Below are 57,671 nucleotides of genomic sequence, written 5' to 3'. Positions count from 1 at the left end.
GGTGAACCAGGCCTGGCAGCAAGTCCAGTGGGATCACCTGCTGGGAGTCAACCAAACGCTGGGTGTCGGCGGCTACGAGGAGCAGATCGCGGACTCCCTGGTGAACAACCTTCTCGGGTCCGGCATCGATCCCAGCTCCTCGCTTGGTACGGCCGTAACGGCCCTGGCGGAAGACACCACCCAGGCGAGCTTCAGCGACTTCAGTTCGGCCCTCCTGACCCTGCAGAACGACCTGTGGTCGGCCGCGTTCAACGACATGCTCGGCATGTTCCAGTTCGCGTTCTAGCAGTGTTGCTGGGCAAAGCGGACTGATCAGCCGCTTCCAGATCGACCGCGATGAGCCGGGTGCGAGAACCGCATCCGGCTCATTGCGTCTGCACGGTCAGCGGGCGGGCAGCACCGTGTTGACGATGTCCACCAGGACCTGCCGCGTCGGCGGGTTCCCGGTCAGCTGCAGATACTGATTGATCAGCGCGGGCCCGATCCGCGCCGTCAGCGGGGTGATCTTGTCCGCGTCGATCTCGCCACGCTGCACGCCGGCCTGCAATATCGATTCGACGATCCGTAGCCTGGGCCACACCACCGCGTCGGCGAAGATGGTCCGCAACTCCGGCTCGTGAAACAGTTCGCCCATGATCACCAGGCCGGGGAAGGCCGTCTTGCCGGCCAGCACATCGCGGTGAGCGATGAACTGCGCCAACAGGTTTTCGCGCGTTGAGCGGTCGGCGCGTGGTTCCGGCAGCGGCGGCATCGCATACCGCAGCACGTCCTGGACCAGGTCGTGCTTGCTCGACCAACGGCGGTACAGCGCGGCTTTGCCGGTGTGTGCCCGCGCGGCGATGCCCTCCATAGTTAGTGCGCCGTATCCCACCGCGGACAACTCCGTCAGCGTCGCCTCGAACAGAGCGCGTTCAAGGTTCTCGCCTCGCCGGCGACGCTGCACGGGTTTGAGGGTGTTCTTGGCCTGCGCGGGCATGTATCGAGAGTAGCCGCCCATCGTCGCTGCGGTGGCGAAGAGGTGAACGACACGACGCGAATGCGGAACTGCGAGACCAAATTACGAACGTAAACGTCTACTAAATGGACCCCCTGGGCGGGACGAGTAGCGTGTTGCTGATGTCATCCGACCCGGTTCCGCGGCTGCTGTTCGTACATGCCCACCCCGACGACGAGACGCTGACCACCGGCGCCACCATCGCGCACTATGCCGGCCGTGGTGCACAGGTGCAGGTGGTGACCTGCACGCTCGGCGAGGAGGGTGAGGTCATCGGCGACCGGTGGGCGGGCCTGGCCGTCGATGCCGCCGATCAGCTCGGCGGCTACCGGATCGGCGAACTGAGTGCAGCCCTGCACGCGTTGGGCATCGACGCGCCGATCTTCCTGGGCGGAGCGGGTCGCTGGCGTGACTCCGGAATGGCGGACACCCCGGCGCGGGGGAACCGCCGGTTCATCGATGCGGCCGAGGACGAGGCCGTCGGCGCCCTGGTGGCGATCATCCGTAGGCTGCGCCCCCACGTCGTCGTCACCTACGACCCCAACGGGGGATACGGCCATCCCGACCACATCCGCGCCCATCAGGTGACCACCGCCGCGGTCGCCGCCGCCGGCAGCGACAGCTACTCGGGCCGGCCCTGGACGGTACCCAAGTTCTATTGGACGGTCCTGTCGCGGAGCGCGGCCGAATCCGCACTGCGCACCCTGCAGCCGGCCGACCTGCTGCCCGGCTGGCTGCACGACCCCGACCTCGAAGTGGACTTCGGCTACCCCGACGAGCGGATCGACGCGGTCGTGGAAGACGCCGAGGCGCTGCCCGCCAAGGTGGCCGCAATGAGAGCCCACGCCACCCAGGTCAGCGTGGGTCCCACTGGGCGGGCCTTCGCGTTGTCCAACAACCTGGTGCTGCCTATCGTGGCCTCCGAGCACTACGTCCTGGTTGCCGGAGCGGCCGGGCAGCGCGATCAGCGTGGCTGGGAGACCGATCTGCTTGCCGGGCTGGACATCGCCCGAGACGGGTAGCCCGGGGCGACGAACCGCGCGGAGTGGCTCCCGACCGCGGCGCCACGCGGTAGGCTCCGCAGACCACCCACGGAAGGCATTGGAATGGACCCCGACCTCGACCCCAACCTGGAGCACTGGCAGTGGTGGATGGACAGCTACCAGTGGGTGATCGGGTCGCTCGTGGCGGAACTGGACAGCATCCCGACTTGACGGTCACCGAACCCCGCGTCGGATCGGCCGAAGCCGACGGCGCACCGGGTCGGGCAATCCGCATCGTCGTCCTGGCATTGCTGGCAATCGACGGCGTACTGTGCGCGGTCACCGCAGCCCTGCTCCTCCCCAGCTACCTCGGCCCGTTCCCGTTTCCGATCAGCGCACTGGTGGGTGGCCTGGTCAACGCGGCGCTGGTCTGGGCCGGGCTGCACTGGACCCCGTCGCTGCGGCTCGCCGCACTGCCGTTGTGGACCTGGTTGCTGACGGTGGCATTGATGTCCTTCAGCGGTCCCGGCGACGACTTCATCTTCGCTGGACGCGGGGTGATGGCCTACGGGGTGCTGTTGATGATCGTGGCCGGCGCGGTGCCGCCGACCGCGGTGCTGTGGTGGCGCAAATACCGCAGCTGACGGCTGGCGCTACTGTGATCGAATGCCAGGCGCACAAGGTCGCATGTGAGATGCGCGGAATGAAACCGCACCGGATGCGAGTTATGCGGACGTGGCTTTGACCCCGGACCGCGGCACCGCCCTGCCCACCCCGGTCGTGCCGTCGAAACCCAACGCATCCGCGCTGCGCCGTGTGCTGCGCCGGGCCCGCGACGGGGTGGTACTCAACGTCGACGAGGCCGCGGTCGCGCTGACCGCGCGCGGCGACGACCTGGCCGAACTGTGCGCCAGCGCCGCCCGGGTGCGCGACGCCGGATTGGAATCGGCGGGCCGCCGCGGTCCCACCGGCCGGCTGCCGGTCAGCTATTCACGCAAGGTCTTCATTCCGATCACCCATCTGTGCCGCGACACCTGCCACTACTGCACGTTCGTGACCGTGCCGGGCAAGCTGCGTGCCGAGGGGCGCGGCCTGTATCTGGAACCCGACGAGATCCTGGACATCGCCCGCCGGGGCGGGGAGCTGGGCTGCAAGGAAGCGTTGTTCACCCTCGGTGACCGGCCCGAAGAACGCTGGCCGGACGCGCGCCAGTGGCTCGACGAGCGCGGCTACGACTCCACGCTGTCGTATGTACGGGCGATGGCCATCCGGGTGCTCGAGGAAACCGGTCTGCTGCCGCACCTGAACCCGGGGGTGATGAGCTGGTCGGAGCTCTCCCGGCTCAAGCCGGTGGCGCCGTCGATGGGCATGATGCTGGAGTCCACCTCACGGCGGCTGTTCGAGACCAAGGGCCTGGCGCACTACGGCAGCCCGGACAAAGACCCCGAGGTCCGGTTGCGCACCCTGACCGATGCCGGCAGGCTCTCCATCCCGTTCACCACCGGGCTGCTGGTCGGTATCGGCGAGACACTGGAAGAGCGAGCCGACACCCTGCATGCGATCCGCAAGGTGCACAAGGAGTTCGGGCACATCCAGGAAGTGATCGTGCAGAACTTCCGGGCCAAGGAACACACCGCGATGGCCGCGGAGCCGGATGCGGATTTCCAGGACTTCCTGGCCACCATCGCGGTGGCGCGACTGGTGCTGGGGCCGTCGATGCGGGTCCAGGCGCCGCCCAACCTGGTGTCGCGCTCTGAATGCCTGGCGCTGATCGGCGCCGGGGTCGACGACTGGGGTGGGGTGTCGCCGCTGACACCCGACCATGTCAACCCGGAACGGCCCTGGCCCGCCCTGGATGAACTGAGCGCCGTCACCGCCGAAGCCGGCTATGACCTGGTGCAGCGGCTGACCGCCCAGCCCGCCTATGTGCAGGCCGGCGCGGCGTGGATCGACCCGCGGGTGGCCGGTCACGTCGCCGCGCTGGCCGACCCGGCCACCGGCTGGGCCCTGGACGTCACACCGGTCGGGATGGTGTGGCAGGAGCCCGACGAGGCGCAGTCCGCCGGCCGGGTGGACCTCAACGTCGCGATCGACACCGACGGCCGGGCCAGCGAGACCCGCAGCGACCTGAACTCCGCTTTCGGCGACTGGGAGTCGATCCGAGACCGGGTACACGAACTGGCGGCCCGGGCACCCGAACGCGTCGATACCGATGTGTTGGCCGCGCTGCGCTCCGCCGAACGCGATCCGGCCGGCTGCACCGACGCGGAATACCTGGCGATGGCGACCGCCGACGGTCCGGCGTTGGATGCGGTTGCCGCGCTGGCGGATTCGTTGCGTCGCGACGTGGTGGGCGACGACGTCACCTACGTGATCAACCGGAACATCAACTTCACCAACATCTGCTACGTCGGCTGCCGGTTCTGCGCGTTCGCCCAACGCAAGGGCGACGCGGATGCGTTTTCGCTGTCCGCGGCCGAGGTCGGCGACCGGGCATGGGAGGCCCACGTCGCCGGCGCCACCGAGGTCTGCATGCAGGGCGGTATCGACCCTGAACTGCCGGTGACGGGCTACGCCGACCTGGTCCGCGCGGTCAAGGCCCGGGTGCCCTCGATGCACGTGCACGCCTTCTCCCCGATGGAGATCACCAACGGGGTGAACAAGAGCGGGTTGAGCATCCGGGAGTGGCTGATCAGCCTGCGCGAAGCCGGGCTGGACAGCATCCCGGGAACCGCCGCGGAGATCCTCGACGACGAGGTCCGCTGGGTGCTGACCAAGGGCAAACTGCCGACGTCGATGTGGGTCGAGGTGGTCAGCACCGCCCACGAGGTCGGGCTGCGCTCCAGCTCGACGATGATGTACGGCCACGTCGACAGCCCGCACCACTGGGTCGGGCACCTCAACGTGCTGCGCGGCATCCAGGAACGCACCGGCGGCTTCACCGAATTCGTGCCGCTGCCGTTCGTGCATCAGAGCTCCCCGCTGTATCTGGCCGGCGGCGCCCGGCCCGGACCCAGCCATCGCGACAATCGGGCCGTCCACGCGTTGGCCCGGATCATGTTGCACAGCAGGATCTCCCACATCCAGACCAGCTGGGTCAAACTGGGTGTACAGCACACCCAGGTGATGCTCAACGGCGGCGCGAACGACCTGGGCGGCACCCTGATGGAGGAGACCATCTCCCGGATGGCCGGCTCCGAGCACGGTTCGGCCAAGACGGTCGCCGAACTGGTCGCGATCGCCGAAGGGATCGGTCGTCCGGCCCGGCAACGCACCACCGACTACAGCTCGCTGGCAGCCTGACAGTCTGCCCCCCTCGCCCAGTGTGAACACCGGGCGGAAATCGTTGGCGATTCGCGCCCTGTGTTCACCCTCGGCGACGGAATGGGAGGCGCTCCGGGCGGGTATACCCGCCGCGTGCGCTCACTGATCGACACCGAACGATTTCCCGAGTGGCAGCCGTTCCTGGACGGGGTGCTGCAGCGGCGACCCGACGCCGGCACCTGGTGCGAAGCGTGGACGGTTCGCGACGTGGTGGTCCATCAGGCCGGCAACGCCGAGGAACTCGCCCGCGTACTGCGCGGGCACCTTGAGGGCGATCCCGTCAAGACCCGCGGTTTCGCGGAGCGTGAGGGGCCGCTGCGCGCCCTGAACGACGTAGACCTGTGGCGGGTATTGCACCAGCGGATGGCCGCCCTGAGCGAGGTGGCGCAAGCGGCCGACAACGTGGCACCCGATACCGACATCGCGTGGACCGGGCGCACGATGAAGGCGCCGTGGTTCGCCGAGCACATGCGCGAAGAACTCGTCCTGCACCGTTGGGACATCGTCGGCGACGATCCTGTCGCTCAGGCTCAGCTGGCTCAGCGCTGGATGACCACGCACAGCGTCGTTGCGGTGGGAGCGCCGTTGCTGACCGCGGGTGCACGGCGGTTGCGTCCCGGGGAACGCGTCGAGGGGCGGCTGCGGGTTCCTGGCGTCGACGACGTCGTGGTCAGCGGTGGTACGGACCGCACCGCCATCACGCTCGCCGCGCCCGCCGGGGCGGCCACGCTTGAAACCGACGTTGCGGCACGCGTATTGCTGCTCTGGGGCCGGCGACCGGCCGACCCCTCGCGGATCCACAGCCGCGTGGGACCTGAAGCGCTGGGTCGGGTGCGTCGGCTGCTCGCCGGCTACTGACCGAACCCCGCGAGGGTGGGTACTTCGACGCATCAAAGGATGGCCATCAGCGGCGGGCTGAATCAAGCTTTTGAATCGCGTTGATTCAATCTCGATGAATGCAACCCCGCTTCGGCGGCAACCAGCGTGTTTCGTAATTGACGGTGCTGCCGCATGATTCGGTGCGTTGACAGCCAAGCACCGCACTTCTAACGTTCCGCGCAAGCTGACGAGGACAGGGAATCGGGGTGGGATCAATAGTGGGGCGACCGTGCAGTGCGCCAGCGACCGTGCTGGCGTTGTCATGCGTGTTCGCTTCCCGGCGAACAGGTTAAGCCGATGACCCCCGCGACGGGGCAGGCGGTCTCCGCGGAGACCGCCTGGCTCAAACCTGCATTCGCCATCGGTGATTTCGTCGTCCTGGCCGGTGAAACGTTCGCTGCGATGTTTCGCCCGCCGCTCGCATGGCGCGAATTGCTGGATCAGGTCTGGTTTGTGGCCCGGGTGTCCATCGCACCCACCGTGGTGCTGTCCATCCCGTACACGGTGCTCATCGTGTTCACCCTCAACATCGTGTTGCTGGAGGTCGGTGCCGGGGACCTGTCCGGTGCCGGAGCGGCACTGGCCTCGGTCACTCAGGTGGGCCCGGTGGTGACCGCGATCGTCGTCTCCGGCGCGGGTGCCACCGCGATGTGCGCCGACCTGGGAGCACGCACCATCCGCGAGGAAATCGACGCGATGAAGGTGATCGGGGTCAACCCCATCCAAGCCTTGGTCGTGCCGCGGGTGATCGCAGCGACATTCGTCGCGCTGATGCTGTATTCGGTGGTGGCGGTTGTCGGGCTGTCCGGCAGCTACGTGTTCGTGGTGTTCGTGCAGCACGTCACACCGGGAGCCTTCGTCGCCGGGATGACGCTGTTGACCGGCCTCCCACAGGTGGTGGTCTCGCTGGTCAAGGCGTTGCTGTTCGGCCTGTCGGCCGGTCTGATCGCCTGCTACAAGGGGCTGTCGGTCGGCGGCGGGCCGACCGCGGTCGGCAACGCCGTCAACGAGACCGTGGTATTCGCGTTCATGGCACTGTTTTTCATCAATATCCTGGCCACCGCGTTCGGTGTGAAGGTCGCCCCGTGAGCACCGCAGAGGTGATGGAGCCCGGACGCGGCCGCGTGGCCGTCAACCGTGTGGTGGACGCGACTCGCAGATTGGGCGAGCAGACCGCTTTCTACGGCAGCGCACTGGGTTCCAGCGTCGAGGCAGTGCGGCGCTACCCGGCCGAGGTGCTTCGGCTGATCGCGGTGATGGGCATGGGCAGCGGTGCGCTGGCGGTCATCGGGGGAACGGTGGTCATTGTCGGGTTCCTCACCCTGACCACCGGCGCGTTGATCGCCGTGCAGGGCTACAACACGCTGTCCAATGTCGGAATCGAAGCGCTCACCGGGTTTCTGGGGGCGTTCCTCAACGTCCGCTTCATCGCACCGGCAACTGCGGGTGTCGCGCTGGCGGCGACCATCGGGGCCGGCGCGACGGCGCAACTGGGCGCCATGCGGATCAACGAGGAGATCGACGCACTGGAGGTGATGGGCATCCGGGCGATCACCTACCTAGCCTCAACCCGGGTGGTGGCCGGCGTGGTTGCGGTCATCCCGATCTATACCGTCGCCGTGTTGATGTCGTTTCTGGCAACGCGGTTCGGGACAACGATCATCTATGGCCAGTCGCGCGGTGTCTACGACCACTACTTCTCGACGTTTCTGCACCCGACGGATCTGCTGTGGTCGTTCGTGGAGGCGTTGGCGATGGCGGGCGCGGTGATGGCGGTACACACCTATTACGGCTACACGGCGACCGGGGGACCCGCCGGGGTCGGTGAGGCGGTCGGCCGCGCGGTGCGCACCTCGATCACCGCCGGCGTATTCATCCTGCTGACCATCACGCTGTCGGTGTACGGGCAGTCCGGCAACTTCCACCTGTCGGGGTGACGGCCATGACCAACTCTCCGCGACGGAACCGCATCGACCCCATCTGGTGGGCGCCGGTGCTGATCCTCGCCATCACGGCATTGAGCGCCCTGACCGCCCTGCTGTTCTCCGGAACGCTGCGGCCCGTTGTCACCGTGACCATGGTCGCCGACCGGGCCGGTCTGGTCATGGAGGACGGCGCGAAGGTCAAACTGCGCGGAGTGCAGGTCGGTGAAGTCGCATCCCTCGGCGCCCAGACCGCGGTGGCTGGGCCCGACTTCTCGATGCTCACCCTGCAGATCTATCCGCGAGCCTTCCGCTTGTTGCCGAGCAACCTTGAGGCCGAGATCAAATCCAGCACCGCCTTCGGCGCCAAATACGTCGACCTGATCGTTCCCGAATCCCCCAGTCCGCAACCGTTGGCGCCGGGAGCGACACTGCACTCGCGCAACACGACCGTCGAAGTGAACACCGTGTTCCAGAACCTGCAGGCCGTCCTGCACACCATCGACCCGGCCAAGCTCAACTCGGTGCTGTCGGCTGTCGCGGAATCCGTGCGCGGCAAGGGCGACCGCATCGGTGAAGCGATCACGGACGCCAACGCTGTGCTGCTCGCGGTAAACCCCCGGATGCCGACCGTACGCCAGGACTGGCAGCTGTTCGGACAAACAGCCCAGACCTACTCGGATGCCGCACAGAACATCCTGTCCATCCTGAACTCGTTCACCACGACCAGCGCCACGATCACCACGCACGCCAACTCGCTTGAGGAGGTGCTGCTCTCGGCGATCGGGTTCTCCCAAACCGGTGTCAGCACGATCGGCGCAAACCAGCCCAACCTGGTGCGCGCGATGAATCTGCTCGATCCCACCACCGCGTTGCTGGAGAAGTATTCGCCGACCTACACCTGCCTGTTCCAGGGCGCCCAGTGGTTCCTTGACCACGGAGGGCGAGACGCGATGGGAGGCAACGGACGATCGGTGATCATGGACGCCGCCCTGCTCGCCGGCGACGACGCGTACCGCTACCCCGACAACCTGCCGATCGTCAACGCCAAGGGCGGACCCGGCGGCCGACCCAGCTGCGGTTCGCTGCCCGACGTCAGCAAGAACTTCCCGGTGAAGTATCTGGTCACCGACACCGGCTTCGGGACCGGCCTCGATGTCCGGCCCAACCCGGGCATCGGCTTCCCCGGATGGGCCGACTACTTCCCGGTTACCCGGGCAGTTCCGCAAGCACCGAGCATCCGCTACGGCGGACCGCCGGCACCGGGCCCGTTACCGCCCTACCCAGGCGCACCCGCCTATGGCGCACCCGAATTCCGGCCGGACGGAGCACCGCTGTACCCGCCGCCGCCGATGGTGCCATGAGCAGGACAGCGACGAAAAGATGAGGCGTACATGAGAGGTAGAACAGGACGCACCGTCACTCGGGTGCTGGCGTTCACCGCGACCTGCCTGGCGTTCACGTTCGCCCTAGTCACGGTTTTCGGCCAGTTCCGGTTCGAGTCGCGCAGCTCCTTCTCCGCGGTTTTCACCAATGTGTCCGGTCTCAAAGGCGGCAACTTCGTCCGTATCGCCGGCGTCGAAGTTGGGAAGGTCAGCAGCATGGCGCTGAGCAAGGACGGATCCGTGACCGTCGACTTCACCGTCGACAAGGCGGTCACGCTCACCGAGGGCACCCGGGCCGCGGTCCGCTATGAGAACCTGATCGGCGACCGCTACCTGTCCCTGCAGCAAGGGGCCGGCGGGGTGCACAGACTGAACCCCGGTGAAACGATTCCGCTGGCACGTACCGCGCCCGCGCTCGACGTCGACGCCCTCATCGGCGGCTTTCGGCCACTGTTTCGTGCACTGGACCCCGAACAGGTCAACGCGTTGAGCGGCCAGCTGCTGAAGGTGTTCCAGGGCCAGGGGGGCACTGTCGGGTCGGTGCTGGCGCAGACCTCGGCGCTGACGACGACGCTGGCCGGTCGCGATCAGCTCATCGGTCAGGTCATCACCAATCTGAATACCGTGCTGGGCACGTTCGCCGCGCGCGACGATCAGTTCGCCGAGGGGTTGGACGCGCTTTCCGAACTGGTCCGTGGACTTGCCGATCGCAAGTCCGACATCGCCACCGGGGTCGCCTACATCAACGCCGCGGCCGGCTCGGTCGCCGACTTGTTGACGGCCGCGCGCCAACCCATCAGCGACGCGGTGGTGCAGACCGACCGGGTCGCCGGCCAGGTGATGGCCGACCACGACTATGTCGACGATCTGGCGAAGACCCTGCCCGACGCCTACCAGATTCTGGCCCGCAACGGACTCTACGGCGACTACTTCAGCTTCTATCTGTGCGATGCACTGCTCAAACTCAACGGCAAAGGCGGGCAACCGGTTTACGTCAAACTCGTGGAGCAGCCGACGGGACGGTGCACACCGAAATGAGGCGATTCATCAGAGTCAGGGCGCTGCGACCCTCGATCACACCGCTGGCCGAGCGTAACCGGGCGGCTGTCGGGGTCGTCGGAACGGCGGTGCTGCTGACGCTCGTTGTGGCCGCGTTCTGCTACGACAAGCTTCCGTTCATCAAGGGCACCTCGGACTATTCCGCCGACTTCGCCGAAGCAGGCGGGATCAAGTCCGGCAGTGACGTTCGGGTCTCGGGACTCGACGTGGGCCGGGTCTCCGACATCCGACTGCAGGGTACGACGGTGCGAGTGGATTTCACGGTGCGCAACGGCGTAGTGCTCGGGGACCGGACCGAGGCCGTGATCAAGACCGAAACGGTGCTGGGCACCAAGGTGCTCGAACTCACCCCGCGCGGCGACGGCATCCTGACCGGCACTATCCCGCTGGAGCGGACGAGGTCCCCGTACGACTTGCCGACCGCGCTGGGTGATCTCACCACCACCATCAGCGGGCTGGACACCACCCAGCTCTCGTCCTCGCTGACCACGTTGGCTCAAACATTCGCCGACACCCCACCGGATCTGAAGGCCGCGCTGGAAGGCGTGGCGCGGTTCTCGGACACCCTGAACACCCGCGACGCCACCCTGCGCAGGCTGCTGGCCAACGCCAACGCGGTCACGTCGGTGCTGGCCAAACGCAGCGACCAGGTCGCGAAGATGGTGGTCAACACCAACGCGCTGCTGGCCGAACTGCTGTCGCAACGCGCCGCGGTGGACACCCTGCTGACCAATCTCACCGCGATGTCGCAGCAGATCTCCGGCCTGGTCGACGACAACCGCGCGCAACTCAAACCCGCCCTCGGCGAACTCAACGGGGTGCTGAGCATCCTGGACAACCGCAAGCAGGAACTACAACGCACCTTGTATCTGCTTCGCCGGTATGCGATGTCGTTCGGCGAGGTGCTGGGTTCCGGACCGTTCTTCAAAGCCTCGCTGGTCAACCTGATTCCCGGACAGTTTGCGCAACCGGCCATCGACGCCGCTTTCTCCGGTCTGGGACTGGATCCCAATGTGCTGCTGCCCTCGCAACTCGTCGAGCCGGGCGTCGGGCAGCCGGGCACCCCGCCGTTGCCGGTGCCCTATCCGCGGACCGGGCAAGGCGGCGACCCGAATCTCACGCTGCCCGACGCCATTACCGGCAACCCCGATGACCCCCGCTACCCCTACCGCGAGCCGCTGCCCGCACCGCCCCCCGGCGGACCCCCACCCGGTCCGCCGGCACTGCCGGCGCCCGGGGACCAGCCGCCACCGAGCATCCCGCCGCCGGCGCCCGGGAGGCGGTGACGATGTCCATACAGCCAGCCGAAACCCGGCGCCCACGCCGGACACGCATGCTGCGGAGCATTACCGCGATCAGCCTGATCGTCACCCTGATTGCCGCGGTGACCGTGCTCGCCACACCATGGTGGGACCGGGTCGCAACGAACAGCTACATCGCGTACTTTCCCAACACCAACGGCCTCTACACCGGCGACGAAGTCCGCATCCTGGGCGTGGCGGTCGGGACGGTGGATGCCATCGAGCCGCTGCCGGATGCGGCCAAGGTCACCTTCTCGGTGGACCGGCGCTACCCGGTGCCCGCCGACGTCCGGGCGGCGATCCTGTCCCCGTCACTGGTCAGCGCCCGCGCGATCCAGCTCGTCCCGGCCTACTCGGCCGGACCGAAACTCGCCGGCGGAGCGATCATTCCGCAGAACCGAACCGCGGTCCCCGTCGAATGGGACGACTTCCGTCAGCAGCTGGAGAAACTGACCTCTTCCTTGCAGCCCACGACCCCGGGCGGGACCAGCGCGGTGGGCGAATTCATCCAAACCGCCGCCGCCAACCTGCGCGGCGAGGGCGACACCGCACGCGACACGGTTATCAAACTCTCGCAGGCCATGTCGGCGCTGGGCGACCACAGCACCGACATCTTCAGCACGGTGCGAAACCTGCAGCTGCTGGTGTCGGCGCTGTCCTCGAGCAGCGACCTGCTCGCCGCCTTCAACACCAACCTGGCCAACATCACCACCGTTTTGTCCGACACCCCCGGTGAGGTGGCCGACGCGACACGAGGCCTGGACCGTGCCGTCGGCGACCTGCGCGGCTTCCTCGCCGAGAACCGGGAAGGGCTCGGCGAAACCTTCGATCATCTCAACGCGATCACCACCGCCCTGAACGACAGCCGCGGTGACGTCAAGCAAATTCTGCACATCACGCCGACGGTGTTCGGAAATTTCGTGAACATCTACCAGCCGGCGCAAAGCGCGATCACCGGCATCCTGGCGCCGGTCAACTTCGCCGATACCGTGCAATTCATCTGCGGGGCAATTCAATCCGCATCGCGTCGAGACTTCGACCTGTCATCGAAGCTGTGTGTGCAGTATCTAGCACCCATCATCAAGAATCGCCAGTACAACTTCCCCCCGTTGGGGATCAACCCGTTCGTCGGGGCGTCGGCGAGACCCAATGAACTCACCTACAGCGAGGACTGGCTGAACCCGAGCCTGCCGCCGGCGACGGCGCAGGCCCCGCTTGACTCGCCGTCACCACCTGAGGTCGCCAGCAGCACCGACCCGGCGCTGGGTCTACCGGGCCTGATGGTTCCTCCTGCGCCTGCCGGGGGCACACCGTGAAGCGCGCGCTGGCCGCCGCCGTGAGCATCGGGTGCCTGTCGACGGTCCCCGGCTGCGGGTGGCAGGGTCTGAACTCGATGAGCCTGCCGGGTACCGAAGGCAGCGGGGCGGGGTCATACACCGTCATGGCCCAACTGCCCGATGTCGTGGTCATCCAACAGAACACCCGGGTCCGGGTCGCAGACGTCAACGTCGGCAACGTCACCAAGATCGAGGTTCAAGACTGGCACGCCCTGGTGACCATGCGTATCGACGGTGGTGTGCAGTTGCCGGCGAACAGCACCGCCAAGGTCGGGCAGACCAGCCTGCTCGGGTCCATGCACATCGAGCTGGCCCCACCCAGTGATGAACCACCGCGCGGCCGGCTCGGCGACGGCTCTCTGATCCCGCTGGCCCGGGCCAGCACCTATCCCACCACCGAACAAACGCTGGCAGCGGTGTCGGTGCTACTCAACGGCGGCGGACTGGCCCAATTGCAGGAGATCAATCAGGCGTTCGCCACGGCCCTGGCCGGGCGTGAAGGCGACATGCGTAGCCTGCTGAACCAACTCGACATCTTCATCTCCCAGCTCAACAACCAGACCGACGACATCATCACTGCCACAGAGAACCTCAATGCGCTGGCCGGGCAGGTCGCCGCCAACGACCACATCGTCGACACCGCGCTGACCACCATTCCACAAGCGCTTGCGGTGCTGTCCGAGCAACGCGCCACCATTGCCGACGCGATCGCCGCACTGGGCAAGTTCAGCGCGGTCGCGGCCTCCACGGTCAACCAGACCAAGGAATCGCTGGTCAACAATCTGCGCAACATCGCTCCGGTGCTGCGGTCACTGGCCGACGCCGGTCCGGCGCTGACCAAAGGGCTGGACTTCCTGTCCACCTATCCCTGGGTGAAAAGCAACCTCGCCAACTGGTTCCGGGGCGACTTCGCCAATATCACCCTGGTCATCGATCTCACCCTGAGCCGGCTGGACAGCGGGTTGTTCACCGGAACACGCTGGGAGGGAAACCTCACCGAACTGGAACTGCAGTGGGGCCGCACCATCGGCCAGATGCCGAGCCCCTACACCGCCGGCAACCCGCTGGTCGCCCCCTACCACTTCGGGGGCTACTGACGTGTTGCGACTGTCCCGCACCATATGGATACAGCTGTCGATCCTGGCCGCCGTCACGCTGCTTGCCTGCGGGGTCATGGCGTTCGGCTTCGTCAAGGTGCCGGCGTTGCTCGGGGTGGGGCGCTACACCGTGACCGTCGAACTGCCCGCATCCGGCGGCCTGTACCCCACGTCGGTGGTGACCTACCGGGGTACCGAAATCGGCAGGGTCAGCGCGATCGACGTCACCGCCGCCGGTGTTCGCGCGGTCCTCACCCTCAATTCGTCGGTGCACGTTCCCTCCGACATCGTCGCGGCGGTGCACAGCCGATCCGCGGTGGGGGAGCAGTTTCTGGAACTCACCCCCAAGGGCACGATGGGCCGGTCGCTGCGTGACGGCGATGTGATCCCGATGGGCAGCGTGCAGATCCCCGCCGACATCGGCAGCCTGCTCGACGCCACCAACCGGGCCCTGCAGGTGATCCCGCAAGACGATCTGCGCACCGTCGTCGAGGAAGCCAGCAAGGCGGCCGGCGGGCTGGGACCGGAACTGTCACGCATCGTCGACGGATCGGCGTCGCTGGCGATCGAAGGCGGCAAGACCGTGGGTCCGCTCGGTGCGCTGATCGATCAGTCCCCACCGGTGTTGAACTCCCAAGTGCAGACCGGTGATTCGATCGCGATCTGGGCGCAGCGAATGGCGGCGATCACCGGGCAGGTCAAGGCACAGGACACCGTGTTTGCAGACTTGCTCACCATCGGCGGGCCGGCGCTGGAGCAGGGTCGGGCGCTGTTGGACCGGGTTGCTCCGGCGTTGCCGGTGCTGCTCGCAAACATGGTGAGTTTGGGTGACATCGCGGTGACCTACCGCAGCGACATCGAGCAGCTGCTGGTTCTCTTCCCGCAGGGGACTGCGGTCATGTCGGCGATCGCGGTCCCGGACGCCGATCTGAAGACCCCCTATCGCGGTATCTATCTCGACTTCAACCTCAACCTCAACTACCCGCCGCCCTGCAACACCGGGTTCCTCCCGGTGCAGCAGCAACGCGTGCCCAGCGACGTGGACTACCCCGAGCGGCCCGCCGGCGAGCTGTACTGCCGGGTGCCGCAGAACTCGGATCTCAATGTCCGTGGGTCACGCAATATTCCGTGCGAGAACAACCCGGCCAAACGTGCGCCGACCGTCGAAATGTGTGAGAGCGATCAGCAATACGTCCCCCTCAACGACGGCTACAACTGGAAGGGCGACCCCAACGCGACACTGTCGGGCCAGGGCGTGCCGCAGTATCCGCCGGGCACCGACCCGCGGCAGCAGTCGGGCTCGCCGGTCCCGCCGCTGGCCTTCGCACCCTACGACCCGGCCACCGGCAGCTACGTCGGGCCGGACGGCAACCCCCACACCCAGGCCGATCTGGTCCCAGGAGAGAAAGGTCCGACATGGCAGAGCATGTTGATTCCACCGGGCAGTTAGACGACGAGGTGCCCGCCGACCCGGCCGGCCGGGTCGCCAACCGGGCCCGGGCGCCGATCGTGATAGGCCTGGTCCTGGTGGCGTTATTGAGTGGTGTGGCCGGCTGGCTCGGATTCCGCGGCTACCAAGCACATCAGGCGCAGGCTCAGCGTGAGCTGTTCGTCCGGGTCGCTCGCCAGTCAGCGATCAACCTGACGACGATCAGCTACACCGACACCGGCGGCTTCGTGCAGCGGATCCTGGAATCGGCGACAGGTACGTTCCGCGACGATTTCCAGCAACGGTCGCAACCGTTCGTCGACGTGGTCAAACAGGCCCAGTCGAAGTCCGCAGGAACCGTCACCGAGGCGGCCCTGGAATCGGAGGCCGACGATCACGCGCAGGTTCTCGTGGCGGTGTCGGTCAGCACATCGATCGGTACTGCACCCCAAGGCGATCCGCGGCATTGGCGAATGCGGATCAGCGTGCAGAAATCAGGCGATGACGCCAAGGTATCGAACGTGGTGTTCGTGCCATGACCGTCACCGAACTAGATTGCGACGAACCCGTCGCCGCCGAGGAATCCGGCGCCGCCGGGGCTGCGGAGCAGCCCGGCCGTGCCGCCCGGTTCGCTCCGACGTCGCTGCTGGCCTATGCGCTAGTGCCCGGACTGGCCCTGGTCGTTACCCTTGCCGCGGGCTACCTGAAATGGTGGGACGGTTCGGTACGACTGGCACCGGCAGCCGCCGCCGAATCGGTGCACGCGGCGACCGACGGCACGATCGCGATGCTGTCGTATCACCCCGATACCGTTGATGCGGAATTGAACGCGGCCGCCGGCCGGCTCACCGGGCCGTTTCGCGACCAGTACACCCAGCTGATCACCGACGTCGTCGCTCCGGGCGCCAAACAACGCCATATCACCGCGGTCGCCGCCGTCCCGGCCGCCGGGTCGGTGTCGGCCGCCGCGCAGCACGCGGTGGTCCTGGTTCTGGTCAATCAGACCACCACGATCGGCAGCGATCCACCCACCAGCACGGCGTCCAGCGTGCGGGTCACCCTCGACAAGGTCGACGACCGATGGCTCATTTCACAATTCGATCCGGTGTGATCGCGCTGTCCGCCGGCCTCAGCGCGCTCGGGGCCACGGCGCCCGTGGCGGCCCCGCAGTCCCGCGCGGACGCGGTGGCCTACCTGGTCAACGTGACCGTGCGCCCGGGCTACAACTTTGCCGACGCCGACGCGGCTCTGGACTACGGTCACGGGATCTGCGCGAAAGTGGCCGAACGCCGTGGCTATGCGCAGCTCGTCGACGACGTGCAGGCCGACTTCAGCACCGCCGACGACTATCAGGCCAGTTATCTGATCAGTCAAGCCGTCAACGAGCTATGCCCTGCGCTGATCTGGCAGCTGCGCAATGCGGCCGCCAACTACCGCGCGCCAGCGCCATGAGGGTGTTGCCGATTGCGGCCACCCTCGCCGCGGCCGCCTCGATTCCCCTTGCCCACGCCGACAATTCACGCCTCAACAACAGCGTCGTCGCCAATGTCTACACCATTCAGCGCCAAGCCGGGTGCACCAACGACGTCAAGGTCAATCCCCGGCTGCGACTGGCGGCGCAGTGGCACGCGGTGGATGTACTCAACAACCACGACCTCGACGGAGACATCGGCTCGGACGGGTCCACCCCGCAGTCCCGCGCCCAGGCCGCCGGGTTCGCCGGCGCAGCGGCCGAAACCGTCGCGATCAACCCGGCGCTGGCGATCAGCGGCATCGAGATCCTCAACCGGTGGTACTACAACCCGGCCTATTTCGCGATCATGTCCGACTGCGCCAACACCGACATCGGAGTGTGGTCGGAGAGCAGCTTCACTCGCACCGTGGTGGTCGCGGTCTACGGCCGGCCGTCCTGACGTTCGGGCGCGAGCGTGCATAGATGTACGCGAAAACAGGCCCAGGCCCGGCATTTTGCGCACGCTCGCGCCAAGAAGGGGCGCCCGCTAGAGCCGGGCGGCCAACTCGGTGCCCTGCTTGATGGCCCGCTTGGCGTCGAGCTCCGCGGCCACTGCGGCGCCGCCGATGATGTGCGGCCGCATCCCGGCGGAGCGCAGCCCGGCCTCCAGGTCACGCACCGACTCCTGCCCGGCGCAGATCACCACGGTGTCGACGGCCAGCAGTTGCGGACGCTTGCGGTCCGGGCCGAAGCTGATGTGCAGCCCGTCGTCGTCGATGCGCTCGTAGTTCACCCCGGAAAGCTGCTGCACCTTCTTGGCTTTCAACGATGCGCGGTGCACCCAGCCCGAGGTCTTACCCAGCTTGCGACCCTGGTGGCCTTTGGTGCGTTGCAGCAGATACACCTCGCGCACCGGCGGCGCCGGGATCGGGGTGGTCAGCGCGCCGCGGGCCTCCTGCGGATCGGCCGCGCCCCACTCCGCCTTCCACTCCTTGAGATTGAGCGTCGGTGACGCGTCGGTGACCAGAAACTCGCTGACGTCGAATCCGATGCCGCCGGCACCCACCACCGCGACCGACTTGCCCACCGGCGCACCGGTGATCGCCGCGGCGTAGGACAGCACCTTGGGGTGCTCGATGCCCGGGATATCCGGAATCCGCGGTGTCACACCGGTTGCCAGCACCACCTCGTCGAAGCCGCTGAGGTCCTCGACGGTGGCCCGGGTGTTCAGCCGGACCGTCACGGCATGTTTGTCCAGCATGCGGGTGTAGTAGCGGATGGTCTCGGCGAACTCCTCCTTGCCGGGAATCCGGCGGGCCAGGTCGAATTGGCCGCCGATCACCGAACCCGCCTCGAACAGGGTGACGTGGTGGCCGCGCTGGGCGGCGGTCACCGCTGTCGCCAGCCCGGCCGGGCCGGCGCCGACGACCGCCACCGACCGGGCGCGCCGCGTCGGCCCCAGGCTAAGGGTGGTTTCCCGGCCGGCGCGCGGGTTGAGCAGACACGACACCTTCTTGTGCACGAAGGCGTGATCCAGACAGGCCTGATTACACGAGATGCAGGTGTTGATCTCGTCGGCTCGATCCTCGGTGGCCTTGCGCACCCAGTCCGGGTCGGCCAGCATCGGGCGTGCCATCGAGATCAGCTGCACGTGGGTGTCGGTCAGGATCTGTTCGGCGGCCTGCGGCATGTTGATCCGGTTGGACGCGACCACCGGAATCCGGACGTGTTCGGCGACCGCGCTGGAGATGTCGACGAACGCGCTGTTGGGCACCGAGGTCACGATGGTCGGCACCCGCGCCTCATGCCAGCCGAAGCCGGAGTTCAGGATCGTCGCCCCGGCCCGCTCTACCTCGATGGCCAGTGACACGACCTCATCCCAGCTCTGACCGTCCGGGACGTAGTCGGCCATCGACATCCGGTAGCAGATGATGAAATCCGAACCGACCGCCTCGCGGGTACGCCGCACGATCTGCACCGGGAACCGGCGGCGGTTCTCGGCGGTGCCGCCCCAGGAGTCGGTGCGGTTATTGGTGCGCGGCGCCAGGAACTGGTTGAGCAGATAGCCTTCGCTGCCCATGATCTCGACTCCGTCGTAGCCGGCCTCGGCGGCCAGCGTCGCGGCCCGCGCGAAGTCGTCGATCGTGGACGTCACCCCGCGCCCGGACAGCGCACGGGGCTTAAACGGGGTGATCGGGGACTTGCACGCCGACGCGCTGACCGAAAACGGGTGGAAGGCATAGCGTCCGGCGTGCAGGAGTTGCAGCAGGATCTTGCCGCCGGCCGCATGCACCGCGTCGGTGATCCGCCGATGCCGTCGCGCGTCGGAGGAACTGACCATCTGTGACGCGAACGGCAGCAGCCAGCCGGCGCGGTTGGGTGCGTACCCGCCGGTGATGATCAGTCCGACACCGCCGCGGGCGCGCTCGGCGAAGTACTCGGCCAGCTTGTCGATGTCACCGGCCCGGTCTTCCAGGCCGGTGTGCATCGAGCCCATCACCACCCGATTGCTCAGCGTGGTGAAGCCAAGATCCAACGGGGACAACAGCGTTGGATAGGGGTGGGTCATAACGCCGTCCTAACTTCGTCGAGCCAGTCGATGGCGCTCTCCTCGGCGCGGATGCCGCCACGCAGCACCAGGTACTGGTGCAGGGCGGCGCCGGTCAGTGTGCCGGGATCGGGGAACTGGCGTTTCTCCAGCGCCCGGTACAGATCCAGGCGTTCGGCGCGTTCGGCACGCAATTGGGTTGCCTGGGCGCTGACGGCTGTCGCGTCGCCGTAGCCGGCGGCGCGCACCTTGACCGCGAGGTCGCGCAGCGGCGCGTCAACCACCGCGTTGCCGCGGCCGTTGAGCGGCTCGGCGATCCAGCGCGCCAACTCGGCACGGCCGGCCGCGGCGACGGTGTAGACCTTTTTGTCGGGCCGGCCCTGCTGGCTCACCGGCGTCACCTCTACCCAGCCGTCGGCCTCCATCGCCCGCAGCGTGCGATAGATCTGCTGATGCGTCGCAGACCAGAAATATCCGATCGAGCGGTCGAAGCGATGCGCCAACTCATAGCCCGAACCGGACTGTTCGCACAGCGACACCAGGATCGCGTGGGGGAGCGCCACCGCAGCAGCATAGGGCCGACCGGCGACCCTATGCAACTAGTTGCACTGCACTCATGTGCATAGCGGGCCGTCGATGCGGCGTGGCCCGCTGGCAGCCGGATATATGCAACGTTTAGTATCAGCAACCAACGCAGCCCAATGCGGATACGCAGAACACGCACTGAACAGGACATAGAGGAGACCTTCGTGACCTACACGATCGCCCAACCCTGCGTCGACGTCAAAGACAAGGCATGTATCGAGGAGTGCCCGGTCGACTGCATCTACGAGGGTGCGCGGATGCTCTACATCCATCCCGACGAGTGTGTGGACTGCGGCGCCTGCGAGCCCGTCTGCCCGGTCGAGGCGATCTTCTACGAAGATGACGTCCCCGACCAGTGGAGCGACTACACCCAGATCAACGCCGACTTCTTCGCCGAACTCGGCTCACCCGGTGGCGCGTCGAAGGTCGGCATGACCGAGAACGACCCGCAGGTGGTCAAGGACCTGCCTCCGCAGGGCGAAGAGGCCTGAGCCCACTGACCTCTCGTCGATCCGTCTCGGCGTCGCTGCCGGTGTTCCCCTGGGACACCCTGGCCGACGCGCGGGCGCGTGCTGAAGCCCACCTCGACGGCATCGTCGACCTGTCCGTAGGAACCCCGGTCGACCCGGTGGCGCCGATCATCCGGGAAGCACTCGCGGCGGCCAGCGCCGCACCGGGCTATCCGGCCACCGCCGGTACGCTCGCGCTGCGGCAATCAGCGGTCAACGCCCTGCAGCGGCGCTACGGCATCACCGGCCTGACCCAGGCGGCGGTGCTGCCCGTCATCGGCACCAAGGAGCTCATCGCCTGGCTTCCCACCCTGTTGGGATTGGGTGGCGACGACGTCGTGGTGGTGCCCGAGCTGGCGTACCCGACCTACGAGGTGGGTGCCCGGCTCGCCGGTGCCGGGCTGCTGTTCGCGGACACGGTGACCCAACCGGTCGCGCTGATCTACCTGAACTCGCCGAGCAACCCGACCGGGCGGGTGCTGGACGCCGAACGGCTGCGCGCCGTCGTCGACGCCGCGCGCGACCAAGGCGCACTGGTGGTCTCCGACGAGTGCTACCTGGGGCTGGGCTGGGACGCCCGGCCCGTCTCGGTGCTGCACCCGTCGGTCTGTGGCGGTGATCACACCAGCCTGCTGGCCGTGCACTCGCTGTCCAAGACGTCGTCGTTGGCCGGCTACCGGGCCGGGTTCGTCGCCGGCGATCCGGACCTGGTCGCCGAACTGCTCGCGGTGCGCAAGCACGCCGGGATGATGGTGCCCACCCCGGTGCAGGCGGCGATGGTCGCCGCGCTGGACGACGACGAGCATGAGCGCGAGCAGCGTGAGCGCTACGCGCGGCGCCGGGAGATATTGCTGCCGGCGCTGCGGGACGCCGGGTTCGATGTGCAGCACTCCGAGGCGGGGCTGTACCTATGGGCCACCCGCGGTGAGCCGTGTCGCGACACCGTCGGCTGGCTGGCGCAGCGCGGCATCCTGACCGCGCCCGGCGAGTTCTACGGCGTGGGCGGGGCGCGGCACGTGCGGGTGGCGCTGACGGCGACCGACGAGCGGATCGCGGCGGCAGCGGAGCGGTTGGCGATCTAGCGCCAAGCGCCGCCGGCGCCGCGCCTATAGACTGTCGGCATATGTCGTCGGGGTCGTTGAGGTGATTTGTAGCGCGTGAGCACGCCCCCGCACGTCATCCCGTTATCCGCGTCGCTGCGGCGCCGCATCGAGGTCTCCAAACGCTTCGACGGCGAAACGCTGCCCGCCCTGGCATTGCTGATCGGCACGGTGATCGCCGTGGTGTGGGCCAACATCGGCGGCAGCTACGACACGTTCTGGCACACCGAGATCGGAATCGTCGCCGGGCCGATGCATCTGTCGCTGCCGTTGTTCGAATGGATCAATGAGGCCTTGATGGCGGTGTTCTTCTTCGCGATCGGGCTCGAGGTGCGGCGCGAGTTCGCCGTCGGCGAACTGCGGGAGAAAGAGCAGGCGATCTTGCCGGTGGCCGCCGCCATCGGCGGCCTGGTGCTGCCGGCGGCGCTGTACGTCTTCCTCAACTGGGGAACCGCCGCGGCCAACGGGTGGGGGGTGGTGATCTCCACCGACACCGCATTCGCGCTCGGCGTGCTGGGCTTGGTCGGCCCCAAAAACGCGCCGCGGCTACGGATCTTTCTGCTCACCATGGCGGTGATCGACGACATCGCCGCGCTGCTGGTGATCGCCGGGGTCTACACCAGTCACCTTGACCTGCTGGCGTTGGCGGTCGCCGCCCTCGCGTTGGCCGGGATCTGGCTGCTCCGCCACTACGGCATCTGGCGGGTGACGCCGTATCTGGTGGTCGGCGTCATCGCTTGGGTGGCGGTGCTGGAGTCGGGGATCCACGCAACGTTGGCCGGGGTGCTGGTGGCGCTGCTGATCCCGGTCTATCCGGCCCGCGACCGTGACGCGGCCGGTGTCACCGCCTTCGCTCACCTCTACCAGCAGGCCCCCGAAGCGCGTAGCGCCCGCTACGCCCGGATGAGCCTGGCGTACGCGGTACCGCTGAACCAACGACTGGCGGATCTGTTGGCGCCCTACGTGAATTACGTCGTGGTGCCGGTGTTCGCGCTGGCCAACGCCGGCGTGTCGCTGTCGGCGGCGGGTATCGGTGCCTCAGCGACCTCATCGATCACCTGGGGTGTGGTGCTGGGCCTGGTGGGCGGGAAGATCCTCGGGATCACCGGCGCCGCCCAACTGGTCACCCACTTCGTTCCGGCCTCACGCGCACCGGGCCTGGACTTCCCGCGTATCGCCGGCATCGGTGTGCTGTCCGGCATCGGATTCACCATCTCGTTGCTGGTGGCCGACCTGGCGTTTGCCGATCCGCGCGCGCTGGACGACGCCCGCACCGGTGTGCTGTTCGCCTCGCTGCTTGCGTTTATCCTGGCGTGGCAGGTGTTTCGGCTCGGCGATCGGTTCAAGCCGTTGCCCACTCCCGCGGGCATCACGCTGCAACGCGCGGTGCAGCGCTCCCGGGATCACGTTCGCGGCGACCTGGCCGCCCCGACCTGCATCGTGGTCTATGCCGCGGTCGACGACACCTACCGCAACCGAACCGTGGCATTGCTCACCGACGTGCGCCGGCGTTTGGGTGACGAAGTGAACGTCGTCTTTCGACACCACACCTACGACGAGGACACCGTGACCGCGGCGCTCGCGCTGGAAGCCGCCGACGATCAGGGGAAGTTCTGGGCCATGCACGACGCGCTGGTCGTCCACCGCGGCGATCTCGACGAACAGGCACTGACCGATCTGGCCGCGCGAACGGGCGTCGACGCCCGCCGGTTTGTGCGTGCGGTCACCGCGGGAGTCGGGCTGGCCCGCGTCGAGGACGACGACATCGACGCCGCCACGGCGGGACTGCCGACCTCACCGGTGCTGTATCTGAACGGCAGCCGATTTGAGGACACCCCGAATTCACTGAACCTGATCTGGGAGGCCCGACGGTCCTGATCTGATGTCGAGTGTCTGGTTGTTACACGTCTTTGACGAAAAGTGTGCAATAAGTCGACATTCGGCGGAGTTTGCCGACCACGAGATTTTATCTGCCGCCCGCCGGTCGGGACCGCCGCGCGCCGGGGCGCCTCGACGTCGGCAGCGGGCCGCGACAGCGGGGCATTCATGCAGGTCGCGGCGACGCGGGTGGGTTGATCACTCGCGGCGACAACACCGTGTTCCGAGGTGCCGATCGCCGCGGGTCGCTCGCGAGTCGCACGCCTCCGCCGACGCGCCGCCCGCCGGACGACGTATTAACGTCACCACAAATCGCTGGCCGCCAGTCCGGTCCACTGACATGCGCGAGGAGGTGTGGTGATGGACTTCGGTGCGTTACCACCGGAGATCAACTCCGCGCGAATGTATTCGGGAGCCGGTGTGGCTCCGATGCTGGGCGCGGCGTCGGCCTGGAGCGAGCTGGCCGGCGAACTGCATACGGCGGCCGAGTGCTATCACTCGGTGATCACCAGTCTGGCGACGCTGTCGTGGTCGGGGCCGGCGTCGATGCAGATGGCAAGCGCCGCCGCGCGTTACGTGTCGTGGATGACTGAAACCGCAGCCCAGGTCGAGCGGACCGCCGCTCAGGTCAACGCGCTGGCCGGCGCCTATCAGATCGCTTTTGCGGGCACCGTGCCCCCACCGCAGATCGCCGTCAACCGCAGCCTGCTGGCGACGCTGGTCGCCACCAACATCTTGGGGGTGAACAGCCCCGCGATCGCCGCGACTGAGGCGCAGTACGCCGAGATGTGGGCGCAGGACGCCGCGGTGATGTACGGCTATGCGGACTCATCGTCCGCCGCGTCGATGCTGACGCCATTCAACACGCCACCGCAAACCACCGACCAGACCGGGGCCTTCCGCCAACAGGCAGTCACGACGACGGCCGCGGCCTCCGCTCAGCAGAGCTCCTCGACGGGCCTGGCGTCGGCGGTACAGCAGACGCTGCAGAACCTTTCCTCGGCGCCGTCGTCCACCGAAACCTGGCAGGATCTGCAGTCCTACCTACCGCAGATCGTCAAGAACCTCACCACCACTGAGCAGATTGTCCAGCGCCTGGCCTCGACGCCGGCCAACATCCTCGGCCTGACCAAGTCCTTGATGCCGGCTGCCGCCGCGGCAGCGGCCGCGGCCGCTCCGACGGCGCAGGCCGGGGTGCCCGGGCTGGCCGGCGTAAGCGGGGCGATGGGCGGACCCATCGCAGCGATCGGCCGCGGCGGCACGCTCGGCGGCTTGTCCATACCGCCCAGCTGGGCGAGCCTGGCGGGCACCGAGAGTCCCGCTGCACTGTCGTTGCCCGCCCACGGCGTCGGGCGCCCACCGGGTGACGGCTCCGGCATGCTGCGGGGACTGCCGATGAGCGGTGTCGGACGGCGCAGCCAGGCGTTCGTCACCAAATATGGTGTGCGGCACAGGGTTATTCCGCGCACTCCGGCCCTCGGCTAGCGCCGGTGCGGCGGGACGCCGTACTCGCCGACCGCCCGACGCGGCTTGCGCTGCCCTACGTGAGCCACTCTGATGCGCGAAATATGCTGCTGTTTATGGTGTTCCGCCAATCGAACGGCAGCGAGGTCCGCGACAGCCAAAGAGATTTTCCCGCGGCCAGATTCTTTTCCCGCCACCGGTTGACGCAAAGATCTGACATCGGCCCGATGGGTCCGGGTAGCCCGCCATCGGTGCAGGTCAACGAGGTTAGGTGAACAGCGCAGCCGACGGGAATGAATGCCGCGTGGCGCGCCGGCGAAATCCCCTTCCGGCCGGCGTCGGTGATCTTTGTCGGGCGCACCGCCATCACGGACCCTAGTCTGTCAAACACGCGATGACGCGAAGAAAGCTGGCGCAGAGGCAATTAGGAGGACAAGAATGTCGTTCGTCAACGCACAACCGGAAGCATTGGCGTCCGCCGCCGGCGGTCTGGAGGGGATCGGTTCGTCGATAGCGGCGAGGAACGCCGCGGCTGCGGGGCCGACGACCGGGCTGCTCCCGGCCGCGTCCGACGAGGTGTCGGTGTTGACCGCGGCGCTGTTCACCGCCCACGCCCAGGCGTATCAGGAGATCAGTGCCCAGGCCACCGCGATCCACGAAGCGTTGGTGAAGATGCTGGATGTCAACGCCGAGTCCTACGCGGCCACCGAATCGGCCAACGCGGCCGCGGCAACCTGAGCCGGGATCATGGACTACGGGTCGTTGCCGCCGGAGATCAACTCCGCGCGCATGTATTCCGGTGCTGGATCCGCTCCGTTGACCGTCGCCGCGTCGGCCTGGAATCAGCTGGCCGCCGAACTGAACTCGGCGGCCCTCAACTACGACGCGATCGTTGCCAGGCTGACCAGCGAGGAATGGGTCGGTCCCGCGTCGGCGTCGATGGCCGCGGCGGTCGCGCCCTATGTGGAGTGGATGAACGACACCGCCGTGCAGGCTGAGCAGGCCGCGATGCAGGCACGTCAGGCGGCCGCCGCCTACGAGACGGCGCTGGCAGCCACCGTGCATCCGGCGGATGTCGACACCAACCGCACTCAACTGGTGTCGCTGTTGTCGACGAACTGGCTGGGGCAGAACACGCCGTCGATCGCCGCGACCGAGGCGAACTACGCGGAGATGTGGGCGCGGGATACCGCCGCGATGTACGGGTACGCCGGCCAGTCGGCGACCGCCGCGGCGGTGACACCGTTCACCGCGCCGCAGCCGACCACGACCCCGGTCGGGGCGGCCGCGCAGTCCGCCGCGGTGGCGCAGGCATCCGGTACCGCCTCCAGCTCGCAAGCGTCGCAGCTGATTTCCTCGGTGCAGACCGCATTGGCGAGCCTGGCATCGCCGGCTTCGTCGACGGCGGCCCCGTTGGACTCCTCGACCTCGGGGCTGGACACCTTCCTGGGGCAGGTCTACACCATGCTTGGTATGAAGTACACCGCCGGAAGTCCGATCGCCAACCTGCTGACACCGTGGACAACCTATGTTTCGCCGGTGCAGAGCAGCATCGCGATCGCGCACTTCTCCACCGGCGCGATCAACAGTTCGGTCGCGCTGCAGAAGGCCCTGACGCCGGCCGCCGCGGCAGCCAAGGCGATCGGCGAGGGAGCGGCTGCGGCGGCCGTGCCGGGCGCGGCGGGTCCGGTTGGTGGATTGCTCGGTGGCGGTGCGCCGTTGGCTGCCGGGTTGGGCAATGCGGCGGCAGCCGGCCGGCTGTCGGTACCGCCGGCCTGGATGGCCGGCGGGCCGGGGTTCGGCCCCACCTCGACGCTGCCGATCACCGAAACCGCCACGGTCAACCCGGATGCGGCGGGCGCCGGAAACCTGCTCGGAGGGATGCCGTTGGCCGGAGCGGGCGCGGGCTTTGGGGGCGCCGGGCCCAAGTACGGATTCCGGCCGACCATCATGGCGCGTCCGCCGTCGGCGGGCTGACGGCTGCTGCTAGCCGGCTGGGACTTGTTCGGCCGGCGGCTGCGCCGGGGTGCCGCAGCCGGTGGTCAAAACCCGGGCGATCGCGTCGTGTTCGGCCTGGGTGACCCACAGCCCGTAGGCCGCCTTGACCTCGACGATCCGCGTCACATACGTGCAGCGATAAGACTTGTTGGGCGGCAACCAGGTTGCGGCGTCGCCGTCGCCCTTCTGCTCGTTGATCGGCCCGTCGGTGGCCTGCAGGTTGGCCGGGTCGTTGGCGAAATTGCGGCGGGTGAGCTCATCCCAGCCCTGGGCGCCTTTCTGCCAGGCATCCGATAACGCGACGATGTGGTCGATCTGCACCAGCCGGGACGTTCCGGATCCGCGGTGGAAATCGATGGTGGTCCCGGTGTAGGGGTCGTCGAGCAGGCCCGAGAGCACCACGCAGCCATTGGATCCGGGTTTGAGCTGCACGTCGTCGAGGTCACGGCGCAGGATGTCGTTGCGAGTGTCGCAGCCGTTGTGGCCGTCGGGGACCGTCACGTCATCGCTCCAGGAGGGGCCGAACTCGTCGCGGCGATAGCCGGTCTTGGGGGCGCGTCCCTTGATCGGCAGCGTATCCAGGGCCGCCAGGGTGGCGGCGGTGTCCGGGTAGCCGGCGGGGTCGGCCGCCGCGGTCGGGGCGGGGCCGACGGGCACCAACGAGGTCAGCGCGATCGCAGCAAGCATGGTCGACAGCGAGCGCAGCACGGATGTCATGAGCGCAAGATAGCGTCGGCCACCGACAACGGATCAAGCGGTGGCCCGCAAGCTCAGCGACAAGACCAGTCGCACGTCGGGATCGGCGAGCGAGGTCGCCAGCGTCTGCTCGATCCGGCGGACCCGGTAGCGCACCGTGTTGGGGTGCACGTGCAGTTGTGCGGCAGCGGCGGCGATGTCACCGAAGCTGTCCAGGTACGCCCGCAGGGTCTGGGCCAGCGCCGGCTCATGCTCCCGCAGCTCGCGTACCCGGGGATCAACCAACCGGTCACCGACCACGTCGACGATCTCGTCGAGCAGCACGGTGGTGCGTGCCGCCTCCACCGACGTCACCTGCCGGATCGCCGACGGGTGGCGACCGGCGCTGTCGAGGACGCGGTCCACACCCGCACGCGCAGATGCCGGCGTGCTCACCGCCCCGGCAATCACCGCACGCAACTCCAGACCCAGTTCACGGTGCAGGGCAGCGACGGTGCCTTTCACCCAGGACGCCACAGTCGCGTATGCGGGCGCCTGGGGGAGAACGACATACACCCGGTCAGCGACGGAGGCCACCTGGGCATCGGGGCGAAACGCGCTGGCGCTCAGCGCGATGACGTCGGCGGGAGCCCCCTGAAAGCCGATCAGCGCGGTGCAACCGTCAACCACCACACCGAGTTCTGCGGCGATGACGGCCGCGTCCAGGCCTTCGTCGTCGGCCAGGCCGAGCAGCTGTTGCACCCGTCGCGCCTGCGCCGACGGCCGTGCCGCCAGCCGGGCCATGATCCGCGCTACCAGGACGGCCGCGCCGCGCAGCACTTCGTCGGCGTCGTCGGCCAGCGGCTGCGCCCCCTGCTGCACCCAGATGGTGCCCAAAAAGTCGGGCCGCCGGCGGTCATCGGACCGGCTGTGCACCCCGATCGCCAGCCGCGGCTGCAGACCCGACTCCGGGCGCGCGGCCACCCGCACGACGTCACGGCCGGTCCGCAACGCGTCGAAGATGCCCCGCCGGGCGAGCCACTGCAGATGCTCGGCCGGCCCGGCCCGGCCCAGAATGGACAGCCGACGCAGTTCGTCGCACTGTTCGGACGCCGAATACGCCAGCACGTGTGACTGGGCGTCCTCGATGCTGACCATGCCGTGCACCCGGTCGGCGATGGCCTGCGCCAGGCCGAACAGGTCGGTATCGCTGTCGAACGGTCCAACCGGGTCGCGGCGATGCTCGAAGACGTGGTTGACCAGGCGGTACAACCGCTCCCACCGCGCCCGCGGTTCGACAGCCACCACCGCGATGCCGACCGCGACCGCACGATCCACCAACGCCGCCGACGGCTCTTTGACGAAGACCGCCACCGGCGGGTGGGTGAGTCGCCGCTCGACCCAGGTCAGCGCCTCCGCCTCGGACACCCCGAGCAAAAAGAACAGGTCGACGGAGTCGGTATCGGCCGCCAAACCCAGCCGCACATCGTCGGAGTCGATCAGCGTCGCCGACGCCACCGTCAGGTCGAGGCCGCGCGGCGCGTCGACCAGACGAACCATGGTCGCGTCCAAGGCGAGCACCAGCTGGCCCAATCCCACTCCAGCCGGCCTCATATTGTCCAATATTACTAACCGGACTAGAGACTGCTGTCCGATCAGCTAAGAATCTTCTGGGGGATTCGGGGAATCCTGGCGGTATGGACACCGCGGCCGCCCGCCCACCTCTGCCTGGCAACGAGCCGGTCCACGACTATGCGCCGCACAGCCCCGAACGCACACGGCTGTTGGCCGCCCTTGACACCCTGACCGCCGCACCGATCGAGCTGCCACACGTCATCGCAGGAAACCACCGGATGGGCGACGGTGAACACATCGCCGTCGTCCAGCCGCACCGGCACGCCCAACGGCTGGGCACCCTGACCAACGCCACCCCGGCCGATGCCGTCGCGGCGGTCGAGGCCGCGATGGCCGCGAAGCACGCCTGGGCGAGCACCCCGTTCGAGGAGCGGGCCGCCGTGTTCTTGCGGGCCGCCGATCTGCTGGCGGGGCCATGGCGGGAGACCATCGCCGCGGCCACCATGCTGGGCCAGTCCAAATCCGTCTACCAGGCCGAGATCGACGCGCCGTGCGAATTGGTCGACTTCTGGCGGTTCAATGTCGCGTTCGCCCGGCAGATCCTGGCACAGCAGCCCTTGAGTGTTCCGGGCGTGCGTAACAGCACCGACTACCGCCCACTGGACGGATTCGTCTACGCCATCACACCATTCAACTTCTCCGCGATCGCCGGAAATCTCCCGACCGCACCGGCGCTGATGGGCAACACCGTGGTGTGGAAGCCGTCGATCACCCAGACCTTCGCGGCCTACCAGACCATGCGGCTGCTGGAGGCTGCCGGCCTGCCGAGCGGGGTGATCAACCTGCTGACCGGCGACGGTTTGGCGGTGTCGGGCGTCGCGTTGTCGGATCCGCGGCTGGCCGGCATCCACTTCACCGGCTCGACGGCCACCTTCCAGCAACTGTGGCGCCAGGTCGGGGCGAATATCGAGAACTACCGGAGCTATCCGCGTCTGGTCGGGGAGACCGGAGGCAAAGACTTCATCCTTGCCCACGCCTCGGCGCGCCCCGATGTGTTGTGCACCGCGTTGATCCGCGGTGCCTTCGATTACCAGGGGCAGAAGTGTTCGGCGGCGTCACGGGCGTTCATCGCGGCGTCGGTGTGGCGACGCATGGGTGACGAATTCCTGGCCAGCACCGCCGAGTTGCGCTACGGCGACATCACCGATCTATCCAACTACGGCGGCGCGCTGATCGACGCGCGGGCCTTCGCCAAGAACGTGCGGGCGATCGGCCGGGCAAAAGCCTCGCCGTCGGTGACGGTCGCGGTCGGCGGCGAATGCGACGACAGCGAAGGGTATTTCGTTCGGCCCACCGTGCTGCTGTCCGACGACCCGACCGACGAGTCGTTCGCCAGCGAGTACTTCGGGCCCATCCTGGCGGTCCATATCTACCCCGACGACGCCTACCCGCAGATCCTCGACATCGTCGACACCGGATCGAAGTATGCGCTGACCGGTGCGGTGATCGCCGAGGACCCCGGTGCCGTGTCGGCGGCGGCGAGCCGGTTGCGCTTCGCTGCCGGGAACTTCTACATCAATGACAAGCCCACCGGCGCGGTGGTCGGGCAGCAGCCCTTCGGCGGCTCCCGCGGCTCGGGCACCAACGACAAGGCCGGATCCGCGCTCAACCTGTTGCGCTGGACCTCGACGCGCACGGTCAAGGAGAACTTCAGCCCGCCGACCGACCACACCTACCCGCACATGCGAGCCGAATGATGGCCGGCCTGTTCGACACCACGGCGCGCCCGGCGCTGCTGGCGGCCAGCCGGTCGCCACGGTTGCGGCACGCCGCGCAGCGCTTCCCGGTGACCCGCGCGGTGGTGCGTCGCTTCGTCGCCGGCGACACCATCGCCGAGGTGCTGAGCGCCGTTGCGCGGCTGCGTGCGTCCGGGCGGCAGGTCAGCGTGGACTACCTGGGGGAGGACGTCGCCGACGTCGCCGACGCCCGGGCGAACGTAGCGGTCTATCTCGACTTGCTCGACGCGCTGGGGCGCCGCAGTGATGCGGCATTGACCGGCGTCGTGCCGCTGGAGGTGTCGATCAAGCTGTCCGCGCTCGGGCAGGCCCTGGGGCGCGACGGCGACAAGATCGCGCTGGAGAACGCCCACCGGATCTGCGCGCGCGCCGAGACCGTGGGCGTCTGGGTGACCGCAGACGCCGAGGACCACAGCACCACCGACTCCACGCTGTGCATCGCCGCGCAGCTGCGATCCGACTTCGGCTGGCTGGGCACGGTCTTGCAGGCCTACCTCAAGCGGACCGAGGAGGACAGTCGGCAGCTGGCCGGCGCCGGCGCGCGTATCCGGTTGTGCAAAGGCGCCTATGACGAACCCGCCTCGGTTGCATACCGAGACCGAGACGAGGTCACCGACTCCTACTTGCGCTGTCTGCGGGTGCTGATGGCCGGTACGGGCTATCCGATGGTGGCCTCCCACGACCCTGCCATCATCGCAGCTGCCACCAGACTGGCCGGGCAAAGTGATCGCGGCACAGATGATTTCGAGCACCAAATGCTGTACGGCGTTCAGCAGAGCGAACAGCAGCGGCTGGTCGATTCGGGTGCGCAGCTGCGGATATATCTGCCGTTCGGCGATCGCTGGTATGGCTATTTCGTGCGCAGGTTGGCTGAACGACCCGCCAACCTCGCACTATTTCTACGTGCGCTGGCCGAAAACCATCCCACCCGCAGAGCGAATTTGGAGTACCATGCTAGTCATAAATGGCCGCTGCTGGCGAGGAAGGCAGCACATGGCGCATCAGAATGAGCGAGGCCCAGATAGTCGAGGTCCAGTATGACCGCCTCCGTCTCGCCGTCAACGAAACTGACTGCCGTTCGGCCCTACCCGCCCCGAACCGGTCCCAAAGGGACGCTGCTGTACCGGCTGGTGGCCACCACCGATCACAAGATGATCGGCATCTTGTACATGGTGACCACGTTCGGATTCTTCTTTCTCGGTGGTTTGATGGCGTTGCTGATGCGCGCCGAACTGGCCGCGCCCGGACTCCAGTTCTTGTCCAACGAGCAGTTCAACCAGCTGTTCACCCTGCATGGCACGATCATGCTGTTGCTCTACGCGACGCCGATCGTGTTCGGGTTCGCCAACCTGGTGCTACCGCTGCAGATCGGCGCCCCCGATGTGGCGTTCCCGCGACTCAATGCGCTCAGCTACTGGCTGTATCTGTTCGGTGCGTTGATCACCGTCTCCGGGTTCCTGACCCCCGGCGGCGCAGCCGATTTCGGTTGGACGGCCTACACCCCGCTGTCCGACGCCATCCATAACCCGGGCGCCGGAGCCGACCTGTGGATCATGGGATTGGTGGTGGCCGGGTTGGGCACCATCCTGGGCGCGGTCAACATGATCACCACCGTGGTGTGCATGCGCGCCCCGGGCATGACCATGTTCCGGATGCCGATCTTCACCTGGAACGTCCTGATCACTTCGATCATGGTCCTGATGGTGTTCCCGCTGCTGACCGCGGCGCTGCTGGGCCTGGCGGCCGACCGGCACCTGGGCGCCCACGTGTACGACGCCGCCAACGGCGGTGTGATCTTGTGGCAGCACCTGTTCTGGTTCTTCGGGCACCCCGAGGTCTACATCGTGGCGCTGCCGTTCTTCGGCATTGTGACCGAGATCTTCCCGGTGTTCAGCCGCAAACCGCTGTTCGGCTACACCACCATGGTGTACGCCACGATGACAATCGCCGGGCTGTCCACGGCGGTGTGGGCGCACCACATGTTCGCCACCGGTGCCGTGCTGCTGCCGTTCTTCTCGTTGATGACGTTCTTCATCGCCATCCCGACCGGTATCAAATTCTTCAACTGGATCGGCACCATGTGGAAGGGCCAGTTGACGTTTGAGACACCGATGCTGTTCGCGGTCGGCTTCGCGGTGACCTTTTTGGCCGGTGGACTGACCGGCGTCATGCTGGCCAGCCCGCCGCTGGACTTCCACGTCGCCGACTCCTACTTCCTGGTGGCGCACTTCCACTACGTGCTGTTCGGCACCATCGTGTTCGCCACGTTCGGCGGGGTGTACTTCTGGTTCCCGAAGATGACCGGCCGACTGCTCGACGAGCGGCTGGGCAAGCTGCACTTCTGGTTGACCTTCATCGGGTTCCACACCACCTTCCTGGTGCAGCACTGGCTGGGTAACGAAGGCATGCCGCGTCGTTACGCCGACTATTTGCCCGGCGACGGTTTCACCGAGCTGAACGTGGTGTCCACCCTCGGGGCATTCATCCTGGGTGTGTCGATGATCGTGTTCACCTGGAATGTGTTCCGCAGCTGGCGCTATGGCGAGGTCGTCACGGTCGATGACCCGTGGGGTTACGGCAATTCGCTGGAGTGGGCGACCAGTTGCCCGCCGCCGCGGCACAACTTCACTGAGCTGCCGCGCATCCGTTCGGAGCGCCCGGCCTTCGAACTGCATTACCCGCACATGGTGAAGCGGATGCGCGCCGAAGCCCATCTGGGGCGCGGCTGAGGCTCACGCCTTCAGCAGCGCGTCGAGTTCGGGTGCGTCGACGCCGGTCAGCCGGCGGTGCATCGCCCAGGCGATTCGGGAGCCCTGAATCTTGGCCTGCTCAGCCACTGGCCCGCAATACATCTCGTCGACCGTGTCGTTCCAGGTATTGAGCCAACGAACGAAGTGGGTGGCCGACAACGTCGTACGGTGATGGACCTCGCGATGGACCACCAGCGCGCTGCCCTTGTAGAGCCCGGCGCGGAACAGCACCGTCTCCCAGAAGTCGGCCATCACCGGGATGTGCTCGTCGAGCCCGGTGACCTCGCGCACCTGCGTGAACGGGTCGGCGAGCAGTTCGTCCACCAGCACGCGGCCGTAGAAGCGGCGCAGCAGCGCCTCCACGTCAGCGCGGTCGGTCAGGTCGGCGCATTGCCGATCCAGCAGCTCAGTCATCGCAGGTCACCTTGGCCAGACACAGTTCCGGTTCGGCAAACGGTTCGAGGTCGGCCTGCAGCCCGGCGCCCGCGGCGCAGCCCAGCAGGCCCCGCAGCAAGCCCAGGTGGATACCGCAGGCCACGTCCGGGTGGGACCGGGCCAGGTCGCGCACCGGGCAGCCGTGCAGGCGAATGGTCTGCTCGGCACCGGTAGGCGCGACGAGCTCCGGGGCGAATCCCATCCGCTCAAAGACCTCCGCGGTCATCGCGATCCGCTGGTCCAAACCCGGGTTCCGTCCAGGCCGGGTGGTGTCGTCGGCGACGATCCGCTCCGCCCAGCGCTGGCCGGCGCGGTGCGCGCGCTGCTGGCGTTGCGCCGCCGTGTCGCCGAACTCGAGCGCCAGCACCTCGGCGAATCCCCGGTAGTCCAGCCTGCCCTGCACGGCGACGTATCCGGTACGGGGGCGGCCCACCCCGGACTGCTTGATCCGGGTGCGCGCCACCGCACCCTCATCGCACAGTGCGTCGAGATGAAAACGCACCGTCGTGGTGTGCAAGCCCATGTTCTCGGCGAGTTCGGCGGCGTCCACCGCGCCGTCATGCTCACGGACCAGTTGCAGCACCCGTTCGCGCTGCCGATTACGCGGCCAGCGTTGCGGTCGTGCGTGGCCGTCGTGCCGGCCGGATGTCTCGTCCACCCCGCGCCTTTCGCCGGACCTATTTAACGGACACTATTCCTCAATACTAACAGCTTGGGCGTTGCCTTGGCGAGGTTCGCGGTACGCCGCACGGTAACGTCGCCGTGTGCTGTTGACCTCGCTGAATCCCGCTGGTCGCGATATCGCCGACGCGGTGCGTATCGATGGGGTGACGCTCAGTCGCGACGATCTGGTCGGGGCGGCAACCTCGGTGGCCGAGCGGGTCGGCGGTGCCCGCCGGGTTGCGGTGCTGGCCACGCCGACCGCGTCGACCGTGCTGGCGATCACCGGGTGTCTGATCGCGGGGGTGCCTGCGGTACCGGTGCCCGCCGACGTCGGCGTGGCCGAACGCAGACACATCCTGGCCGACTCGGGCGCCGAGGCCTGGCTGGGCGAGGCGCCCGAGGATGCCGACGGCTTGGCGCACATCCCGGTACGGCGCCATGCGCGGTCCTGGCACCGGTATGCCGAGCCGCCGGAGGACGCCACCGCGCTGGTCATCTACACCTCGGGGACCACCGGCCCGCCCAAGGGTGTGCAGCTGAGTCGGCGGGCGGTGGCCGCCGACCTGGACGCGCTGGCGCAGGCGTGGCAGTGGACACCCGGCGACGTGCTGGTGCACGGCCTGCCGTTGTTTCACGTGCATGGGTTGGTGTTGGGTCTGCTCGGGTCGTTGCGGGTCGGAAACCGGTTCGTGCACACCGGGAAACCGACGCCGGAGGCCTACGCGCAGGCGCGCGGATCGCTGTACTTCGGCGTCCCCACGGTGTGGTCGCGGGTCGCGGCCGACACGGCCTCGGCGCAGGCGCTGCGGTCGGCGCGGCTGCTGGTCTCCGGTAGCGCGCCGCTGCCGGTGCCGGTGTTCGAGCGGGTGAGCGAGCTCACCGGACATGCACCGATCGAGCGCTACGGCAGTACCGAATCGCTGATCACGCTGTCGACGCGGGTCGACGGTGAGCGCCGGCCCGGGTGGGTGGGCATGCCGCTCTCGGGGGTGCAGACCCGGCTGGTCGACGAGGATGGTGGCGTGGTCCCGAGCGATGGCGAAACCATTGGGCGGCTTCAGGTTCGCGGGCCGATGCTGTTCGATGGGTATCTGAACCGTCCGGACGCCACCGCCGAGGCGATGGGCCCCGACGGCTGGTACCGCACCGGTGACGTGGCGGTCGTCGACGGCGACGGGATGCACCGGATCGTCGGACGCGAATCCGTCGACCTGATCAAGTCCGGCGGTTTCCGGGTCGGCGCGGGCGAAATCGAGACCGTGATGCTCGGGCACCCCGGGGTTGCCGAGGTTGCGGTCGTCGGGCTTCCCGATGCGGACCTGGGGCAGCGGATCGTCGCGTTCGTGGTCGCATCCGACGATCGGGCCACCCCCGATGCATTGACCGACTATGTCGCGCAACAACTTTCTGTGCACAAGCGGCCACGCGAGGTGCGTATGGTCGAGTCGTTGCCGCGCAATGCGATGGGAAAGGTCCTCAAGAAGGCGTTGCTGACGTAAGCTCGCCTGGTTCGCGACACGAGAAGGGTGGACGTGGAAGATGAAGCGAGTCAGCCTCGCTGCCGTCGCCGTCATGGCTTCGGCGGTGTTTGTCCTGAGTGGATGCTCGGCAGCCGCCAAGCTCACCAACAAGGGCGGGGACACCACCTGCAAGGAATTCTCCAGCCAGGACACCGAGAAGCAGAACTCCGAAGTGTCCAAGATGCTGAAGGACAAGGACGGCAACGAGCCTGCCAACCTGGAGGTTTCGGCGACCCGGATGGCGGTCGAGATCTACTGCAAGACGCTCGGCAAGGACAGCAGCAAGATCAGCGAAGCCAGGCCGTAACCGCGCCGAAATTGCAGCCAGGTACGGGTGCACTCACACTTCTCGTACAACGATGCAATCTCGGGCCTGGGCGCTTTCAATTGGCGTGCAGATCCTCGTTGAGCGCGATGCCCTGACCGTCGCGGGCGACCACCTCGACCGCACCGCTGACCGAATTGCGCCGGAACAACAGGTTGTTGCGTCTCGACAGGTCGCGCGCCTTGATGCTGCTGCCGTCGGGCATGGTGACCTTGGTGCCGGCGGTGACGTACAGGCCGGCCTCGATCACGCAGTCGTCGCCCAGCGAGATTCCCAATCCGGAGTTGGCGCCCAGCAGGCAGCGCTGACCGACCGAAATCACCTGCGTGCCACCGCCGGACAGCGTTCCCATGATGGAGGCGCCGCCGCCGACGTCGGAGCCGTCGCCGACCACGACGCCCGCGGAGATCCGGCCCTCGACCATGGAGGTGCCCAGCGTGCCGGCGTTGTAGTTCACGAAGCCCTCGTGCATGACCGTGGTGCCCGGCGCCAGGTGTGCACCCAGGCGGACCCGGTCGGCGTCGGCGATCCGCACCCCGGTGGGCAACACGTAATCGACCATCCGCGGAAACTTGTCGACCCCGTAGACCGTGACCGGGCCACGGCGGCGCAGCCGGGCCCGCACCGTCTCGAAGCCGTCGACGGCGCACGGCCCGTGGTTGGTCCACACCACGTTGGTCAACACCCCGAACAGGCCGTCGGCGTTGAGGCCGTGCGGCGCGACCAGCCGATGCGACAGCAGGTGAAGCCGCAGGTAGGCGTCGTAGGCGTCGGTGGCCTTGTCGCTCAGCGCACCGATGACCGTGCGGACCGCCACCGTCTCGGTGCCGCGGTCCTCGTCGACGCCGACCAGCGCCGCCAACTCGTCGGGAACCTCGGCACCCGAGAGTCGGGTGGTGCCGGCCTGGCCGCCGTCGGTCAGTTGCGGCGCGGGAAACCAGGTGTCGAGAACCGACCCGTCGGCGGTCAGCGTCGCTACTCCAATGCCCGAAGCTCCAGTCACGGTGCTCAGGCTACTTTCCCCGCGCGAGCAGACACAAAATCGCATTCCGGGCGCCCCGCGCGTGCGATTCTGCGTCTGCTCGGCGGGGTGGGGTGACCCATTAGGCTGGGGACGTGTTGGACCTACGTGGGGACCCGATCGCGCTGACCGCTGCGCTGGTCGATATCCCCAGCGAGTCGCGGCACGAGGCACGGATCGCCGACGAGGTCGAAGCCGCGCTGCGCGCCCAGACGAGCGGCTTCGAGATCATCCGCAGCGGCGACGCGGTACTGGCGCGCACCCGGATGGGCCGACCGAGCCGGGTGCTGCTGGCCGGTCACCTCGACACCGTCCCGGTGGCCGGCAACCTGCCCAGCCGGCGCACCAGCGACGAGGACGGCGACGTGCTGCACGGCTGCGGCACCGTGGACATGAAGTCCGGGGATGCGGTGTTTCTCCATCTGGCCGCCACCCTGGCCGCCCCGGCCCACGATCTGACCCTGGTGTTCTACGACTGCGAGGAAATCGAGGCGGCCGCCAACGGCTTGGGACGCATCGAGCGCGACCTGCCGGATTGGTTGGTCGCCGACGTGGCGATTCTTGGGGAGCCGACCGGCGGATTCATCGAGGCCGGCTGCCAGGGCACCCTGCGCGTCGCGATAAGCGCCACCGGAACCCGCGCGCACTCGGCGCGATCCTGGATGGGCGACAACGCGATCCACAAACTGGGCGCGGTGTTGGGCCGGCTGGCCGACTACCAGGCCCGCACCGTGGACATCGACGGCTGTCTCTACCGTGAGGGCCTGTCCGCGGTGCGCGTCGACGGCGGGGTGGCCGGCAACGTCATCCCCGACATCGCGACCCTGACGGTCAACTACCGTTTCGCCCCGGACCGCTCACCGGGCGAGGCGCTCGCCCACGTCCACGAGGTGTTCGACGGGCTGCCGGTGGCCATCGAGCAGACCGACGCCGCCGCCGGCGCGCTGCCCGGATTGAGCCAACCCGCCGCCAGAGCACTCGTCGACGCCGCCGGCGGGCAGGTCCGGGCGAAATACGGCTGGACCGACGTGTCCCGCTTCGCGGCCCGCGGTGTTCCGGCGGTCAACTACGGGCCCGGCGATCCCAGCCTGGCGCACCGCCGCGACGAGCGGGTCCCGGTGCACCAGATCACCGATGCGGTGGAACTGCTGCGCGGCTACCTGGGCGGCTAGGGTGCCGTTGCGCGGGCCTCGCTGAGCGCGGCAGTACCTACCGCGCAGTCGATCTGCACGCATAACCGGGTCAGCGGTTCGACCGCCCGGGTGTCGCCGAGTCGCACCGCTTCGCGCCATGCCCGCACCGCCACCGCCGGTTGTCCGCCGCGTTCGGCCATCCGGGCGGCGTCGCGTGCGGCGGCCACCGCGCCGTGGGTATCCCGCATGCAGGCCAGTCGCCACGCCCGGGCTATGCCGAGTTCGGGGGCGAAGAGAGCCGACTTGGTTCCGTGCCGGGATTCGGCTCGGCTCAGTGCTTTCGAAGCGCCGACGATGTCACCCTCGCGGGCCCGGGCGGTGGCCAGATACATCAGCGACAGCGGACCCCACGAATAGCCGGTGCGTTCCAGGGTGGCCGCGGCGGGCTCCAGCAGCGGCACCGCGGCGGCGGCGTCATCGGCCGCGAGCAGCACCTCGGCGAGCAGTACCTCTCCGATCGCGCGGCCCGGCTGCTGCAGCTCGGCGAAATCGGTGAACTGCTGCGCCAATTCACGTGCCTCGTCCAGCCGGCCGGCCATCACCATCGTGGTGATCTGCGCCAGCCCGATGGTGAACCGCAGCAGCCCGGGATGCTCGGCGCCCAGGGCGCGTTGCGCCAACGGTTCGACATCCTCGAACCGGCCCTGCCGTGCCGCGCACAACGCGGCGGCGCTGCCCGCCCAGGACACCGCGACGTCGCCGGCGTCCGGTGAGTCCAGCACCCGCGCGGCGATCTGCACCGCCCGATCCAGGTTGCCCGCGTTCATCGCGAACGTGGAACCGAGGGCGTCGAGTGTGATCAACGCGCTCGGCGTGGTGATCCGGCTGCGGGCGGTCTGCAGGAAGGCGGTCGCCCGCTCCGGCTCGGACAGCATGAAGAACTGGTTGGCGGCCCGCGGCAGCGCCCACGCCATCAGCTCCGGCTCGGTCAACGTGTCCGGGTCGACGGCCGCCAGCACCGCGTCGGCCTCACGGCCACGGCCCCGATAGCCCAGGGCATGCGCCAGCGCCAGGCGCGCCGGCAGCCCGGCGCCGCGGTCCAGGGCCGAGGTGGCCAGCCGCTCGGTCAACGCCAGATCGCCCAGCCGCAACGCCTGCTGCGCGGCGTCGACCACCTCGTCGGGCGGCTGCGGCGCGTCACTGTCGGCGGCCAATGCCGCCACCCGCAGCCGGTCGCTGACGTGCTCGACGGAACCCGTCGACAGCAGGGCGACCACTTCGGTGCGGGTGCGTCGTTGCTCGTCGGCGCCGAGCAGGGCCAGCGCACGCTCGGCGAACAAGGGGTGGGCGGTGTAGACCACCGGGTCGGGTCCGCGTCCGCCGCGGACCCGGGTTTCGACCCCGCCGAGTTCCTCGGCCTGACCGATCGCGTCATCGCCGGTCAGCCGGGCCAGGTCGGCGCGCGCCAACGGCTCGGCGACGGCGAGGTAGTTCAGCACCGCGCGGGCCGGCGCCGGCAACCTGGACAGATAATCGTCGACCTCGGCGGGTGACGTGTTGCCGCCGGGCGGCGCGATGTCGATGCGTTCCAGCAGCGCGTCCGTCCACAGCGCGGCGATCGCGGCGGGCGCGGTGTCCGCGCGGGCGGTGACGACCATCCGCGCGACCCCGGCCAACGCCAACTGGTACACCAGCGTGGCCGACAGCACGTCGAGGTGCTGGGCGTCATCAACGACCAGCAGCAGATCGCCCTCGCGGGCGTCGCCGGACAGTGATGCCCGGGCCGCCCGCAACAACGCCGCCGGTTTTCCGATGTCGTCGACCTGCACCAAATGGCTGAACGCCCCGAACGGGACCGCCGCCTCGGTGGGGGTGCCGGTCACCCAGCGGACGATGGTGCCCGGGCGTCGCTCGGCGACGCGTTCGGCGGCAAGCCGGGCCAGGGTGGATTTGCCGCCGCCGTCGGGTCCGAGAACGACGGCGCCGCCCTGGCTCAGCGCCGTCGCCAACCGCTCCAACGCGGCCGAGTGCTGAGGGACATTCCACCGAATCGGCATCGCGCGGATTTTACGGCGCGGGCGCGGACCCGGATAGCCTTTCGGGGTGACGGGGCAGTGGGCGGTGTGTGTGTATTGCGCGGCAGGGTCGGCCGATCCGGAATTGTTGGCGCTGGCCACCCGCGTCGGAACGGCGATCGCCGAGCGCGGCTGGACATTGGTGTGGGGCGGCGGCAACGTCTCGGCGATGGGGGCGGTGGCGGCGGCGGTGCGGGCGCATGGCGGAAAGACCGTCGGGGTGATCCCCAAGGCGCTGGTGCATCGCGAAGTCGCCGACGTCGACGCCGACGAGCTGATCGTCACCGACACCATGCGCGAGCGCAAACAGATCATGGAGGACCGCGCCGACGCCTTCCTCGCGTTGCCGGGCGGGATCGGCACGCTGGAGGAGCTGTTCGAGACCTGGACCGGTGGCTACCTGGGCATGCATGACAAACCGGTGGTGGTGTACGACCCGCACGGCCACTACGACGGGCTGCTGGCGTGGTTGTACGGGCTGCTGGACGACAGCTATGTCAGCCAGGCCGCGCTGGACCGGCTGGTGGTGCACGACGATCTGGACGCGGCCCTGGCCGCCTGCGGGCCGCGCTGATTCTCGAGGCCGATTGCAGCGGGTCTAGGCTTGGCCGCCAAGACTAGGCACAGCGAAGCGAGGGAAAACGTGTCTGACCACGACTCCGGCGTCCACACCGCCAAGGTGGGATTGGCCGATATCGCCACCGGTGTTACCGGTGTGCTGGCGGATCTGCCGTCGCTCCTGCGCGGCGCGAAAACCGGATTGCTGGCCCGGCCGGATTCCAAGGCCTCGATCGGCAAGGTGTTTCAGGATCGGGCCGCCCAGTACGGCGACCGCGTCTTTCTGAAGTTCGGCGAGCAGCGGCTGACCTACCGGCAGGCCAACGCGACGGTCAACCGGTACGCCGCGGTGCTGGCCGCCCGAGGTGTGGGCCGCCGCGACGTCGTCGGGATCATGCTGCGCAACTCGCCGAACGCGGTGCTGATGATGCTGGCCGTCGCCAAGTGCGGCGCGATCGCCGGGATGATCAACTACAACCAGCGCGGCGACGTGCTGGCCCACAGCCTGGGACTGCTCGACGCGAAGCTGCTGGTCACCGAGTCCGATCTGGTGGACGCGGTCACCGAGTGCGGGGCACCCGCGGACCCGATGACCATTGAGGTGATCGAGGAACAGGCCACCGGTCAGCCCGACGGCAACCCGGCGTCGGTGGCCGAGGTGCAGGCCAAGGACACCGCGTTCTACATCTTCACCTCCGGTACCACCGGCTATCCGAAGGCCAGTGTGATGACCCACTTCCGGTGGCTGCGGGCGCTGGCCGCGTTCGGCGGCGCCGGGCTGCGGTTGAAGAGCTCCGACACGCTCTACAGCTGCCTGCCGCTGTATCACAACAATGCGCTCACGGTCGCGGTCGCATCGGTGCTCAACGCGGGTGCGACGCTGGCGCTGGGCCGGTCCTTCTCGGCGTCGCGGTTCTGGGACGAGATCATCGCCGCCGATGCGACCGCGTTCATCTACATCGGCGAGCTCTGCCGCTACCTGCTAAACCAGCCGGCCAAACCGACCGATCGCGCCCACAAGGTGCGGGTGATCGCGGGCAACGGGCTGCGGCCAGAGATCTGGGACGAGTTCACCCAGCGGTTCGGCATCAAGCGGGTCTGCGAGTTCTACGCCGCCAGCGAGGGCAACACCGCGTTCCTCAACATCTTCAACGTGCCCAAGAGCACCGGAATCAGCCCGATGCCGCTGGCCTACGTCGAATACGACCCCGACAGCGGTGAGCCGGTGCGCGGCCCGGACGGCTGGGTGCGCCGGGTGCCGCCCGGCCAGCCGGGGCTGCTGATCAGCCCGGTCAACAAACTGCAGCCGTTCGACGGCTACACCGATCCGGCGGCCTCGGAGAAGAAGCTGGTCCGCAACGTGTTCAAAAGCGGGGACTGCTGGTTCAACACCGGTGACCTGATGAGCCCGCAGGGCATGGGTCACGCCGCGTTCGCCGACCGGCTAGGCGACACCTTCCGGTGGAAAGGCGAGAACGTCGCCACCACCGAGGTCGAAGCGGCCCTGGCGGCCGACGAGAACGTCGCCGAATGCGCGGTGTACGGCGTGGAGATCCCGCACACCGGTGGCCGCGCCGGGATGGCCGCGATCAAACTGCGCGACGGTGCCGCGTTCGACGGTCACCAGCTGGCGCGCGCCGTGTACCAACTGCCGTCCTATGCGATGCCGCTGTTCGTGCGGATTGTGGAGTCGATGGTGCACACCACCACGTTCAAAAGCCGCAAGGTGGAGCTGCGCGACCAGGCCTACGGATCGGCCGTGGAGGACCCGCTGTACGTGCTGGCCGGCCGCGACGAGGGCTATGTGCCGTTCTACGCCGAATACCCCGAGGAGGTCGCGGCCGGAAAGTGCCCGCAGGGGTGAGCCTGCGGAGTGCGCTTCTCGCCGAGCAGACACAAAATCGCACGTTCGGTTCCCGAATCGTGCGATTTTGTGTCTGCTCGCGCCCGCGGTGAGCAGGGACGCGAGGCGACCAGGCACCATAGATGGGTGCAGTCGACACCTCCGGCGTCCGCCGGGCCATCAACACTGTGCGGTAGACCGGTGGCCGGCGATCGCCCGCTGATCATGGCGATCGTCAACCGCACCCCGGACTCGTTCTACGACCGGGGAGCGACCTTCACCGACGCCGCCGCCAAGGCTGCCGTGCACCGGGCGATCGCCGAGGGCGCCGACGTGATCGATGTCGGCGGCGTCAAGGCCGGACCGGGGCAGACCGTCGACGCCGACACCGAGATCGCCCGGGTGCTGCCGTTCATCGAATGGCTGCGCGCCAGCTACCCCGACCAGCTGATCAGCGTCGACACCTGGCGGGCGGAGGTGGCCAAACGGGCCTGTGCCGCCGGCGCGGACCTGGTCAACGACACCTGGGGTGGCGTCGATCCCGACCTGCCCGGAGTCGCCGCCGAGTTCGGCGCCGGTTTGGTGTGCTCGCACACCGGCGGTGCCGCGCCGCGCACTCGACCGTTCCGGGTGAACTACGGCACCACCACCCGAGGCGTCGTCGACGACGTCATCGCCGAGGTCACCAACGCGGCTGAGCGCGCGGTCGCGGCCGGGGTGCAGCGCGAGAAGGTGCTGATCGATCCGACCCACGATTTCGGCAAGAACACCTTTCACGGGCTAGCGTTGTTGCGGCACACACACGAACTCGTCGATACCGGGTGGCCGGTATTGATGGCACTGAGCAATAAGGACTTCATCGGGGAGACTTTGGGCGTGGGTTTGACCGAACGCCTGGAAGGAACCCTGGCGGCCACCGCCCTCGCGGCGGCTGCCGGAGCTCGGATGTTTCGGGTGCACGAGGTCGGGCCGACGCGGCGTGTGCTGGAGATGGTGGCGTCGATTCAAGGTGAGCGTGCGCCCGCACGCACGGTGAGGGGACTGGCATGACCGACCTGGCTGACCAGGCACTGGCCACGCTGGCCGGTGACGCCTGGCTGTCGCCGCGCACCTGGAGCCGGCCGGACTGGACCGTGGCCGAGCTGGTCGCGGCCAAGGCCGGTCGCACGGTTTCCGTCGTCCTTCCCGCCCTCAACGAGGAAAAGACCATCGAGACGGTCATCGACAGCATCACCCCGGTGGTCGGTGGCCTCGTCGACGAGCTGATCGTGTTGGACTCCGGATCCACCGACGACACCGAGATCCGCTCGATCGCCGCCGGAGCCCGGGTGGTCAGCCGTGAGCAGGCCGTCCCCGAAATCGTGCCGCAGCCCGGCAAGGGTGAAGCGTTGTGGCGGTCGCTGGCCGCGACCAGCGGCGATATCGTGGTGTTCATCGACTCGGACCTGATCGACCCGGACCCGATGTTCGTGCCCAAGCTGGTCGGCCCGCTGCTCACCGGCGACGGCGTACACCTGGTGAAGGGTTTCTACCGCCGCCCCCTCAAGGTCAACGGCGCCGAGGATGCCAACGGCGGCGGCCGGGTCACCGAGCTGGTGGCGCGGCCGTTGCTGACCGCGTTGCGCCCGGAGCTGGGTTGCGTGCTGCAGCCGCTGGGCGGCGAGTACGCCGGCACCCGCGAACTGCTGACGTCGGTGCCGTTCGCCCCGGGCTACGGCGTGGAGATCGGCCTGCTGGTCGACACCTACGACCGGCTGGGCCTGGATGCGATCGCCCAGGTCAACCTGGGGGTGCGGGCGCACCGCAACCGGCCGCTGAACGAACTCGGCGTGATGAGCCGCCAGGTTGTCGCGACGCTGTTGTCGCGTTGCGGCATCGGCGACTCCGGAGTCGGCCTCACCCAGTTCTTCCCCGACGGCCCAGACGGGGTGGACTTCCTGCCGCGCACCTCGGCGGTGTCGCTGATCGACCGGCCACCGATGAACACGCTGCGACCGCGCTGACGACGGTCGGCGCCGGATCGGTCGTACCTATGAGGCACTATCGAGGGCGTGACGTTGGTGTTGCTGTATCTGGCGGTGCTGATCCTCATCGCGCTGCTGCTGTTCGGGGTGGCCAGTGTGCTGTTCGGGCGCGGCGAGCCGCTGCCGCCGCTGCCCCGCGCAACCACGGCGACGGTGCTGCCGGCATCCGATGTCAGCGGCGCGGACGTGGACGCCGTCAAATTCACCCAGGTGCTGCGCGGCTATAAGACCAGCGAGGTGGACTGGGTGCTGGACCGGCTGGGCCAGGAACTTGACCAACTCCGTGGCCAACTTGCCGCGGTGCGGGCCCGCGACGACGCCGCCACCGAGGAGACCGCAGACGACGCGGAGCCGTCGTGAGCCCCGACGGACGGCTCCGCTGTGGCTGGGCCGACACCAGCTCCGAGCTCTACCGTGACTACCACGACCGCGAATGGGGTCAGCCGCTGCGCGGTCGGGTGGCGATGTTCGAGCGGATGAGTCTGGAGGCCTTCCAGAGCGGGCTGTCGTGGCTGATCATTTTGCGCAAACGGGAGAACTTCCGGGCCGCCTTCGCCGGCTTCGACATCGAGACGGTGGCCCGCTACACCGACGCCGACGTTGCCCGGCTGATGGCCGACACCGGCATCGTCCGCAACCGCGCGAAGATCGAGGCGACGATCGCCAACGCCCGCGCAGCCGACGGGCTAGATCTGTCCGAGCTGCTGTGGTCGTTTGCGCCGCCGCCCCGGCCGCGACCCACCGAGCTGGCCCAGATCCCCTCGTCGACCCCGGAATCGACGGCCATGGCTCGCGAATTGAAGCGCCGCGGCTTCCGTTTTGTGGGTCCTACCACGGCTTATGCGCTGATGCAGGCGACCGGAATGGTCGACGACCATGTGCAGTCGTGTTGGGTGCCAGCAACGCGCTGAAACCCCCAAACAGCCGGGTGTTGTGCACGCGTCGGGTCCTATAGGGAACAATAGGCGGGAGAACTTGCAGTTCAACGTCAAAAGTGGACCCGGTGCCGACCGAGCCCAACGTGACGGGACAGCTGAATCTGGAGGGAGCACTCGATGGCGGCGATGAAGCCCCGGACCGGTGACGGTCCGCTGGAAGCGACCAAGGAGGGGCGCGGCATCGTGATGCGGGTACCACTGGAAGGCGGCGGCCGGCTCGTCGTCGAGCTGACACCCGATGAGGCTGCGGCATTGGGCGACGAACTCAAGGGCGTCACCAGCTAGCGGCACGCCTTCCGGTAGACGTCGAGCGTCTGCTCGGCGATGTGCACCCACGAGAATTCGTCGATGCACCGCTGCCGGCCGGCCCGTCCGTACTGCGCGGCGGTGGCCGGGTCGGTGACCAGGGCGTTGACCGCATCGGCCAGGGCGATTTCGTAGCCGGCCGGGTCGGTGGCGTCGTAGTGCACCAGCGTGCCGGTGACACCGTCGGCGACCACCTCGGGGATGCCACCGACATCGGAGGCAACCACCGCGGTCCCGCACGCCATCGCCTCCAGGTTGACGATGCCCAGCGGCTCGTACACCGACGGGCAGACAAAGACCGTTGCCGCCGACAGGATCTCCCGCACCCGGGGGATCGGCAGCATTTCACGCACCCAGAACACCCCGGTGCGGGCCCGGCCGAGTTCTTCGACCGCGGCGGCGACCTCCGCAGCGATCTGGGCGGTGTCGGGGGCGCCGGCGCACAGCACCACCTGCACCTCGGGAGCGAATCGATGTGCGGCCGCCACCAGGTGCGCCACACCCTTTTGGCGGGTGATGCGCCCGACGAACGCCGCGACCGGCCGGTTCGGGTCCACACCGAGGGCGGCCAGCACCGAGTCGCCCGGCTGCGGTGCCGCCGGATACCAGACGTCGGTGTCGATCCCGTTGTGCACCACGTGCACCCGGCCGGGATCCAGGGTCGGGTAGACCCGCAGCACGTCGTCGCGCATCCCCGAGCTGACCGCGATGACGGTGTCGGCCGCGTTCACCGCGGTGTGCTCCACCCAGGACGACACCCGATAGCCGCCGCCCAGCTGTTCGGCCTTCCACGGGCGCAGCGGCTCCAACGAGTGCGCGGTCAGCACATGCGGGATGTCGTAGAGCAGCCCGGCCAGGTGCCCGGCCAAGCCGGTGTACCAAGTGTGCGAGTGCACGACGGTGGCGCCGGCGGCAGCGTCGGCCATCACCAGATCGGCCGACAACGTCGACAGTGCCGGGTTGGCGTTTTGCAGCGCAGGATCGGGCTGATGCACGGCCACACCGGGGCGCGGCGCACCCATGCAATGCACGTCGACCTGGCAGAGCCGGCGCAACTGGTTGACCAACTCGGTGACGTGTACCCCCGCGCCGCCGTACACCTCGGGGGGATATTCCCGAGTCATCATCGCCACCCTCACACCGGCACGGTAGTTCGGCGCCGATGCGGGCCGTGCAGCGGCCCGAGGAGAAGCCGGACCGTGGGGTGGAGTTCGGCGCCGATGCGGGCCGTGCAGCGGCCCGAGGAGAAGCCGGACCGTGGGGTGGCGTTCGGCGCCGATGCGGGCCGTGCAGCGGCCCGACAATGGCGCGTTGCTATGGCAGGGGTCGGCGGCGGCCGATAGGTTTGTGCCATGAGGGAAGCGCCACACGTCCTGGGCATCGTCCTGGCGGGCGGAGAGGGCAAGCGGCTGTATCCACTGACCGCTGACCGGGCCAAACCAGCGGTTCCCTTCGGTGGCGCCTACCGGTTGATCGACTTCGTGCTGTCCAATCTGGTCAACGCCCGCTACCTGAGGATCTGCGTTCTGACTCAGTACAAGTCGCATTCGCTGGACCGCCATATCTCGCAGAACTGGCGGTTGTCCGGTCTGGCGGGGGAGTACATCACGCCGGTGCCGGCGCAGCAGCGGCTCGGACCGCGCTGGTACACCGGTTCGGCCGATGCGATCTATCAGTCGCTGAACCTGATCTTCGACGAGGACCCCGATTACATCGTGGTTTTCGGCGCCGACCACGTGTACCGGATGGATCCCGAGCAGATGCTGCGGTTCCACATCCGCAGCGGCGCCGGGGCCACGGTGGCCGGTATCCGGGTGTCGCGCGCCGAAGCGAGCGCGTTCGGCTGCATCGATGCCGACGAGTCCGGCCGCATCCGCGACTTCGTGGAGAAGCCGGCGGATCCACCCGGCACACCCGATGACCCCGAGGTCAGCTACGCCTCGATGGGCAACTACATCTTCACCACCAAGGTGCTCGTCGACGCGATCCGGGCCGACGCCGACGATGACCACTCCGACCACGACATGGGCGGCGACATCATCCCGCGGTTGGTGGCCGACGGGATGGCCGCGGTCTACGACTTTTCCGACAACGAGGTGCCCGGCGCCACCGACCGGGACCGCGGCTACTGGCGTGACGTGGGAACCCTGGACGCGTTCTACGACGCCCACATGGACCTGGTGTCGGTGCATCCGGTGTTCAACCTGTACAACAAGCGCTGGCCGATCCGGGGCGCGACGGAGAACCTGGCCCCGGCGAAGTTCGTCAACGGCGGCTCGGCGCAGGAGTCGGTGGTCGGCGCGGGCAGCATCATCTCGGCTGCCTCGGTGCGCAATTCGGTGCTGTCGTCGAATGTGGTGATCGACGACGGCGCGATCGTGGAAGGCAGCGTGATCATGCCCGGCGCCCGGGTGGGCCGCGGTGCGGTGGTGCGTCACGCGATTCTGGACAAGAACGTCGTCGTCGGTCCCGGCGAGATGATCGGGGTCGACCTGGACCGGGACCGGGAACGTTTCGCGATCAGCGCCGGCGGCGTCGTTGCCGTGGGCAAGGGCGTCTGGGTCTGACGTCGCTCCACCGGCCGGTCGGTCACCAGAGGTAGGGCACCAAACGGTAGCGGACCCGCTGGGTGTACTCGCGGTACCCGCTGAGCTCGCGGGCCAGCAACTTCTCCTCGTCGCGGATCCGCAGTATCAGCACGGTCACGCCGGGGATCACAAAGACCAATCCCCAATACGAGTCGAGCGCCAGCGGGACACCGACCATCATGATGACGTTGCCGACGTACATCGGGTGTCGCACCATGCCGTACAGGCCGCTCGACACCAGCGTCTGGCCTTCCTCGACGGTGACGTTGGCGGCGGCATAACCGTTCTGGATCACCACCAGCATGGCCACGCCGAGCCCGATCGCCACCAGCACGTCGCCGAAGAGTGACATCGGCACGCCCACCGGTGACCACCCGAACCGGTGATCGAGCGCGCTGACCACGAACATGGCCGGAAAGCAGATGAACACAACGGTGATCAGAATTCGTTGCAGCGGGCGTGTTTCCGCCATCGGGCCGGCGCGCATCCGCCGGTCCAGGGCGGCCGGGTTGGTGCGGATCAGATAGAAGCTGGGAATCCAGGTGGACACCGCGAAGACGGCCAGAAACAGCCACGCCTGCCAGTAGTGGAACGTCCCGGCCGGCAAGAACAGCATCAAGCCGAACGCCGCAAGGCCCAATAGAGCTGAAATGAGGCCTTTGCCAACCTTATTCATGACGAACTCCTCAACTCCGCAGATCACGTCGCCGGAACGCCAGCGCGCCCAGCGCTATCAACGCCGCATCGATCAGCAACAGCCACAGCAGGGGAACCGCGGTGAAGCCGCCGGAACCCACCCGCGGAATATGGGCGAACGGTTCCAGATCCAACAGTGTCTGGGATAACCCGGACAGCGAGCCGAGCAGGTACAGCGCGACAAACGCCACCAGTACTCCCCATGCCGCCGGAGTGAACCGCGGCGCGAGCCCGAACAGTGCGACCGTGACTGCGGCCGACAGCCATACCGCCGGCAATTGCACAACGGCGCTTCCGAGCGCCGTTGACAGTGGGCTGCCGAAATCGCCGACGGCGGCACCGTAGGTCACCCCGGCCGCCAGTCCCGCCAGCAGCAGCGCCGCGGTTGAGCCGAGTACTGCCATCGTCAGATGGCTGGCCAGCCAGCGAATCCGGCTCGCCGCGCCGGCCAGCAGTGCCTCGGCGTGCTGGGTCGATTCCTCCTGGTGCGCCCGCAGCGTCACCGAGATGGCGAATGCCGACGCGGCCATGCCCAGCATGCCGAATGCCACCGCGATGAAGGCCTGCTCGAGTGCGGAGGTTCCGCCGAGGCGCGCGACGATGTCTCGCGCGGCGGCGTTGTCGCCCAACTCCTCTCCGATGCCGTGCACCACGCTGCCGACCAGCAGGCCGTAGAGGCCCAGACCGACGGCCCACACCAACACGGTCCCGCGGTCCAGTCGCCATGCCAGCCCGAACGCACCGCGCAGCGTCGGCGCCGCCGCACCGCGGCCGGGACGTTCGGCGATCAGCCCGGCACCGACATCGCGACGGGCGAGCAGTCGGTAGGCGAGCGCGGTCAGCGCGGCCACCGTCGTCACATGCAGCAGCAACACCCACCAATGGTCACCGGCGTAGGGCCTGACCTGGAGCGACCAGCCCAGTGGTGAAAGCCAGGACAGTGCACCGGATCCGGCGTCTCCCACTGCCCGCAGCGTGAACGCGGCACCCAGCACGGCGAACGCGGCGCCGCGGCAGAACCGGGCGCTGGGCGACAACTGCGCGGCCACCGCGGCGACCGCGGTGAACACCAGCCCGGAGGCGGCCAGGGCGGCTCCGAAGGCCAGCGAGCCGGCGGGCGCGGCGTCGGTGGTGAGCAGGCCTGCTGTGCCGATCACGCCGGTAACGAGCGAGGCGCCGAACGACAACAGCAGTGCCGCGGTCAGGCCCGCATACCGACCGACCGCGGTCGAGTCGATCAGTTCGGCACGTCCGGTTTCCTCGTCGGCGCGGGTATGACGGATCACGGTGAGAATGACGGCGACCCCGATTAAGAGGTGGAACATCCCGGCTTTCCAGATGCCGACCGCGCCAAGGCTGTCGTTGTAGACCTGGCCGTAGAGTGCCCGCTGGGCCGGGCTGGCCATGATCGACGCGGCGAAACTGGCGCGCTCAGCCTGGGTGGGGGCGAACGTCGCCATGCTGCCGATGTAGACGGTGGACAGCGGCACCGATAACAGCAGCACCCAGAGCGGCAGGGTGATCCGGTCGCGCCGCAGGTACAGGCGCAGTAGACCCAGCGTGCCGACGAGGTTGGAATTACGTTGGGCGGCTTCGTATGCCGGGTAGTGCGGCCGATTCAGGGTGGTGCTCATGAGCGCACCCGCTGGCGGTCGTTGTCATAGTGCCGCATGAACAGCTCTTCCAGCGTCGGTGGCTGGCTGACCAGGCTGCGGACGCCGGCGGCGCCGAGAACCCGGATGAGTTCGCCCAAGCTTTGGCTGTCGACCTGGGCCCGCACCGTGGTGCCCTCGAACCGGACGTCGTTGACGCCGGGGATCCGGCTGAGATCGCCGGGATCGCGGAGCATGTCGGCCTTGATCGAGGTGCGGCTGAGGTGGCGCATGGAGGCCAGCGATCCGGCTTCGACGGTTCGGCCGGATCGGATGATGGTGACCCGCTCGCACAGCGTCTCGGTCTCGGCGAGGATGTGGCTGGACAGCAGGACCGTTGCCCCGAAGTTACGGGCTTCGGCGACGCATTGCTGAAACACGTTTTCCATCAACGGGTCCAGGCCGCTGCTGGGCTCGTCGAGCAGCAGCAGCCGCGCCCGGGAAGCAAAGGCCGAGATCAGCGAGACCTTCTGACGGTTTCCTTTTGAGTAGGTGCGTGCCTTCTTGTGGGGGTCGAGGTCGAATCGTTCGATCAGGTCGGCACGCCGACGTTCGTCGATGCCGCCCCGCATCCGAGCCAACAGGTCGATGATCTCGCCGCCGGTGAGATTCGGCCATAGCGTGACATCGCCAGGGACATAAGCGATTTGCCGGTGCAGCTGCACGGCGTCGGTCCACGGGTCGCCACCCAGCAGGCGCACGGTCCCGGAATCGGCTTTGACCAGACCCAGCAGGATCCGGATGGTCGTCGACTTGCCGGCGCCGTTGGGCCCGAGAAAGCCGTGCACCTCGCCTGCGTGCACGGTCAGGTCCAAGCCGTCCAGGGCGCGTACCGAACCGAAATTCTTCGTCAGGCCCCGGATTTCGATGGGGCAGTCGTTAACCGGCATTGGCTTCTCCTTGTTGGGCGTCGGCGAGGAAGGCGTCATACATGGTGCGGTCGGCCATCAAGCCCTCGGTGTAGAGCTCCAGGGAGGGCAGGATCATGTCTCGGGCGTAGTCGCGCAGGACGGCTCGCAGATCCGCAGGGTTCTCGTGCATCTGCAGGTACAGCAGGAAGCCGCCGCCGCCGGTGATCGCAAGGAATCGGGCGCGGGCCTTGGCGTCGCGGCTGGGTTTGAGGGTGCCGGCCCGCACTCCCTCGTCAAGGTATTCCTCGGCGTTGTCGATCATCTGCAGCCACAATGTCCGGGCGAGCTCACCGCCGTCCTGCATCGTGCGGACCAGGTAGGTCATCAGCGGGGCGTAGCTCTCGATCTCGGCCATTTGGGCGAACCAGGTGGCCGGATCCGTCGACCGCATGGCCTCGAGCTTGCCGGTGCGGATCTCCTCGGCGATGTAGCTGTCGCAGGCCTTGCGCAGGCCTTCCTTGGAACCGAAGTGGTGGATCACCAGGGCGGCGCTGACTCCCGCGGCTTCGGCGATGGCGCGCAAGCCGACGCCGAAACCCCGCTGCCCGAACTGCTCGATGGCGGCGTCGCGGATCCGGGCGACGGCGGTCAAGTCGGCTGAACGCATGTTCAATACACTAAACGCGTGTTCAGTCAGACGTCAAGCATGTCCCGCGAGCAGCTATCCCGGGGGCTTAGCCCCGTGGTGGAGGAGGAAAATTTGACCGAGTGTGCGGATTGGTACCCAACACGCCGCTTAATGCGTACCAAACCGCACGCTCGCCGGGCGTTGGACCCAATTGCGAGACCGCTCGGCGTAGAAAAAGTTAGTCGCGAACGGCGGCGAGCAGGCCGTCGCCCAGCGGGATCAGCGCCGGGGTGAGACGTTCGTCCTCGGCGATCAGCCGCGCCGCCTCCCGCACCGCGGTCACCTCGCGATCATTGGCGCCCGGATCCCCGGCCCGCCCGCCCAGCGCGGCACGATGCAGGACGACTACCCCGCCGGAGCGCAGCAACCGCACCGCCTGCGCGACATAGTCGGGCTGGTCGATCGGCTCGGCGTCGATGAACACCAGGTCGTAGGACTCGTCGGCCAACCGGGTCAGCACCTCCTGGGCGCGACCGCCGATCAACCGCATCCGCGACGGCCCGATCCCGGCGTCGGAGAACGCCTGCTTGGCGATCCGCTGATGCTCTGGCTCGATATCGATCGTGGTCAGTACCCCGTCGTCGCTCATCCCCGACAGCAGCCACAACCCGCTGACCCCGGCGCCGGTGCCGACCTCGACCACGGCTTTGCCGCCGCTGAGCTTGGCCAGCACGCTCAGCAGTGCGCCCACCGCCGGGCTGATCGCGCCGGCTCCGATCTCAACGGCCCGGTCGCGCGCCGCGGCGAGGATCGCGTCCTCGGAGATCGACTTCTCGGCGTGTGCGGCGATGGCTTCGATCGGACTGGGCGGGGCCGCCTGGTCTGAGGGGTTGTCGGTGCTGGCCATGTCCGCAGCGTAGTCGCCCGACAGGCGTCGCCGGGCAGGCGCGCCCACGCGTCGCGACACGCCCGGGTCGTCGCGCCGACAATTACCGATCCGGCACCGATATCCGCAGCGTGACCGGGATGCACGCGGGTTTCTTAGCCAACCTTCACATCGTGCACATTGCTGGCACAAGCGGCTAGGAAAGGGTAGCTGGCATGGACGGCAATCGGAGTCGCTCGGGGAATGGACGCGAGCTCGGTCGCGTTACACCCGGCGACGCGCTGTCAGCCCCTGACGGTCATGAGTTGGAGGATCCGAACATCACTACACCGATGAGTCCGGTCAGCATGTCGCACCCAGAACAGTACAAAGAAGCCGACTGGGTGGAGCCGTCCGAAGAGTTGCTGGGCACCGCGGTGTTCGACGCGACCGGGGACAAGACGACGTTGCCGTCCTGGGATGAATTGGTCCGCCAGCACGCCGACCGCGTGTACCGGCTGGCGTATCGGCTCTCGGGCAACCAGCACGACGCCGAAGACCTGACCCAGGAGACGTTCATCCGGGTGTTCCGCTCGGTGCACAACTATCAGCCGGGAACCTTCGAAGGCTGGCTGCACCGCATCACCACCAACCTGTTCCTCGACATGGTGCGCCGCCGTGCCCGGGTCCGGATGGAGGCCCTGCCCGAGGACTACGACCGGGTGCCCGCCGACCAGCCCGATCCCGAGCAGATCTACCAGGACGCCCGGCTGGATCCGGGCCTGCAAGCGGCGCTGGACTCGCTGCCGCCGGAGTTTCGTGCCGCGGTGGTGTTGTGTGACATCGAAGGCCTGTCCTATGAGGAGATCGGCGCCACGCTGGGCGTGAAGCTGGGCACCGTGCGCAGTCGCATCCACCGTGGACGGCAGGCGCTGCGCGACTACCTGGCGGCGCACCCGGAGCATGCGGGGCTGCTGGACGGCGTGCGAGCCGGCTGACACGCACTGCCGCAGGCTGCGGCAGACGGGTAATCCGATCCACATCTCGCGGCGTTGAGGCGTGTCTGGCGTACCTCGGCGCGCTACATTCAGAGGTAGTGCCATGAAGCGCAGTGCCGGGATGGAGAGGAGTTCGGTGATGGCAGACCGGGGACACCTGTTCCGCCGCGCGTTCTCCTGGCTTCCCGCCCAGTTCGCCTCCCAAAGCGACACCCCGGTCGGCGCGCCGCGCCAGTTCGGCTCAACCGAGCACCTGTCACTGGAGGCGGTCGCCGCCTTTGTCGACGGTGAGCTGCGGATGAACGCGCATCTTCGGGCCGCCCATCACCTGTCGTTGTGCGCCGAATGCGCGGCCGAAGTAGAGGGTCACAATCGGGCCCGGGCGGCGCTGCGCGATTCCCAGCCGATCAGCATCCCCACCAACCTGCTCGGACTCTTGTCCCAGATCCCGCACTCGCCGCCCCGTGAGCCCGAACCATCCGCATCGCCCGACCCGTTCGTCGACGGTGGCGCGCGTGACCGGCGCAAGCGCCGGTAGGGTGAATCCAACTGCCCTGCTCGTGCCGATAGTGCGCGCTGCGTCCAGCGCTCAGAAGAGGATGACGTGAGCTCCAACCAGGACCCCAGCGGCCGTCACCGCCTGGAACCGCGCCCCATCTACCGTCCGGCCGTTGATGCCGCGTCGACCCGGGCGTTCGGCCGACCCTCCGGCGTCGACGGGTCGTTCCTCGCCGAGGGGCTGCGACCGCAGAAGTATCGCGATCAGGGCGAGTACACACCCCAGAATCTGCCGCCCGACCCGGTGCTGCTGGAGGCCTTCGGCCGCCCGTTCTCCGGCGCGGAGTCGCTGCAGCGCCACCCCGCCGATGCCAGCGCGCTGAGAGGCGAGAACGGTCGCGACCCGCTGGAAGAGGAACCCGAAGATCCGTGGCGCGACCCGGCGGCCGGTGCGGCCCTGGGCACCCCGGCGCTGACCGCGCAGGCCCCCCAGGCCGTGGGCACCGCCGAGAAACTGGGTGTGCGTGATGTGTTGTTCGGCGGCCGGGTGTCCTACTGGGCGCTGGCGATCCTGGCGTCGTTGGCCCTGCTGATCGGCTTCGTCGGCGGCTGCTTCGGCAGCAAGTCGGCGGAGTTCGTGGAGGCGTTGACCAAATCCAAGGTGACCCTGGCCACCACCGGCAATGCCGAGGAGCCGGCCGGGCGGTTCACCAAGGTCGCGGCCGCGGTCGCCAACTCCGTGGTCACCATCGAGGTGGTCAGCGATGAAGAGGGCATGCAGGGTTCCGGCGTCGTCATCGACGGCAAGGGTTACATCGTCACCAACAATCACGTCATCTCCGAAGCTGCGCTGAACCCCGGCAAGTTCAAGATGACGGTGGTGTTCAACGACGGCAAAGAGGTGCTGGCCAATCTGGTCGGTCGGGACCCCAAGACCGACCTGGCGGTGGTCAAGGTCGACAACGTCGACAACCTGAGCGTGGCCCGGCTCGGGGACTCCGACAAGCTGCGCGTCGGCGACGAGGTGCTGGCCGCCGGGGCGCCGCTGGGGCTGCGCAGCACCGTCACGCACGGCATCATCAGCGCGCTGCACCGCCCGGTTCCGCTGTCCGGTGAGGATTCCGACACCGACACCGTGATCGACGCCGTCCAGACCGACGCCTCGATCAACCACGGCAACTCCGGCGGCCCGCTGATCGACATGGACGCACAGGTCATCGGCATCAACACCGCTGGCAAATCGCTGTCGGACAGCGCCAGCGGGCTGGGCTTCGCGATCCCGGTCAAGGAGATGAAGTCGGTCGCCGAAACCCTGATCCGCGACGGCAAGATCGTTCACCCCAGCTTGGGCGTCAACGTCCGCTCGGTGAGCAACGCGATCGCTTCGGGCGCGCAGGTGGCCAACGTCAAGCAGGGCAGCCCGGCCGAAAAGGGCGGCATCCTGGAGAACGACGTGATCGTCAAGGTCGGTGACCGCGATGTCGCCGACGCCGACGAGTTCGTCGTCGCGGTGCGGCAGCTGACGATCGGGCAGGAAACCCCCATCGAGGTTGTCCGGGAGGGCCGGCGCGTTCCGTTGACGGTGACGCCCGCGCCGGGTCCGGAGGGATAGATGTTCGCCAACGTCGGCTGGGGCGAGATGCTCGTGCTCGTCGTGGTCGGACTGGTGATTCTGGGGCCGGAGCGGCTGCCGGGCGCCATCCGGTGGAGCGCCAACGCGCTACGCCAAGCACGCGACTACCTGACCAGCGCCACCAGCCAGCTGCGCGAGGAGATCGGCCCCGAGTTCGACGACCTGCGGGCACCGCTGGGCGAACTGCAGAAGCTGCGCGGCATGACGCCGCGGGCCGCGTTGACCAAGCATCTACTCGACGGCGACGACTCGGTGTTCACCGGAAAATTCGATCAGCCGACTCCGATCCCCAAACCGGCGGCGACACCACCGGGCGGGCCCGTCCCGTTCGACTCCGACGCGACCTGACGGCCGCCTCGCCGAGCAGACGCAAATGTGCT

General features: G+C 68.0%; 54 protein-coding genes and 2 pseudogenes (1 of these 56 running past the window's edge). 41 read left to right on the top strand and 15 right to left on the bottom strand.

Annotated elements, in window-relative coordinates; genetic code table 11:
* A protein-coding gene (locus AC5Y36_RS10755; protein WP_500040876.1) for a hypothetical protein crosses the window boundary here: on the top strand, positions 1-286 show its 3' portion. It extends 389 nt beyond the left edge of the window; 286 of the gene's 675 nt are visible here — the last part of the coding sequence; the start codon falls outside the window, past its left edge; its stop codon occupies positions 284-286.
* Between the two features lie 96 nt (positions 287-382).
* Here AC5Y36_RS10755 and AC5Y36_RS10750 read toward each other — a convergent pair whose 3' ends face one another.
* Positions 383-976: a TetR/AcrR family transcriptional regulator gene (locus tag AC5Y36_RS10750; protein ID WP_500040875.1), complete on the bottom strand. Its 594-nt coding sequence runs from the start codon at positions 974-976 to the stop codon at positions 383-385.
* 140 nt (positions 977-1,116) lie between these two features.
* On the opposite strand from AC5Y36_RS10750, the gene mshB reads away from it, so the two are divergent.
* From mshB to AC5Y36_RS10670, 16 genes and pseudogenes are all read left to right on the top strand, one after another.
* The gene (gene mshB / locus AC5Y36_RS10745; RefSeq protein WP_500040874.1) at positions 1,117-2,016 is read left to right on the top strand and encodes an N-acetyl-1-D-myo-inositol-2-amino-2-deoxy-alpha-D-glucopyranoside deacetylase; all 900 of its coding nucleotides are present in this window, start codon (positions 1,117-1,119) and stop codon (positions 2,014-2,016) included.
* 188 nt (positions 2,017-2,204) lie between these two features.
* The gene (locus tag AC5Y36_RS10740; RefSeq protein WP_500040873.1) at positions 2,205-2,621 is read left to right on the top strand and encodes a hypothetical protein; all 417 of its coding nucleotides are present in this window, start codon (positions 2,205-2,207) and stop codon (positions 2,619-2,621) included.
* 91 nt (positions 2,622-2,712) lie between these two features.
* Entirely contained in the window at positions 2,713-5,280 is a 2,568-nt protein-coding gene (locus AC5Y36_RS10735) for a bifunctional FO biosynthesis protein CofGH (protein WP_500040872.1), read from the top strand.
* 81 nt (positions 5,281-5,361) lie between these two features.
* Positions 5,362-6,159, top strand: a complete 798-nt coding sequence (locus tag AC5Y36_RS10730) for a maleylpyruvate isomerase N-terminal domain-containing protein (protein WP_500040871.1) — start codon at positions 5,362-5,364, stop codon at positions 6,157-6,159.
* Between the two features lie 318 nt (positions 6,160-6,477).
* On the top strand, positions 6,478-7,269 hold the full coding sequence (locus tag AC5Y36_RS10725; RefSeq protein WP_500040870.1) for an MlaE family ABC transporter permease: 792 nt from the start codon (positions 6,478-6,480) through the stop codon (positions 7,267-7,269).
* A 14-nt stretch (positions 7,270-7,283) separates the two neighbouring features.
* Positions 7,284-8,117, top strand: a complete 834-nt coding sequence (locus AC5Y36_RS10720; protein ID WP_500040964.1) for an ABC transporter permease — start codon at positions 7,284-7,286, stop codon at positions 8,115-8,117.
* A gap of 5 nt (positions 8,118-8,122) precedes the next feature.
* On the top strand, positions 8,123-9,466 hold the full coding sequence (locus tag AC5Y36_RS10715) for an MCE family protein (protein ID WP_500040869.1): 1,344 nt from the start codon (positions 8,123-8,125) through the stop codon (positions 9,464-9,466).
* A gap of 30 nt (positions 9,467-9,496) precedes the next feature.
* A complete protein-coding gene (locus AC5Y36_RS10710) occupies positions 9,497-10,525 on the top strand; it encodes an MCE family protein (protein ID WP_500040868.1) in 1,029 nt (342 codons plus the stop codon).
* Positions 10,526-10,560: 35 nt separating this feature from the next.
* A complete protein-coding gene (locus AC5Y36_RS10705) occupies positions 10,561-11,832 on the top strand; it encodes an MCE family protein (protein WP_500040963.1) in 1,272 nt (423 codons plus the stop codon).
* A gap of 2 nt (positions 11,833-11,834) precedes the next feature.
* The gene (locus AC5Y36_RS10700) at positions 11,835-13,163 is read left to right on the top strand and encodes an MCE family protein (RefSeq protein ID WP_500040867.1); all 1,329 of its coding nucleotides are present in this window, start codon (positions 11,835-11,837) and stop codon (positions 13,161-13,163) included.
* Positions 13,160-14,281, top strand: a complete 1,122-nt coding sequence (locus tag AC5Y36_RS10695; protein ID WP_500040866.1) for an MCE family protein — start codon at positions 13,160-13,162, stop codon at positions 14,279-14,281. Before AC5Y36_RS10700 ends, AC5Y36_RS10695 begins: the two co-directional genes overlap by 4 nt.
* 1 nt (position 14,282) lies before the next feature.
* Complete coding sequence (locus tag AC5Y36_RS10690) at positions 14,283-15,731, top strand: MCE family protein (protein ID WP_500040864.1); 1,449 nt, start codon at positions 14,283-14,285, stop codon at positions 15,729-15,731.
* Positions 15,698-16,249, top strand: coding sequence for an Rv1363c family protein (locus AC5Y36_RS10685; RefSeq protein WP_500040863.1), 552 nt, complete (start codon positions 15,698-15,700; stop codon positions 16,247-16,249). Before AC5Y36_RS10690 ends, AC5Y36_RS10685 begins: the two co-directional genes overlap by 34 nt.
* Positions 16,246-16,821 (top strand): hypothetical protein, encoded by a 576-nt coding sequence (locus AC5Y36_RS10680; protein WP_500040862.1) that lies wholly within the window; start codon positions 16,246-16,248, stop codon positions 16,819-16,821. The genes AC5Y36_RS10685 and AC5Y36_RS10680 overlap by 4 nt, the downstream gene beginning before the upstream one ends.
* The gene (locus AC5Y36_RS10675) at positions 16,818-17,162 is read left to right on the top strand and encodes a DUF732 domain-containing protein (protein ID WP_500040861.1); all 345 of its coding nucleotides are present in this window, start codon (positions 16,818-16,820) and stop codon (positions 17,160-17,162) included. Before AC5Y36_RS10680 ends, AC5Y36_RS10675 begins: the two co-directional genes overlap by 4 nt.
* Positions 17,159-17,617: pseudogene (locus AC5Y36_RS10670) on the top strand (CAP domain-containing protein); the annotation flags it as partial. The gene AC5Y36_RS10675 and the pseudogene AC5Y36_RS10670, both read left to right, overlap by 4 nt.
* Positions 17,618-17,710: 93 nt before the next feature.
* On the opposite strand, the gene AC5Y36_RS10665 reads toward AC5Y36_RS10670, so the two are convergent.
* A complete protein-coding gene (locus AC5Y36_RS10665) occupies positions 17,711-19,732 on the bottom strand; it encodes a 2,4-dienoyl-CoA reductase FMN-binding domain-containing protein (RefSeq protein ID WP_500040860.1) in 2,022 nt (673 codons plus the stop codon).
* The gene (locus AC5Y36_RS10660) at positions 19,729-20,274 is read right to left on the bottom strand and encodes a PadR family transcriptional regulator (RefSeq protein ID WP_500040859.1); all 546 of its coding nucleotides are present in this window, start codon (positions 20,272-20,274) and stop codon (positions 19,729-19,731) included. Before AC5Y36_RS10660 ends, AC5Y36_RS10665 begins: the two co-directional genes overlap by 4 nt.
* A gap of 186 nt (positions 20,275-20,460) precedes the next feature.
* On the opposite strand from AC5Y36_RS10660, the gene fdxA reads away from it, so the two are divergent.
* The 6 genes from fdxA to AC5Y36_RS10630 all read left to right on the top strand — a co-directional run bounded on the left by fdxA (position 20,461) and on the right by AC5Y36_RS10630 (position 27,224).
* Positions 20,461-20,787 (top strand): ferredoxin, encoded by a 327-nt coding sequence (gene fdxA, locus AC5Y36_RS10655; RefSeq protein ID WP_500040858.1) that lies wholly within the window; start codon positions 20,461-20,463, stop codon positions 20,785-20,787.
* A gap of 5 nt (positions 20,788-20,792) precedes the next feature.
* The gene (gene dapC / locus AC5Y36_RS10650) at positions 20,793-21,887 is read left to right on the top strand and encodes a succinyldiaminopimelate transaminase (RefSeq protein WP_500040962.1); all 1,095 of its coding nucleotides are present in this window, start codon (positions 20,793-20,795) and stop codon (positions 21,885-21,887) included.
* A gap of 75 nt (positions 21,888-21,962) precedes the next feature.
* A complete protein-coding gene (nhaA, locus tag AC5Y36_RS10645) occupies positions 21,963-23,783 on the top strand; it encodes a Na+/H+ antiporter NhaA (RefSeq protein WP_500040857.1) in 1,821 nt (606 codons plus the stop codon).
* 360 nt (positions 23,784-24,143) lie between these two features.
* Positions 24,144-25,268 carry a PPE family protein gene (locus tag AC5Y36_RS10640; protein ID WP_500040856.1) on the top strand — a complete coding sequence of 375 codons (1,125 nt, stop codon included), beginning with the start codon at positions 24,144-24,146 and terminating at the stop codon, positions 25,266-25,268.
* A gap of 417 nt (positions 25,269-25,685) precedes the next feature.
* Positions 25,686-25,985: a PE family protein gene (locus AC5Y36_RS10635; protein ID WP_500040855.1), complete on the top strand. Its 300-nt coding sequence runs from the start codon at positions 25,686-25,688 to the stop codon at positions 25,983-25,985.
* A 9-nt stretch (positions 25,986-25,994) separates the two neighbouring features.
* A complete protein-coding gene (locus AC5Y36_RS10630; RefSeq protein ID WP_500040854.1) occupies positions 25,995-27,224 on the top strand; it encodes a PPE family protein in 1,230 nt (409 codons plus the stop codon).
* A gap of 18 nt (positions 27,225-27,242) precedes the next feature.
* Here the strand turns inward: AC5Y36_RS10630 and AC5Y36_RS10625 are convergent.
* Both AC5Y36_RS10625 and AC5Y36_RS10620 read right to left on the bottom strand, forming a co-directional pair.
* Positions 27,243-27,932: pseudogene (locus AC5Y36_RS10625) on the bottom strand (HNH endonuclease family protein); the annotation flags it as partial.
* A gap of 63 nt (positions 27,933-27,995) precedes the next feature.
* Positions 27,996-29,534, bottom strand: a complete 1,539-nt coding sequence (locus AC5Y36_RS10620; protein WP_500040853.1) for a PucR family transcriptional regulator — start codon at positions 29,532-29,534, stop codon at positions 27,996-27,998.
* Positions 29,535-29,617: 83 nt separating this feature from the next.
* On the opposite strand from AC5Y36_RS10620, the gene pruA reads away from it, so the two are divergent.
* From pruA to ctaD, 3 genes are read left to right on the top strand one after another with little or no spacing between them, the layout of a single operon-like run.
* Positions 29,618-31,252 (top strand): L-glutamate gamma-semialdehyde dehydrogenase, encoded by a 1,635-nt coding sequence (pruA, locus tag AC5Y36_RS10615; RefSeq protein WP_500040852.1) that lies wholly within the window; start codon positions 29,618-29,620, stop codon positions 31,250-31,252.
* Entirely contained in the window at positions 31,252-32,301 is a 1,050-nt protein-coding gene (locus AC5Y36_RS10610) for a proline dehydrogenase family protein (RefSeq protein ID WP_500040851.1), read from the top strand. The genes pruA and AC5Y36_RS10610 overlap by 1 nt, the downstream gene beginning before the upstream one ends.
* Before the next feature lie 27 nt (positions 32,302-32,328).
* Positions 32,329-34,020: an aa3-type cytochrome oxidase subunit I gene (gene ctaD, locus AC5Y36_RS10605; RefSeq protein WP_500040850.1), complete on the top strand. Its 1,692-nt coding sequence runs from the start codon at positions 32,329-32,331 to the stop codon at positions 34,018-34,020.
* 3 nt (positions 34,021-34,023) lie between these two features.
* On the opposite strand, the gene AC5Y36_RS10600 is transcribed toward ctaD, so the two are convergent.
* Complete coding sequence (locus tag AC5Y36_RS10600; protein WP_500040849.1) at positions 34,024-34,455, bottom strand: group III truncated hemoglobin; 432 nt, start codon at positions 34,453-34,455, stop codon at positions 34,024-34,026.
* The gene (locus tag AC5Y36_RS10595) at positions 34,448-35,134 is read right to left on the bottom strand and encodes a helix-turn-helix transcriptional regulator (protein ID WP_500040848.1); all 687 of its coding nucleotides are present in this window, start codon (positions 35,132-35,134) and stop codon (positions 34,448-34,450) included. The genes AC5Y36_RS10600 and AC5Y36_RS10595 overlap by 8 nt, the downstream gene beginning before the upstream one ends.
* Before the next feature lie 106 nt (positions 35,135-35,240).
* On the opposite strand from AC5Y36_RS10595, the gene AC5Y36_RS10590 reads away from it, so the two are divergent.
* Both AC5Y36_RS10590 and AC5Y36_RS10585 read left to right on the top strand, forming a co-directional pair.
* Complete coding sequence (locus tag AC5Y36_RS10590; protein ID WP_500040847.1) at positions 35,241-36,638, top strand: acyl-CoA synthetase; 1,398 nt, start codon at positions 35,241-35,243, stop codon at positions 36,636-36,638.
* A gap of 40 nt (positions 36,639-36,678) precedes the next feature.
* A complete protein-coding gene (locus tag AC5Y36_RS10585) occupies positions 36,679-36,966 on the top strand; it encodes a hypothetical protein (RefSeq protein ID WP_500040846.1) in 288 nt (95 codons plus the stop codon).
* 76 nt (positions 36,967-37,042) lie between these two features.
* On the opposite strand, the gene dapD is transcribed toward AC5Y36_RS10585, so the two are convergent.
* Positions 37,043-37,996 (bottom strand): 2,3,4,5-tetrahydropyridine-2,6-dicarboxylate N-succinyltransferase, encoded by a 954-nt coding sequence (gene dapD, locus AC5Y36_RS10580; RefSeq protein ID WP_500040961.1) that lies wholly within the window; start codon positions 37,994-37,996, stop codon positions 37,043-37,045.
* Positions 37,997-38,100: 104 nt separating this feature from the next.
* Here dapD and dapE point away from each other — a divergent pair, with 104 nt between their 5' ends.
* Entirely contained in the window at positions 38,101-39,177 is a 1,077-nt protein-coding gene (gene dapE, locus AC5Y36_RS10575; protein ID WP_500040845.1) for a succinyl-diaminopimelate desuccinylase, read from the top strand.
* On the opposite strand, the gene AC5Y36_RS10570 is transcribed toward dapE, so the two are convergent.
* Entirely contained in the window at positions 39,174-41,195 is a 2,022-nt protein-coding gene (locus AC5Y36_RS10570; RefSeq protein WP_500040844.1) for an AAA family ATPase, read from the bottom strand. The two genes, dapE and AC5Y36_RS10570, sit on opposite strands and share 4 nt — an antisense overlap.
* A 46-nt stretch (positions 41,196-41,241) precedes the next feature.
* Here AC5Y36_RS10570 and log point away from each other — a divergent pair, with 46 nt between their 5' ends.
* The 7 genes from log (at position 41,242) to AC5Y36_RS10535 (ending at position 46,861) form a co-directional block, all read left to right on the top strand.
* Entirely contained in the window at positions 41,242-41,787 is a 546-nt protein-coding gene (gene log, locus AC5Y36_RS10565; protein ID WP_500040843.1) for a cytokinin riboside 5'-monophosphate phosphoribohydrolase, read from the top strand.
* 69 nt (positions 41,788-41,856) lie between these two features.
* Positions 41,857-43,635, top strand: a complete 1,779-nt coding sequence (gene fadD6 / locus AC5Y36_RS10560) for a long-chain-acyl-CoA synthetase FadD6 (protein WP_500040842.1) — start codon at positions 41,857-41,859, stop codon at positions 43,633-43,635.
* A gap of 204 nt (positions 43,636-43,839) precedes the next feature.
* Complete coding sequence (folP, locus tag AC5Y36_RS10555; protein ID WP_500040960.1) at positions 43,840-44,664, top strand: dihydropteroate synthase; 825 nt, start codon at positions 43,840-43,842, stop codon at positions 44,662-44,664.
* Positions 44,661-45,617: a glucosyl-3-phosphoglycerate synthase gene (locus AC5Y36_RS10550; RefSeq protein ID WP_500040841.1), complete on the top strand. Its 957-nt coding sequence runs from the start codon at positions 44,661-44,663 to the stop codon at positions 45,615-45,617. Before folP ends, AC5Y36_RS10550 begins: the two co-directional genes overlap by 4 nt.
* Before the next feature lie 48 nt (positions 45,618-45,665).
* On the top strand, positions 45,666-45,998 hold the full coding sequence (locus AC5Y36_RS10545) for a DivIVA domain-containing protein (RefSeq protein ID WP_500040840.1): 333 nt from the start codon (positions 45,666-45,668) through the stop codon (positions 45,996-45,998).
* Positions 45,995-46,549, top strand: a complete 555-nt coding sequence (locus tag AC5Y36_RS10540) for a DNA-3-methyladenine glycosylase I (RefSeq protein WP_500040839.1) — start codon at positions 45,995-45,997, stop codon at positions 46,547-46,549. Before AC5Y36_RS10545 ends, AC5Y36_RS10540 begins: the two co-directional genes overlap by 4 nt.
* Before the next feature lie 144 nt (positions 46,550-46,693).
* The gene (locus AC5Y36_RS10535) at positions 46,694-46,861 is read left to right on the top strand and encodes a DUF3117 domain-containing protein (protein ID WP_003406247.1); all 168 of its coding nucleotides are present in this window, start codon (positions 46,694-46,696) and stop codon (positions 46,859-46,861) included.
* Here the strand turns inward: AC5Y36_RS10535 and glgA are convergent.
* On the bottom strand, positions 46,858-48,021 hold the full coding sequence (gene glgA, locus AC5Y36_RS10530; protein ID WP_500040838.1) for a glycogen synthase: 1,164 nt from the start codon (positions 48,019-48,021) through the stop codon (positions 46,858-46,860). The genes AC5Y36_RS10535 and glgA overlap by 4 nt on opposite strands.
* 213 nt (positions 48,022-48,234) lie before the next feature.
* Between glgA and glgC the strand changes: the two genes are divergently transcribed.
* Entirely contained in the window at positions 48,235-49,449 is a 1,215-nt protein-coding gene (gene glgC / locus AC5Y36_RS10525) for a glucose-1-phosphate adenylyltransferase (RefSeq protein WP_500040837.1), read from the top strand.
* A gap of 22 nt (positions 49,450-49,471) precedes the next feature.
* Here the strand turns inward: glgC and AC5Y36_RS10520 are convergent, their stop codons facing one another.
* From AC5Y36_RS10520 to AC5Y36_RS10500, 5 genes are all read right to left on the bottom strand, one after another.
* Positions 49,472-50,146, bottom strand: a complete 675-nt coding sequence (locus AC5Y36_RS10520) for a methyltransferase family protein (RefSeq protein ID WP_500040836.1) — start codon at positions 50,144-50,146, stop codon at positions 49,472-49,474.
* Between the two features lie 10 nt (positions 50,147-50,156).
* Complete coding sequence (locus tag AC5Y36_RS10515) at positions 50,157-51,800, bottom strand: ABC transporter permease (RefSeq protein WP_500040835.1); 1,644 nt, start codon at positions 51,798-51,800, stop codon at positions 50,157-50,159.
* Positions 51,797-52,708, bottom strand: coding sequence for an ABC transporter ATP-binding protein (locus AC5Y36_RS10510; protein ID WP_500040834.1), 912 nt, complete (start codon positions 52,706-52,708; stop codon positions 51,797-51,799). The genes AC5Y36_RS10515 and AC5Y36_RS10510 overlap by 4 nt, the downstream gene beginning before the upstream one ends.
* Positions 52,698-53,336 (bottom strand): TetR/AcrR family transcriptional regulator, encoded by a 639-nt coding sequence (locus AC5Y36_RS10505; protein WP_500040833.1) that lies wholly within the window; start codon positions 53,334-53,336, stop codon positions 52,698-52,700. Before AC5Y36_RS10505 ends, AC5Y36_RS10510 begins: the two co-directional genes overlap by 11 nt.
* 199 nt (positions 53,337-53,535) lie before the next feature.
* Positions 53,536-54,204, bottom strand: a complete 669-nt coding sequence (locus AC5Y36_RS10500; RefSeq protein ID WP_500040832.1) for an O-methyltransferase — start codon at positions 54,202-54,204, stop codon at positions 53,536-53,538.
* A gap of 194 nt (positions 54,205-54,398) precedes the next feature.
* Between AC5Y36_RS10500 and sigE the strand changes: the two genes are divergently transcribed.
* The 4 genes from sigE (at position 54,399) to tatB (ending at position 57,639) form a co-directional block, all read left to right on the top strand.
* The gene (gene sigE, locus AC5Y36_RS10495) at positions 54,399-55,160 is read left to right on the top strand and encodes an RNA polymerase sigma factor SigE (RefSeq protein WP_500040831.1); all 762 of its coding nucleotides are present in this window, start codon (positions 54,399-54,401) and stop codon (positions 55,158-55,160) included.
* A gap of 139 nt (positions 55,161-55,299) precedes the next feature.
* A complete protein-coding gene (rseA, locus tag AC5Y36_RS10490) occupies positions 55,300-55,698 on the top strand; it encodes an anti-sigma E factor RseA (protein ID WP_500040830.1) in 399 nt (132 codons plus the stop codon).
* Between the two features lie 66 nt (positions 55,699-55,764).
* Positions 55,765-57,270, top strand: a complete 1,506-nt coding sequence (htrA, locus tag AC5Y36_RS10485; RefSeq protein WP_500040829.1) for a serine protease HtrA — start codon at positions 55,765-55,767, stop codon at positions 57,268-57,270.
* Entirely contained in the window at positions 57,271-57,639 is a 369-nt protein-coding gene (gene tatB / locus AC5Y36_RS10480) for a Sec-independent protein translocase protein TatB (RefSeq protein WP_500040828.1), read from the top strand. It begins immediately after the preceding gene.
* Positions 57,640-57,671 lie beyond the last annotated feature (32 nt).

It is taken from the genome of Mycobacterium sp. NGS50 (assembly GCF_059812545.1).
This window is presented reverse-complemented; position numbering and strand designations above follow the sequence as displayed.

What these genes read in the sequence shown, in the direction of transcription:
- AC5Y36_RS10585 (WP_500040846.1), top strand. Translation starts at nt 36,679, where the DNA reads ATGAAGCGAGTCAGCCTCGCTGCCGTCGCCGTCATGGCTTCGGCGGTG.
- AC5Y36_RS10665 (WP_500040860.1), bottom strand. Translation starts at nt 19,732, where the DNA reads ATGACCCACCCCTATCCAACGCTGTTGTCCCCGTTGGATCTTGGCTTC.
- AC5Y36_RS10505 (WP_500040833.1), bottom strand. Translation starts at nt 53,336, where the DNA reads ATGCGTTCAGCCGACTTGACCGCCGTCGCCCGGATCCGCGACGCCGCC.
- folP (WP_500040960.1), top strand. Translation starts at nt 43,840, where the DNA reads ATGGCGATCGTCAACCGCACCCCGGACTCGTTCTACGACCGGGGAGCG.
- AC5Y36_RS10510 (WP_500040834.1), bottom strand. Translation starts at nt 52,708, where the DNA reads ATGCCGGTTAACGACTGCCCCATCGAAATCCGGGGCCTGACGAAGAAT.
- AC5Y36_RS10515 (WP_500040835.1), bottom strand. Translation starts at nt 51,800, where the DNA reads ATGAGCACCACCCTGAATCGGCCGCACTACCCGGCATACGAAGCCGCC.
- AC5Y36_RS10710 (WP_500040868.1), top strand. Translation starts at nt 9,497, where the DNA reads ATGAGAGGTAGAACAGGACGCACCGTCACTCGGGTGCTGGCGTTCACC.
- AC5Y36_RS10635 (WP_500040855.1), top strand. Translation starts at nt 25,686, where the DNA reads ATGTCGTTCGTCAACGCACAACCGGAAGCATTGGCGTCCGCCGCCGGC.
- AC5Y36_RS10550 (WP_500040841.1), top strand. Translation starts at nt 44,661, where the DNA reads ATGACCGACCTGGCTGACCAGGCACTGGCCACGCTGGCCGGTGACGCC.
- ctaD (WP_500040850.1), top strand. Translation starts at nt 32,329, where the DNA reads ATGACCGCCTCCGTCTCGCCGTCAACGAAACTGACTGCCGTTCGGCCC.
- AC5Y36_RS10750 (WP_500040875.1), bottom strand. Translation starts at nt 976, where the DNA reads ATGCCCGCGCAGGCCAAGAACACCCTCAAACCCGTGCAGCGTCGCCGG.
- AC5Y36_RS10640 (WP_500040856.1), top strand. Translation starts at nt 24,144, where the DNA reads ATGGACTTCGGTGCGTTACCACCGGAGATCAACTCCGCGCGAATGTAT.
- pruA (WP_500040852.1), top strand. Translation starts at nt 29,618, where the DNA reads ATGGACACCGCGGCCGCCCGCCCACCTCTGCCTGGCAACGAGCCGGTC.
- AC5Y36_RS10535 (WP_003406247.1), top strand. Translation starts at nt 46,694, where the DNA reads ATGGCGGCGATGAAGCCCCGGACCGGTGACGGTCCGCTGGAAGCGACC.
- AC5Y36_RS10685 (WP_500040863.1), top strand. Translation starts at nt 15,698, where the DNA reads ATGGCAGAGCATGTTGATTCCACCGGGCAGTTAGACGACGAGGTGCCC.
- AC5Y36_RS10520 (WP_500040836.1), bottom strand. Translation starts at nt 50,146, where the DNA reads ATGAATAAGGTTGGCAAAGGCCTCATTTCAGCTCTATTGGGCCTTGCG.
- glgC (WP_500040837.1), top strand. Translation starts at nt 48,235, where the DNA reads ATGAGGGAAGCGCCACACGTCCTGGGCATCGTCCTGGCGGGCGGAGAG.
- AC5Y36_RS10620 (WP_500040853.1), bottom strand. Translation starts at nt 29,534, where the DNA reads ATGAGGCCGGCTGGAGTGGGATTGGGCCAGCTGGTGCTCGCCTTGGAC.
- AC5Y36_RS10600 (WP_500040849.1), bottom strand. Translation starts at nt 34,455, where the DNA reads ATGACTGAGCTGCTGGATCGGCAATGCGCCGACCTGACCGACCGCGCT.
- sigE (WP_500040831.1), top strand. Translation starts at nt 54,399, where the DNA reads ATGGACGGCAATCGGAGTCGCTCGGGGAATGGACGCGAGCTCGGTCGC.
- AC5Y36_RS10630 (WP_500040854.1), top strand. Translation starts at nt 25,995, where the DNA reads ATGGACTACGGGTCGTTGCCGCCGGAGATCAACTCCGCGCGCATGTAT.
- AC5Y36_RS10610 (WP_500040851.1), top strand. Translation starts at nt 31,252, where the DNA reads ATGGCCGGCCTGTTCGACACCACGGCGCGCCCGGCGCTGCTGGCGGCC.
- tatB (WP_500040828.1), top strand. Translation starts at nt 57,271, where the DNA reads ATGTTCGCCAACGTCGGCTGGGGCGAGATGCTCGTGCTCGTCGTGGTC.
- rseA (WP_500040830.1), top strand. Translation starts at nt 55,300, where the DNA reads ATGGCAGACCGGGGACACCTGTTCCGCCGCGCGTTCTCCTGGCTTCCC.
- AC5Y36_RS10725 (WP_500040870.1), top strand. Translation starts at nt 6,478, where the DNA reads ATGACCCCCGCGACGGGGCAGGCGGTCTCCGCGGAGACCGCCTGGCTC.
- AC5Y36_RS10730 (WP_500040871.1), top strand. Translation starts at nt 5,362, where the DNA reads ATGGGAGGCGCTCCGGGCGGGTATACCCGCCGCGTGCGCTCACTGATC.
- AC5Y36_RS10500 (WP_500040832.1), bottom strand. Translation starts at nt 54,204, where the DNA reads ATGGCCAGCACCGACAACCCCTCAGACCAGGCGGCCCCGCCCAGTCCG.
- AC5Y36_RS10700 (WP_500040867.1), top strand. Translation starts at nt 11,835, where the DNA reads ATGTCCATACAGCCAGCCGAAACCCGGCGCCCACGCCGGACACGCATG.
- AC5Y36_RS10715 (WP_500040869.1), top strand. Translation starts at nt 8,123, where the DNA reads ATGACCAACTCTCCGCGACGGAACCGCATCGACCCCATCTGGTGGGCG.
- mshB (WP_500040874.1), top strand. Translation starts at nt 1,117, where the DNA reads ATGTCATCCGACCCGGTTCCGCGGCTGCTGTTCGTACATGCCCACCCC.
- AC5Y36_RS10720 (WP_500040964.1), top strand. Translation starts at nt 7,284, where the DNA reads ATGGAGCCCGGACGCGGCCGCGTGGCCGTCAACCGTGTGGTGGACGCG.
- AC5Y36_RS10680 (WP_500040862.1), top strand. Translation starts at nt 16,246, where the DNA reads ATGACCGTCACCGAACTAGATTGCGACGAACCCGTCGCCGCCGAGGAA.
- AC5Y36_RS10570 (WP_500040844.1), bottom strand. Translation starts at nt 41,195, where the DNA reads ATGCCGATTCGGTGGAATGTCCCTCAGCACTCGGCCGCGTTGGAGCGG.